61 protein-coding genes (1 of these 61 only partly in view) are annotated in these 54,617 nt (G+C 69.8%); 27 read left to right on the top strand and 34 right to left on the bottom strand.

Features of this window, described 5'->3' with window-relative positions; all coding sequences use genetic code 11:
- Window positions 1-111 precede the first annotated feature (111 nt).
- The 8 genes from GEV27_RS09500 to GEV27_RS09465 form a co-directional block, all read right to left on the bottom strand.
- Window positions 112-576 (bottom strand): bifunctional nuclease family protein, encoded by a 465-nt coding sequence (locus GEV27_RS09500; protein WP_153934132.1) that lies wholly within the window; start codon window positions 574-576, stop codon window positions 112-114.
- A 4-nt stretch (window positions 577-580) separates the two neighbouring features.
- Complete coding sequence (locus GEV27_RS09495; protein WP_208430938.1) at window positions 581-1,300, bottom strand: MerR family transcriptional regulator; 720 nt, start codon at window positions 1,298-1,300, stop codon at window positions 581-583.
- Complete coding sequence (locus GEV27_RS09490; RefSeq protein WP_208430822.1) at window positions 1,297-1,767, bottom strand: FHA domain-containing protein; 471 nt, start codon at window positions 1,765-1,767, stop codon at window positions 1,297-1,299. Before GEV27_RS09490 ends, GEV27_RS09495 begins: the two co-directional genes overlap by 4 nt.
- A gap of 100 nt (window positions 1,768-1,867) precedes the next feature.
- The gene (gene gcvH, locus GEV27_RS09485; RefSeq protein WP_153652764.1) at window positions 1,868-2,245 is read right to left on the bottom strand and encodes a glycine cleavage system protein GcvH; all 378 of its coding nucleotides are present in this window, start codon (window positions 2,243-2,245) and stop codon (window positions 1,868-1,870) included.
- A 19-nt stretch (window positions 2,246-2,264) separates the two neighbouring features.
- On the bottom strand, window positions 2,265-2,975 hold the full coding sequence (locus GEV27_RS09480) for a DUF881 domain-containing protein (protein ID WP_153652765.1): 711 nt from the start codon (window positions 2,973-2,975) through the stop codon (window positions 2,265-2,267).
- Window positions 2,968-3,300 (bottom strand): small basic family protein, encoded by a 333-nt coding sequence (locus tag GEV27_RS09475; RefSeq protein ID WP_153652766.1) that lies wholly within the window; start codon window positions 3,298-3,300, stop codon window positions 2,968-2,970. Before GEV27_RS09475 ends, GEV27_RS09480 begins: the two co-directional genes overlap by 8 nt.
- Window positions 3,297-4,094 (bottom strand): DUF881 domain-containing protein, encoded by a 798-nt coding sequence (locus tag GEV27_RS09470; RefSeq protein WP_153652767.1) that lies wholly within the window; start codon window positions 4,092-4,094, stop codon window positions 3,297-3,299. The genes GEV27_RS09475 and GEV27_RS09470 overlap by 4 nt, the downstream gene beginning before the upstream one ends.
- A 2-nt stretch (window positions 4,095-4,096) precedes the next feature.
- Complete coding sequence (locus GEV27_RS09465; protein ID WP_243838673.1) at window positions 4,097-4,672, bottom strand: CDP-alcohol phosphatidyltransferase family protein; 576 nt, start codon at window positions 4,670-4,672, stop codon at window positions 4,097-4,099.
- 207 nt (window positions 4,673-4,879) lie between these two features.
- On the opposite strand from GEV27_RS09465, the gene GEV27_RS09460 reads away from it, so the two are divergent.
- Window positions 4,880-5,497, top strand: a complete 618-nt coding sequence (locus GEV27_RS09460) for a superoxide dismutase (RefSeq protein ID WP_194839799.1) — start codon at window positions 4,880-4,882, stop codon at window positions 5,495-5,497.
- Window positions 5,498-5,560: 63 nt separating this feature from the next.
- Here the strand turns inward: GEV27_RS09460 and GEV27_RS09455 are convergent, their stop codons facing one another.
- The 4 genes from GEV27_RS09455 to GEV27_RS09440 are packed head-to-tail and all read right to left on the bottom strand — an operon-like array spanning window position 5,561 to window position 9,288.
- Window positions 5,561-7,519, bottom strand: a complete 1,959-nt coding sequence (locus GEV27_RS09455; RefSeq protein ID WP_153934129.1) for a cytochrome c oxidase assembly protein — start codon at window positions 7,517-7,519, stop codon at window positions 5,561-5,563.
- A complete protein-coding gene (locus GEV27_RS09450) occupies window positions 7,500-8,033 on the bottom strand; it encodes a copper resistance CopC family protein (protein WP_153911251.1) in 534 nt (177 codons plus the stop codon). The genes GEV27_RS09455 and GEV27_RS09450 overlap by 20 nt, the downstream gene beginning before the upstream one ends.
- Window positions 8,026-8,724 carry a YcnI family protein gene (locus GEV27_RS09445; RefSeq protein ID WP_153934128.1) on the bottom strand — a complete coding sequence of 233 codons (699 nt, stop codon included), beginning with the start codon at window positions 8,722-8,724 and terminating at the stop codon, window positions 8,026-8,028. Before GEV27_RS09445 ends, GEV27_RS09450 begins: the two co-directional genes overlap by 8 nt.
- A gap of 36 nt (window positions 8,725-8,760) precedes the next feature.
- Entirely contained in the window at window positions 8,761-9,288 is a 528-nt protein-coding gene (locus GEV27_RS09440; protein ID WP_153934127.1) for a hypothetical protein, read from the bottom strand.
- Between the two features lie 124 nt (window positions 9,289-9,412).
- Between GEV27_RS09440 and rocD the strand changes: the two genes are divergently transcribed.
- The 5 genes from rocD (at window position 9,413) to GEV27_RS09415 (ending at window position 14,618) form a co-directional block, all read left to right on the top strand.
- Window positions 9,413-10,624: an ornithine--oxo-acid transaminase gene (gene rocD / locus GEV27_RS09435; protein WP_153934126.1), complete on the top strand. Its 1,212-nt coding sequence runs from the start codon at window positions 9,413-9,415 to the stop codon at window positions 10,622-10,624.
- A gap of 20 nt (window positions 10,625-10,644) precedes the next feature.
- The gene (locus tag GEV27_RS18250; RefSeq protein ID WP_309222146.1) at window positions 10,645-12,282 is read left to right on the top strand and encodes an ABC-F family ATP-binding cassette domain-containing protein; all 1,638 of its coding nucleotides are present in this window, start codon (window positions 10,645-10,647) and stop codon (window positions 12,280-12,282) included.
- 98 nt (window positions 12,283-12,380) lie between these two features.
- Entirely contained in the window at window positions 12,381-12,800 is a 420-nt protein-coding gene (locus GEV27_RS09425; RefSeq protein ID WP_153934125.1) for an SHOCT domain-containing protein, read from the top strand.
- Complete coding sequence (locus GEV27_RS09420) at window positions 12,797-14,050, top strand: amidohydrolase (protein WP_153934124.1); 1,254 nt, start codon at window positions 12,797-12,799, stop codon at window positions 14,048-14,050. The genes GEV27_RS09425 and GEV27_RS09420 overlap by 4 nt, the downstream gene beginning before the upstream one ends.
- A 46-nt stretch (window positions 14,051-14,096) precedes the next feature.
- Window positions 14,097-14,618: a DUF1269 domain-containing protein gene (locus tag GEV27_RS09415; RefSeq protein WP_153934123.1), complete on the top strand. Its 522-nt coding sequence runs from the start codon at window positions 14,097-14,099 to the stop codon at window positions 14,616-14,618.
- 125 nt (window positions 14,619-14,743) lie between these two features.
- On the opposite strand, the gene GEV27_RS09410 is transcribed toward GEV27_RS09415, so the two are convergent.
- Window positions 14,744-15,565 (bottom strand): fused MFS/spermidine synthase, encoded by an 822-nt coding sequence (locus GEV27_RS09410; RefSeq protein WP_309222145.1) that lies wholly within the window; start codon window positions 15,563-15,565, stop codon window positions 14,744-14,746.
- Between the two features lie 80 nt (window positions 15,566-15,645).
- On the opposite strand from GEV27_RS09410, the gene GEV27_RS09405 reads away from it, so the two are divergent.
- Entirely contained in the window at window positions 15,646-16,047 is a 402-nt protein-coding gene (locus GEV27_RS09405; RefSeq protein ID WP_153934122.1) for a hypothetical protein, read from the top strand.
- A gap of 8 nt (window positions 16,048-16,055) precedes the next feature.
- Here the strand turns inward: GEV27_RS09405 and GEV27_RS09400 are convergent, their stop codons facing one another.
- Complete coding sequence (locus GEV27_RS09400) at window positions 16,056-17,087, bottom strand: LLM class flavin-dependent oxidoreductase (protein WP_153934121.1); 1,032 nt, start codon at window positions 17,085-17,087, stop codon at window positions 16,056-16,058.
- A gap of 1 nt (window position 17,088) precedes the next feature.
- Window positions 17,089-17,325, bottom strand: coding sequence for an RNA-binding S4 domain-containing protein (locus GEV27_RS09395; protein ID WP_153934120.1), 237 nt, complete (start codon window positions 17,323-17,325; stop codon window positions 17,089-17,091).
- Window positions 17,326-17,348: 23 nt separating this feature from the next.
- Between GEV27_RS09395 and GEV27_RS09390 the strand changes: the two genes are divergently transcribed.
- Entirely contained in the window at window positions 17,349-17,714 is a 366-nt protein-coding gene (locus tag GEV27_RS09390; protein WP_153934119.1) for an RNA-binding S4 domain-containing protein, read from the top strand.
- On the opposite strand, the gene GEV27_RS09385 is transcribed toward GEV27_RS09390, so the two are convergent.
- Window positions 17,711-18,124: an NUDIX domain-containing protein gene (locus GEV27_RS09385; RefSeq protein WP_309222144.1), complete on the bottom strand. Its 414-nt coding sequence runs from the start codon at window positions 18,122-18,124 to the stop codon at window positions 17,711-17,713. The genes GEV27_RS09390 and GEV27_RS09385 overlap by 4 nt on opposite strands.
- Window positions 18,121-18,717: a TIGR00730 family Rossman fold protein gene (locus tag GEV27_RS09380; RefSeq protein ID WP_153934118.1), complete on the bottom strand. Its 597-nt coding sequence runs from the start codon at window positions 18,715-18,717 to the stop codon at window positions 18,121-18,123. Before GEV27_RS09380 ends, GEV27_RS09385 begins: the two co-directional genes overlap by 4 nt.
- A 175-nt stretch (window positions 18,718-18,892) precedes the next feature.
- Here GEV27_RS09380 and GEV27_RS09375 point away from each other — a divergent pair, with 175 nt between their 5' ends.
- The 4 genes from GEV27_RS09375 (at window position 18,893) to GEV27_RS09360 (ending at window position 22,430) form a co-directional block, all read left to right on the top strand.
- Window positions 18,893-19,141, top strand: a complete 249-nt coding sequence (locus tag GEV27_RS09375; RefSeq protein ID WP_153934117.1) for a hypothetical protein — start codon at window positions 18,893-18,895, stop codon at window positions 19,139-19,141.
- 2 nt (window positions 19,142-19,143) lie between these two features.
- Window positions 19,144-20,274, top strand: coding sequence for a JmjC domain-containing protein (locus tag GEV27_RS09370; RefSeq protein WP_309222143.1), 1,131 nt, complete (start codon window positions 19,144-19,146; stop codon window positions 20,272-20,274).
- The gene (locus tag GEV27_RS09365; protein ID WP_309222142.1) at window positions 20,271-21,185 is read left to right on the top strand and encodes a sucrase ferredoxin; all 915 of its coding nucleotides are present in this window, start codon (window positions 20,271-20,273) and stop codon (window positions 21,183-21,185) included. The genes GEV27_RS09370 and GEV27_RS09365 overlap by 4 nt, the downstream gene beginning before the upstream one ends.
- A gap of 141 nt (window positions 21,186-21,326) precedes the next feature.
- Window positions 21,327-22,430 carry an SGNH/GDSL hydrolase family protein gene (locus GEV27_RS09360; RefSeq protein ID WP_194944176.1) on the top strand — a complete coding sequence of 368 codons (1,104 nt, stop codon included), beginning with the start codon at window positions 21,327-21,329 and terminating at the stop codon, window positions 22,428-22,430.
- A 27-nt stretch (window positions 22,431-22,457) separates the two neighbouring features.
- On the opposite strand, the gene GEV27_RS09355 is transcribed toward GEV27_RS09360, so the two are convergent.
- From GEV27_RS09355 to GEV27_RS09340, 4 genes are all read right to left on the bottom strand, one after another.
- The gene (locus GEV27_RS09355; protein WP_228765144.1) at window positions 22,458-22,661 is read right to left on the bottom strand and encodes a hypothetical protein; all 204 of its coding nucleotides are present in this window, start codon (window positions 22,659-22,661) and stop codon (window positions 22,458-22,460) included.
- Window positions 22,634-22,792, bottom strand: a complete 159-nt coding sequence (locus GEV27_RS17785; RefSeq protein ID WP_228765143.1) for a hypothetical protein — start codon at window positions 22,790-22,792, stop codon at window positions 22,634-22,636. Before GEV27_RS17785 ends, GEV27_RS09355 begins: the two co-directional genes overlap by 28 nt.
- 144 nt (window positions 22,793-22,936) lie before the next feature.
- On the bottom strand, window positions 22,937-23,365 hold the full coding sequence (locus tag GEV27_RS09345; protein ID WP_153934114.1) for a nucleoside deaminase: 429 nt from the start codon (window positions 23,363-23,365) through the stop codon (window positions 22,937-22,939).
- Entirely contained in the window at window positions 23,346-25,586 is a 2,241-nt protein-coding gene (locus GEV27_RS09340) for an MMPL family transporter (protein WP_153934113.1), read from the bottom strand. The genes GEV27_RS09345 and GEV27_RS09340 overlap by 20 nt, the downstream gene beginning before the upstream one ends.
- Before the next feature lie 18 nt (window positions 25,587-25,604).
- On the opposite strand from GEV27_RS09340, the gene GEV27_RS09335 reads away from it, so the two are divergent.
- On the top strand, window positions 25,605-26,903 hold the full coding sequence (locus GEV27_RS09335) for a sensor histidine kinase (protein WP_153934112.1): 1,299 nt from the start codon (window positions 25,605-25,607) through the stop codon (window positions 26,901-26,903).
- Window positions 26,900-27,556 (top strand): response regulator transcription factor, encoded by a 657-nt coding sequence (locus GEV27_RS09330; protein ID WP_153934111.1) that lies wholly within the window; start codon window positions 26,900-26,902, stop codon window positions 27,554-27,556. The genes GEV27_RS09335 and GEV27_RS09330 overlap by 4 nt, the downstream gene beginning before the upstream one ends.
- 7 nt (window positions 27,557-27,563) lie before the next feature.
- On the opposite strand, the gene GEV27_RS09325 is transcribed toward GEV27_RS09330, so the two are convergent.
- Window positions 27,564-28,511 (bottom strand): class II glutamine amidotransferase, encoded by a 948-nt coding sequence (locus tag GEV27_RS09325; protein WP_153934110.1) that lies wholly within the window; start codon window positions 28,509-28,511, stop codon window positions 27,564-27,566.
- A gap of 169 nt (window positions 28,512-28,680) precedes the next feature.
- Window positions 28,681-29,316 (bottom strand): fasciclin domain-containing protein, encoded by a 636-nt coding sequence (locus GEV27_RS09320; RefSeq protein ID WP_153934109.1) that lies wholly within the window; start codon window positions 29,314-29,316, stop codon window positions 28,681-28,683.
- Between the two features lie 274 nt (window positions 29,317-29,590).
- Between GEV27_RS09320 and GEV27_RS09315 the strand changes: the two genes are divergently transcribed.
- From GEV27_RS09315 to GEV27_RS09280, 8 genes are read left to right on the top strand one after another with little or no spacing between them, the layout of a single operon-like run.
- On the top strand, window positions 29,591-30,643 hold the full coding sequence (locus GEV27_RS09315; RefSeq protein ID WP_309222141.1) for an enoyl-CoA hydratase/isomerase family protein: 1,053 nt from the start codon (window positions 29,591-29,593) through the stop codon (window positions 30,641-30,643).
- Window positions 30,636-32,081 (top strand): CoA transferase, encoded by a 1,446-nt coding sequence (locus tag GEV27_RS09310; protein WP_228765142.1) that lies wholly within the window; start codon window positions 30,636-30,638, stop codon window positions 32,079-32,081. The genes GEV27_RS09315 and GEV27_RS09310 overlap by 8 nt, the downstream gene beginning before the upstream one ends.
- Entirely contained in the window at window positions 32,078-33,478 is a 1,401-nt protein-coding gene (locus GEV27_RS09305; RefSeq protein WP_153934108.1) for an amidohydrolase family protein, read from the top strand. Before GEV27_RS09310 ends, GEV27_RS09305 begins: the two co-directional genes overlap by 4 nt.
- 57 nt (window positions 33,479-33,535) lie before the next feature.
- Complete coding sequence (locus GEV27_RS09300) at window positions 33,536-34,681, top strand: acyl-CoA dehydrogenase family protein (RefSeq protein WP_153911235.1); 1,146 nt, start codon at window positions 33,536-33,538, stop codon at window positions 34,679-34,681.
- 41 nt (window positions 34,682-34,722) lie between these two features.
- Entirely contained in the window at window positions 34,723-35,487 is a 765-nt protein-coding gene (locus tag GEV27_RS09295) for an SDR family NAD(P)-dependent oxidoreductase (RefSeq protein ID WP_153934107.1), read from the top strand.
- Between the two features lie 12 nt (window positions 35,488-35,499).
- A complete protein-coding gene (locus tag GEV27_RS09290) occupies window positions 35,500-36,654 on the top strand; it encodes an acyl-CoA dehydrogenase family protein (RefSeq protein ID WP_153934106.1) in 1,155 nt (384 codons plus the stop codon).
- Window positions 36,651-37,682, top strand: a complete 1,032-nt coding sequence (locus GEV27_RS09285) for an acyl-CoA dehydrogenase family protein (protein ID WP_153934105.1) — start codon at window positions 36,651-36,653, stop codon at window positions 37,680-37,682. Before GEV27_RS09290 ends, GEV27_RS09285 begins: the two co-directional genes overlap by 4 nt.
- The gene (locus GEV27_RS09280) at window positions 37,679-38,566 is read left to right on the top strand and encodes an acyl-CoA thioesterase II (protein ID WP_153911231.1); all 888 of its coding nucleotides are present in this window, start codon (window positions 37,679-37,681) and stop codon (window positions 38,564-38,566) included. Before GEV27_RS09285 ends, GEV27_RS09280 begins: the two co-directional genes overlap by 4 nt.
- 33 nt (window positions 38,567-38,599) lie before the next feature.
- On the opposite strand, the gene GEV27_RS09275 is transcribed toward GEV27_RS09280, so the two are convergent.
- From GEV27_RS09275 to GEV27_RS09265, 3 genes are read right to left on the bottom strand one after another with little or no spacing between them, the layout of a single operon-like run.
- Window positions 38,600-39,670, bottom strand: a complete 1,071-nt coding sequence (locus GEV27_RS09275; RefSeq protein ID WP_153652798.1) for a Gfo/Idh/MocA family protein — start codon at window positions 39,668-39,670, stop codon at window positions 38,600-38,602.
- Between the two features lie 23 nt (window positions 39,671-39,693).
- A complete protein-coding gene (locus GEV27_RS09270; RefSeq protein ID WP_309222140.1) occupies window positions 39,694-40,701 on the bottom strand; it encodes a TIGR03617 family F420-dependent LLM class oxidoreductase in 1,008 nt (335 codons plus the stop codon).
- 49 nt (window positions 40,702-40,750) lie between these two features.
- Window positions 40,751-41,611 carry an SDR family NAD(P)-dependent oxidoreductase gene (locus GEV27_RS09265; protein WP_153934104.1) on the bottom strand — a complete coding sequence of 287 codons (861 nt, stop codon included), beginning with the start codon at window positions 41,609-41,611 and terminating at the stop codon, window positions 40,751-40,753.
- A gap of 72 nt (window positions 41,612-41,683) precedes the next feature.
- On the opposite strand from GEV27_RS09265, the gene GEV27_RS09260 reads away from it, so the two are divergent.
- On the top strand, window positions 41,684-42,124 hold the full coding sequence (locus GEV27_RS09260) for a nuclear transport factor 2 family protein (RefSeq protein WP_153934103.1): 441 nt from the start codon (window positions 41,684-41,686) through the stop codon (window positions 42,122-42,124).
- Window positions 42,125-42,146: 22 nt separating this feature from the next.
- Window positions 42,147-42,950 (top strand): enoyl-CoA hydratase/isomerase family protein, encoded by an 804-nt coding sequence (locus GEV27_RS09255; protein WP_153911228.1) that lies wholly within the window; start codon window positions 42,147-42,149, stop codon window positions 42,948-42,950.
- Window positions 42,951-42,962: 12 nt separating this feature from the next.
- Here the strand turns inward: GEV27_RS09255 and GEV27_RS09250 are convergent, their stop codons facing one another.
- Both GEV27_RS09250 and GEV27_RS09245 read right to left on the bottom strand, forming a co-directional pair.
- Window positions 42,963-43,856 (bottom strand): crotonase/enoyl-CoA hydratase family protein, encoded by an 894-nt coding sequence (locus GEV27_RS09250; RefSeq protein WP_153652803.1) that lies wholly within the window; start codon window positions 43,854-43,856, stop codon window positions 42,963-42,965.
- Window positions 43,853-44,626, bottom strand: coding sequence for an SDR family NAD(P)-dependent oxidoreductase (locus GEV27_RS09245; RefSeq protein WP_153934102.1), 774 nt, complete (start codon window positions 44,624-44,626; stop codon window positions 43,853-43,855). The genes GEV27_RS09250 and GEV27_RS09245 overlap by 4 nt, the downstream gene beginning before the upstream one ends.
- Before the next feature lie 78 nt (window positions 44,627-44,704).
- Between GEV27_RS09245 and GEV27_RS09240 the strand changes: the two genes are divergently transcribed.
- Window positions 44,705-45,472 carry an SDR family NAD(P)-dependent oxidoreductase gene (locus tag GEV27_RS09240; RefSeq protein ID WP_153934101.1) on the top strand — a complete coding sequence of 256 codons (768 nt, stop codon included), beginning with the start codon at window positions 44,705-44,707 and terminating at the stop codon, window positions 45,470-45,472.
- Window positions 45,473-45,490: 18 nt separating this feature from the next.
- Here GEV27_RS09240 and GEV27_RS09235 read toward each other — a convergent pair whose 3' ends face one another.
- Window positions 45,491-46,267, bottom strand: a complete 777-nt coding sequence (locus tag GEV27_RS09235; RefSeq protein WP_194944175.1) for an alpha/beta fold hydrolase — start codon at window positions 46,265-46,267, stop codon at window positions 45,491-45,493.
- 155 nt (window positions 46,268-46,422) lie between these two features.
- On the opposite strand from GEV27_RS09235, the gene GEV27_RS09230 reads away from it, so the two are divergent.
- Together GEV27_RS09230 and GEV27_RS09225 are read left to right on the top strand one after the other, a co-directional pair.
- Window positions 46,423-47,949 carry a class I adenylate-forming enzyme family protein gene (locus tag GEV27_RS09230; protein ID WP_153934099.1) on the top strand — a complete coding sequence of 509 codons (1,527 nt, stop codon included), beginning with the start codon at window positions 46,423-46,425 and terminating at the stop codon, window positions 47,947-47,949.
- Between the two features lie 9 nt (window positions 47,950-47,958).
- Window positions 47,959-49,227, top strand: coding sequence for a MaoC family dehydratase N-terminal domain-containing protein (locus GEV27_RS09225; RefSeq protein ID WP_153934098.1), 1,269 nt, complete (start codon window positions 47,959-47,961; stop codon window positions 49,225-49,227).
- Window positions 49,228-49,282: 55 nt separating this feature from the next.
- Here the strand turns inward: GEV27_RS09225 and GEV27_RS09220 are convergent, their stop codons facing one another.
- From GEV27_RS09220 to fabG, 5 genes are all read right to left on the bottom strand, one after another.
- Window positions 49,283-50,107, bottom strand: a complete 825-nt coding sequence (locus GEV27_RS09220) for a mycofactocin-coupled SDR family oxidoreductase (protein ID WP_153934097.1) — start codon at window positions 50,105-50,107, stop codon at window positions 49,283-49,285.
- 18 nt (window positions 50,108-50,125) lie between these two features.
- Window positions 50,126-51,709 (bottom strand): ABC transporter substrate-binding protein, encoded by a 1,584-nt coding sequence (locus GEV27_RS09215; RefSeq protein WP_153911222.1) that lies wholly within the window; start codon window positions 51,707-51,709, stop codon window positions 50,126-50,128.
- Window positions 51,710-51,838: 129 nt separating this feature from the next.
- Window positions 51,839-52,837, bottom strand: coding sequence for a quinone oxidoreductase (locus GEV27_RS09210; RefSeq protein ID WP_153934096.1), 999 nt, complete (start codon window positions 52,835-52,837; stop codon window positions 51,839-51,841).
- Window positions 52,838-52,870: 33 nt separating this feature from the next.
- Window positions 52,871-54,103: an acetyl-CoA C-acetyltransferase gene (locus tag GEV27_RS09205; RefSeq protein WP_228765141.1), complete on the bottom strand. Its 1,233-nt coding sequence runs from the start codon at window positions 54,101-54,103 to the stop codon at window positions 52,871-52,873.
- Window positions 54,103-54,617, bottom strand: partial view of a 3-oxoacyl-ACP reductase FabG gene (fabG, locus tag GEV27_RS09200; protein ID WP_208430942.1) — the 3' portion only. 223 nt of this gene lie beyond the right edge of the window; 515 of the gene's 738 nt are visible here — the last part of the coding sequence; its start codon lies beyond the right edge, outside the window; its stop codon occupies window positions 54,103-54,105. The genes GEV27_RS09205 and fabG overlap by 1 nt, the downstream gene beginning before the upstream one ends.

The raw sequence follows: 54,617 nt of genomic DNA, 5'->3' as shown, positions 1-54,617 counted from the left end.
CCGTGTACCTTCGGCAGCACTCTCAAGGTAGGGGTGAGAGTTTGCCGGGTCAACGACCGAGCGTGCGAGTCGGCGTGTTGATTTCTGAAGTCTCACTCGAAGGTTGAGGCTTCACTCCTGGAAGTCCTCGGGCGTCACGTCGTCCAGGAACTCGCGGAACTTCTCGATCTCCTCGTCCTCCTCGGTCGTCGAGGCGATCCCCGCCTCGTCGAGGACGTCCTCGGCACACACGATCCGTGCTCCGGCGCGCAGGGCGAGGGCGATGGAGTCCGAGGGCCGGGCCTCGACCTTGACGCCCGAGGCGAAGGCCAGCTCGGCGAAGAAGATCCCGTCGCTGACGTCGGTGATGCGCACCTCCTCCAGCTCGTCGCCGAGGGCCAGCACCAGGTGCTGCATGAGCTCGTGGGTGAGCGGCCGCGTGGTCTCGGTGCCCTGCTGGGCGTACGCGATCGCGGACGCCTCGACCGCACCGATCCAGATGGGGAGGTAACGACTGCCCTCGAGCTCTCGCAGGAGCACCAGCGGCTGGTTGGTCGGCATCTCGACCCGGACGCCCACGACCTCGACCTCGCGCATCAGCTCAACCGCGCAGTCGACTTCTGACCAGGACGGCCTGCAGACGGATGGACAGCGCGGCCAGGCCCGCGATCGTGCGCTCGGCCGCGTCCTTGTCGAGCTGACGCGAGCGCGGCGAGACGACCTGGTCGAACAGCGCGACCTCGCGGTCGGCTGCGGCGCTGAACATCTTGAGGTGCCGCGGCTCGAGGCCCAGCTCGGCGAACTCCCCCACCAGCGCGGCGATCTGCAGGGCGGTCCCGTCGTAGTACGTCTGGGACTTGCGCCGCTTGATGAGCCCGTACTCCTCGATCGCGTCGAGGGTCGCCTCGTCGATGCCGGCGGACTCGATCAGCTCCGCGCGCGACAGGCGCACGGTGCTCGTGCCCTCGAGGAACGACTTCTCGTCGGGCAGGCCGTCCTCGGCGAGGCTCAGGTGCGGGATGCGCGTCTTGGCGGCCTGCTGGGTGTCGGGGACGACGCCCCGGTCCATGTCGTCGAGGACCTGGCGGATGTGCCCGAGGGGCCAGAACTTGTCCCGCTGCTGGCGCAGGATGAAGCGCAGACGCTCGACGTCGTGGAACGAGAACTTGCGATAGCCCGACGGGGTGCGCTCGGGCTCGAGCAGTCCCTCGGACTCCAGGTAGCGGATCTTGGTGATCGTGAGGTCGGGGAACTCGGGCAGGAGCTCGTCGAGCACCTTGCCGATCCCGAGCCTCGACAGCTCCGGCAGCGGCTGGGTCACGCCTTCGTCCTCGGCGCGCCGGAGAAGTAGATGAGGCGGTACTTGCCGATCTGGACCTCGTCGCCGCCGGACAACGTGACCTCGCCGTCGATCCGGTCGCGGTTGACGTAGCTGCCGTTGAGGCTGCCGAGATCCGCGATCGAGTAGCCCGATCCGGAGCGCGTGAAGGTCGCGTGGCGACGCGAGACGCTGATGTCGTCGAGGAAGATGTCGCTGTCGGGGTGGCGGCCCACCGTCACGACATCGCGGTCGAGCAGGAAGCGCGCGCCGGAGTCGGGACCCCGCTGGACCAGCAGCATCGCACTGCCCATCGGGAGGTTCTCCACCGCCGAGACGTCCGAGGCGGACATCTCCTCGGTGTCGGCGTCCAGGATGGGGATGTGAGTCGTGTGATCGCTCACGGGCTGGGGCGCGTCGGCTCCGCGCTCAGTCGATTCAGCGTCGGGCTCGTGGTCCGGCGTAGACATCGGCATTACTCCTGGGGGTTCGACCTTGAGTGCTGGTGGAGACTTGATGTCCAACCTAGCACCCGACGGTGGACACGAGTCCGCGCTTCGTCGGGGCTGGTCAGTCGGCGGTGAGGGCGGCGTACGCCTCGGCCTCGAGCAGCGAGGCGGTGGGGTCGTCGTCGAGGGCGCGGACCTTGATGAGCCAGCCCTCTCCGTACGGATCGGAGTTGATGACCTCGGCGCTGCCGTCGAGGGCGTCGTTGCGGGCGACGACCTCACCGGTCAGGGGCGAGTAGATGTCGCTGACGGACTTGGTGGACTCCAGCTCACCGATCACCGATCCGGAGTCGACCCGGTCGCCGACGGCCGGCAGCTCGACGTAGACGATGTCGCCGAGCTGGTCCTGCGCGAAGTCGGTGATGCCGATCGTGGCGATGTCCGCGTCGAGGCGCACCCACTCGTGCTCCTCGCTGTAAAACAGGTCCTCAGGAATCACCGTGCAGCTCCTTGCCGGGTCAGGATGTGGGTTGAGCGTACTCCGGGCTCTTGACGTCGGCCAACGCCGTGATGGTGACCTTGTCCTTCTGGTTGACGATCACCGTCGCGCCGCGATTCTCCAGCCCGTCGACGAGCCCGCCGGGGAAGCGTACCGCCTCGGCGAGGCTGGCCGAGTCGCCGATCACCTCGATCCGGTACGGCCGCTTGACCTCGCGCCCGCCGACCCGGATCTGGTTCTCGTCGTCCAGGAAGTACGTCTGCGCGACCACGCGGGCGACGCCGTTGATGGCGATGACCTCGGCGCCCGCGTCGCGGAGCTCCTCGATCGCGTCGAGCATCGCTGCCGCGTCGATCCGCTCCTCGGGGTCCTGGACCACGACCTCGATGCCGGGGCCGGAGGCGCCGACGCTGCCGGCCAGGATCGCGAGCTCCTCGGCCCGCTTCGCGGCCTGCTCCTGGGCCCGCTTGCTGCGCCGGGTGCTGCTGAGCAGCCCGTTGCGTGTCGTGGTGAGCTCGTCGATCTGGCTGTTGAGCCGCTCGTTGGCCGAGTCGAGCGACTTCAGCAGCTCGACGAGCTCGTCGCCGCGGACACCGGAGTAGTCGTCGGAGTCGTCGTTGCGGACCTGGACCGTGATCGCGAACGCCAGGCCGCCGATGAGGGCGGCCACCACGAGCTGGGAGACGCTGACCCGGAACAGGGAGCGGCGCTTGCGCGGAGTCTCAGGCATGGAAGATCCGTCGACGAATGGCTGCGGCGTTGGCGAAGATGCGGATGCCGAGCACGACCACGACACCCGTGGACAGCTGCGAGCCCACGCCCAGCTGGTCGCCGAGGTAGACCATGAACGCCGCGATCACGACGTTGGAGATGAACGACACCACGAAGACCCGGTCCTCGAAACGGCGCTCGCCGAGGGCGCGCAGGGCACCCACCACTGCGTCGAGGGCGGCCACGATCGCGATGGGAAGGTACGGCTGCAGATCCGCCGGCACGGTCGGCTGGAACGCCAGACCGACGATGACGCCGATCGCGAGCCCGATGACCGGGATCATTCTTCCCCCTTGATGGCGGTGGCATGACGGATCGTGAGCCGCGGCTTCGGGACCACCCCGACGCGCAGCTCAGATGATCGTGACACGTCGAAGCCCACGCCCGCATCCTGCTGTCTCTTGACCCAGTATCGACCGGCGGGGTTCTCCTCGAAGCGCTCGGCCATGGTGTCCTCGTCGCCGATCGCCTCGACGACGTACGGCGGTGCGATGCCGCGGTAGTTGACCTTGATCACGCTCTCGGCGAAACGGATCGCCGACAGCGTGCCGATGCGGTTGCCGTTGATCGACACCGCCTCCGCCCCGGCGTACCAGAGCCCGTTGACGAGCACCCGCAGGTCCTGGTCGCGGATCTGGCCGTCGATGTCGTCGTTCGGGTTGGGCGTGACCCGCACCGTGACGCCCGGCCCGGTCGCCCCCACGTCCGCGGCCACGAGGCGCAGCTCCTGGTAGGCCGGGTCGAAGCTGTCCACCTGCCCCTGCAGCGCGTTGACCTCGGCCCGCAGGCGCACGGCGGTCGCCTCGCGGTCGGCGAGGGTCTCCTTGCGGGCGTCGACGTCGTCGATCAGCGTCGCGCGCTCGCGCTCGGTCGCGGGACGGTCCGAACGGGTCTGGATCGCGGCGACCGCGACCAGCAGGGCGAAGACCGCCATCACCACCCCGGTCAGGACCGTGTTGAACTGTCGCTTCTGCGCGCCGGGCCCGGAACGGACGACGTAGTAGTCGTCGTCGAGCGCGGTGTCGGCGATCTGCTCGAGCAGGCCCTCTGCCCGGTTCGCGGTGTCCGGCTCGCCCACGGTCAGCTCCGGACGACGCGGTCGGTCGTCGTCAGCAGCCGCCTGACCTGGAATGCGTAGAGGATGCCGCCCCACCAGTAGAGCGCGACGCCCCAGATGGTGAACGCCCAGCCGAAGACGTTCGCGAGGTCGGCCACCGTGCCCGTCGAGTCACCGAGCAGCAGGAGCGGGAAGGCGTAGAGCAGGCTCGCGGTGGCGGCCTTGCCGAGGAAGTGCACGGGCAGCGAGCTGTAGCCACGGGTGCGCAGGAAGGGCACCAGGCTGAACAGGAAGACGTCGCGCAGCGGCAGGATCACGGCCAGCCACCACGGGATGATGTCGCGGAAGCCGAGGCCGATCACGACCGCGAGGATGTAGAAGCGGTCGGCGACCGGGTCGAGGATCGCGCCGATCTTGGACGTCTGGTTGAACGTGCGAGCGAGCTTGCCGTCGAGGTAGTCGGTGATGCCCGAGACCATGAGGACCAGCAGGGCCAGCCCGTCCTTCTCGGGGCCGAGAACGAGCCACAGGAACACCGGCACGAGCAGCAGTCGTACGAAGCTCAGGGCGTTGGGGATCGTGAGGACGCGATCGTTCACGCCAACCGCCTCCTCACGTCGTCTCGAGCCCCCGAATGTCCACAGACAGACTAGGTCATGGCACCAGACGGCCTTGTCGCGGACACGGCCCTCGCGACCACGACGTGGGCACCCCCGTTGCATCGGGGAACAGGACTGACAGACTGGACGTTGAACCCCGAACAACTCACAGCAGGGCACAAGGGTGCCCTCATCCCGAGGAGGAACGTGGCTGTCTACTCTCTTCCGGACCTGCCGTACGACTACGGCGCTCTGGATCCGCACATTTCGGGCAAGATCATGGAGCTTCACCACTCGAAGCACCACGCCACCTACGTCGCCGGCATCAACCAGGCGCTCGAGCAGCTCGAGGAGGCCCGCGAGAAGCAGTCCTTCGGCAACATCAACGTGCTGGAGAAGAACCTCGCCTTCCACCTCGGTGGTCACATCAACCACTCGATCTTCTGGAAGAACCTCTCCCCCGACGGCGGCGACAAGCCCACGGGTGAGCTCGCGGCAGCGATCGACCAGGACTTCGGCTCGTTCGATGCGTTCCGCGCGCAGTTCGAGGCCACGGCCCTCGGTCTGCAGGGCTCCGGCTGGGCGATCCTCACGTGGGACACGCTCGGACAGAAGCTCGTCGTCGTGCAGCTGTTCGACCAGCAGAACAACATCCCGGCCACGCTGATCCCGATCACGCAGCTGGACATGTGGGAGCACGCGTTCTACCTGGACTACCTCAACGTCAAGGGCGACTACGTCAAGGCGTGGTGGAACATCGTCAACTGGGCCGACGCCCAGGAGCGCTTCACCGCAGCAACCTCCGGCGGCCAGATCATCTTCTGAGTCTGACGTCGACCACGACGGCGGGATCCCTTCGGGGGTCCCGCCGTCGTCGTTCGTGGGGGCTCAGGGCTCGCGGCGCCGGCCGTGCTCGGCCAAGTCGCGCAGCCGTGCGTTGTACGCCTCGAGCGCCGCGTCCTCGTTGCGGTCCTCGGCCCGGTCGTAGCGCTTGGCCTCGCGCGTGTCGGACCGGAACCACTGGAACAGGATCGCGATCATGACCAGCACGAGCGGGATCTCGCCCATCGCCCACGCCATCCCGCCGCCGAGGTACTGATCGGCCAGCAGGTCGGTCCGGTACGGACGGTCGAGCGCCTTCCAGTAGTCCAGGGCGAACACCGTGTTGGACGACATCACCGCGATCGCGAAGAACGCGTGGAACGGCACCGTCACCAACAGCATCCCGAACCGCGCGATGGGCTGCAGGTTGCGCGGCGACGGGTCGATCCCGATGAGGACGTAGTAGAACAGCGTGCCCACGGCCAGGAAGTGCAGCTCCATGATCGGGTGACCCCAGTGGTTGCCCATGAGCGTCTCGAAGATCCCGGTGAAGTACAGGCCGTAGAGGCTGCCCACGAACAGCACCGGCCCGACGAGCGGGTGGGTGATGAACGTGGAGTAGCGCGAGTTCAGGAAGCCCAGCAGCATCGAGCGCGGCGAGACCTCCCCCGGCTGGCGCGGACCCGGCAGCGTACGCAGCGCGAGCGTCACGGGAGCGCCGAGGACCAGGAAGATCGGCGCGACCATCGACAGCAGCATGTGCGAGGCCATGTGGGCGCTGAACAGGACGTGGGAGTACTCCCCCAGGCCGCCGAACGTGGCCCATGCGACGGCGGTCATGCCCGCGAGCCACGAGAGGGTCCGGCCGACCGGCCACGCGTCGCCGCGCCTGCGCATCGCCCAGACGCCACGCAGGTAGAGCGCGGTGCCGAGGCCCACGATCGCGAGGCCGACGCCGTTGCCGGCGAAGCCCCACAGGAGCCGCATGATCGTGGGCGCGTCCGGCATCGGACCGCCCAACAGCTCCTCGACGGGGGTCTTGAGCACGTCCTCGCCCACGGGGGTGGGCGTGCGCGAGAGCGCGACCGCGAGGCCGATGGCCGCGCCCATCAGGAACAGCTCGACGACCGCGATGCGCAGGAAGCCCCCGCCCGCGGCGGCGATGCGGCGGCGCTGGCGCTGGCCGAACACACCGAGCAGCACGAGCGCGACGACCTTCGCGACGACCAGCTGGCCGTACGTCTCGCCGAACACGTCGCCGAACGACCGCAGGCGCACGGTCGCGTTGACGACGCCGGAGACGCCCACGATGACGAACGCCCACAGGGCCAGCGACGAGTAGCGCGTGATCGCGGGCTCGAGGCGCTTGCTGCCGCGCATCGCGACCCAGCCGAGAGCCGCGAGCCCGCCGACCCACAGGGTCACGCCCAGCACGTGCAGGAACAGGCTGGTGGTGGCCAGGTCGTGCGAGCCCGAGCCGGCCGCGTGCCCGGTCAGTGCGATCGGTGCGAGCGTCGCCAGCGCCAGTCCGAGGATCGCGGCGAGGCCGCGGATCGAGAGGGTCCAGCGGGCCGCGATCGCGACGAGGGCCGCGCCGAGCGCCTGCAGGAGGATCGCCCGGCCGTCGGACGTGCCCGCATAACCGCTCACCTCCGCGTACGACAGGCTGCCCATCGGCTTGGCGAAGACGTCGGCAACCTTGGGGATGAAGTAGACGAGGCTGCCGATCGACCAGACCGCTGCCCAGCGCGAGGCGAGCCGGGTCGCCTGGACGGACAGCCCCTGCACCTCGGGCTCGCCCGACGGCAGCAGGAACACCGCGGCGACCAGGAAGCCGACGACCAGCAGCGCGGAGAGGTCGAGCACGAGCTTGATGAACGGGATGGACCAGCCGACCAGGCCGCCGGGGTCGGGGAGACCCTCGGGCACGGGTTGGGGTGCTCCCCCGCCGACGACGAGGAAGAACAGCAGGGCGAGGCCGGCGATGACGAAGCCGGCAGCGGTGTCACGCACGGTCTGCGTCATCACGCCTCCTCACAGGTGCCAGCAACAGGACGACCGCGACCACCGCGGCGAGGATTCCCCAGAGCAGGTGCCCTCGGTGGCGGTGCAGGAAGGTCTGCTCCTGCGGCTTGTCGGCCTGGGCCACCGCGCGTCCTGCGGCCACGTCGTACGTGATCGTGCCCGTGACCGGGTGCCCGTCGGTGGACATGATCCGGTACGCCGCCGAGTAGCGTCCGCTCTGGTCGACGTCCTCGACCGTCGCCTCCACGGTCCGGTCGACCGCCGAGATGTCCGACACCTCGACCTTCGATCCGTCGGGGGCGGTCACGGCGACGAACGCGGGATTGCCGACCGCCTCGTTGAACCGCAGGGTGATCGTGGTCGGGGCCGCCGCGAGGGTCGAGCCGGACTCCGGGTCGGAGCCGATCAGCGCCGCATGGGCGCCGGCCGGCCCCGACCCGAGGCCGCCCGTCACCAGCAGGACGGGCACGGCGAGACCCACGAGGACCCCGCGGAGGAGGACGTCTTTACGCACGACGTCGATTGTGTCTCAGCGACACAACCAGCGCGCCCACGGCCACCACGAGCGCGGCCCCGGCGAGCCACGTCGCGAGGTCGTCGTCGGAGTCGTCGGCGTCCGTGTCGGCCGAGGCCTCGTCCGTGTCGTCCGCGGCGTGGGCCCCACCGTGGCCGTCGTCGGACGCCTCGGCGAGCGTCATGGTGGGCGCGGGGTGCTCCGGCTCGGTGTCGCCCTTCTGGACGTCGTCCCAGCTGACGACCTCGCCGTCGTCGTACGTCTGCTCGGCCGCGAAGGTGATCGAGTCCTCGTCGGGGAACGGCCCGCCCGAGATCGCGAACTCGTCGAACTGGCTCGTCGGGATCCCGCCGTCGGTCGCGGTCCAGGTGATCGTGCGGACCACCTCGGTCAGCTCGAAGTCGCCGACCTTGGTGGGCTCGGCGAGCTTCTCCTTGCCGATCTCGACCTTCCACCCGGGCTTGGCGCCGGCCGTGACGAACGCGAACGGGGTCTTCTCCGGCAAGGTGACGACCAGCTTGGTCGTCGCTGCCTTGTCGGACTCGTTGGGCACGCGGAACACGGCCTTGCCGAATCCGCCCTGCGCAGCGTCCGTCGACGAGACGCCGACGTGGGCGGAGGCGGGGGCGGCCACTGCCACGAGGGCAGCGGTGATGAGCGCGGCGCTGAGCCGCGCGGTGGTGCGATGCATGGAAGTTCTCTTCTGTGAGGGGATGTGCGGAACGGATCAGGACGATCCGGTCGGCGGTCCTCTCACGACGCGCGAGTGCGCGAGACGTACGTCGTGCAGCTGCCGTGGTGCGAACGACGGCAATGCGACCGGAGCGTGCGGCGGGCCCGTCACGACAACGGTGGTGTGGGCCCGCAGGCCGAGACGTTCGGCCAGCCGCCAGGCCAGCGCCTCGCCACGAGCCAGCAGCAGGGCGCTGACCGCGACCGCAGCGGCGTGGCCGCCGATCATCTGGGGGGACATGACCATGTCGCCGCTCGATCCGGACAGGTGGACACCGACCTGGCACAGGGTCAGCAGGCCGACCATCTGTCCGGGGGTCACCCGCCGGGCCGTCAGGAGCCACGCGATCGTCGCCGCACCCACGAACACCACGACGACGGATGCGGCCGGCATCGGACCCCCAGAACCCACGTGGCCGGTCGCCGCCGCGCCGACGCACGTGAGCGCCGCGGCAAGAGAACGAGCGAGGCGCACCGGACCGCCGAGCGGACGCAGCGCGTCGGCGAGAGCGGGGTCGGTCACGACCTCAGGCTAGCCTGCGGTCCGGCTCATCCGGCCCGCGACCTCGGGCTCGGGCCGCGTCCCGCCGGGCCGGCGCGCCGCTGGTGGCTGCGACCTGGCCGCCTCGGCTTGTAGCGTGTGTGACATGGCAGATCATGGACACACCTCCTCGTACATCACGCTCGACGAGGAATGGGGAGCGCACAACTATCACCCGCTCCCTGTTGTCATCTCCGAGGCGGAGGGCGCGTGGGTGACCGACGTCGAGGGCAACCGCTACCTCGACTTCCTCTCGGGCTACTCCGCGCTCAACTTCGGGCACCGCCACCCCGTGCTGGTGCAGGCCGCCCGTGAGCAGATGGACCGGCTGACGCTCACGTCGCGCGCATTCCACAACGACCAGTTCGGCGCGTTCTGCCGTGAGCTGGCCGAGCTGACCGGCACCGAGACCGTGCTGACGATGAACACCGGCGCCGAGGCGGTCGAGTCGGCCATCAAGGTCGCGCGCAAGTGGGCGTACGAGGTCAAGGGCGTCGAGTTCAACGCCGCCGAGATCATCGTCGCCACGGGCAACTTCCACGGCCGCACGACCACGATCGTGTCGTTCTCGGACGATCCGGCCGCGCACGACAACTACGGGCCGTTCACGCCCGGCTTCGTCACGGTCCCCTACGGCGACCTCGAGGCGATCCGCGCCGCGATCACCCCCAACACCGCCGCGATCCTCATGGAGCCGATCCAGGGCGAGGCCGGCGTCATCGTGCCCCCGTCAGGCTTCTTCGCGGGCGTCCGCCAGCTCTGCGACGAGAATGACGTGCTGATGATCGACGACGAGATCCAGGCCGGGCTGGCCCGCACGGGCGAGCTGTTCGCTCTCGACCATGACGGCGTCCGCGCCGATCTCTACACGCTGGGCAAGGCGCTCGGCGGCGGCATCATCCCCGTCTCGGCCGTGGTCGGGCGCGCGGACGTGCTCGGAGTGCTCAAGCCCGGTCAGCACGGATCGACGTTCGGCGGCTACCCCATGGCCTGCGCGGTCGGACGCGCCGTGGTGGGACTGCTCGCGACCGGCGAGTTCCAGGAGCGGTCCGCCGATCTCGGGCGCTACCTGCACGGACGCCTCGACGAGCTCGTCGGCAAGGGCGTCGCCAGCGTGCGCGGTCGCGGGCTCTGGGCCGGCGTCGACATCGACCCGTTGGCCAAGACCGGCCGCGAGGTGTCGATGGCGCTGCGCGACCGCGGCGTGCTGTGCAAGGAGACGCACGAGCGCACGCTGCGCATCGCTCCCCCGCTGGTCATCACCAAGGACGAGATCGACCACGCGGTCGACGCGCTGGCGGGCGCACTGGAGGCGTAGCCGACTCGTAGGATCGTGCCGTGAGCGCAACCGTGGTGGCCAAGGACCTCGCCGGCGGGTACGCCCACCGGACCCTCTTCTCGGCGCTCGATCTCACGGTGGCACCGGGTGACGTCGTGGGCGTGGTGGGCGCCAACGGGGCCGGCAAGAGCACCTTGCTGCGTCTGCTCGCGGGGGTGGACGCCCCGCTCGAGGGCTCGGTGTCGCTCGCCCCCGCCGATGCGTTCGTCGGCTGGCTCCCGCAGGAGCACGAGCGGATCCCCGGCGAGACGGTGGGCGGCTACATCGCCAGGCGCACGGGCGCAGCCGAGTCGACCGCCGCGATGGAGTCGTCCGCAGCCGCCCTCGGCGACGGGGACCCGGACGCCGACGACCGCTACGCCGCGGCGTTCGACCGATGGCTGGCCAGCGGCGCCGCAGATCTCGAGGACCGGCTGCCCGCCGCTCTGCGCGAGGTGGGGCTGACCGTGGGGCCGCACGCCCTGATGACCGAGCTCTCCGGCGGTCAGGCCGCCCGGGCAGCTCTCGCGGCCCTCATGCTCAGCCGCTTCGACGTGGTGCTGCTGGACGAGCCGACCAACGACCTGGACCTGGGCGGGCTCGCACAGCTCGAGGCGTTCGTGCGCGGTCTGCGCTCGGGCGTCGTGCTGGTCTCCCACGACCGCGAGTTCCTGGCCCGCTGCGTCACCCGCGTCGTCGAGCTCGACCTGACCCAGGACCAGGTGCGCGTCCACGACGGCGGCTACGACGCGTACCTCGAGGAGCGCGACATCGCGCGGCGCCATGCCCGCGAGGCGTACGACGCGTTCGCGGACAAGAAGGCCGATCTGGTCTCCCGGGCGCGCACGCAGCGCGAGTGGAGCTCACAGGGCGTCCGCAACGCGATCAAGAAGGCCCCCGACAACGACAAGATCCGTCGGCGCGCCCAGACCGAGTCGTCGGAGAAGCAGGCGCAGAAGGTGCGCCAGATGGAGTCGCGCATCTCCCGGCTCGAGGAGGTCGAGGAGCCGCGCAAGGAGTGGGCGCTGCAGATGCAGATCGCTGCGGCTCCCCGGTCCAGCGCGGTCGTCGCGACCCTCAACGACGTCGTGGTCCGCCACGGCGACTTCACCCTGGGGCCGGTCTCGCTGCAGGTCGCTGCCGGTGACCGCATCGGGATCACGGGGCCCAACGGCGCCGGCAAGACCACGTTGCTGCGCGTCCTGCTCGGCCGGGAGGCCCCCGCCGCCGGAACGGCGTCGCTGGGAGCGTCCGTCGCGATCGGCGAGATCGACCAGGCCCGCACGGTGCTCGCGGACCACGTGGTGCTCAGCGACGCGTTCGAGCTGGCGGTGCCCGACATGTCACCCGCCGACGTCCGCACCCTGCTGGCCAAGTTCGGGCTCAAGGCCGACCACGTGACGGTCCCGGTCGGCCGGCTGTCGCCGGGCGAGCGCACGCGGGCGGCGCTGGCCCTGCTCCAGGCACGCGGGGTCAACCTGCTGGTGCTGGACGAGCCCACCAACCACCTCGACGTCCCCGCGATCGAGCAGCTCGAGCAGGCACTCGCGGCGTACCGCGGGGCCCTCCTGCTGGTCTCGCACGATCGTCGCCTGCTCGAGAACGTCGAGCTCGATGCCCGTTGGGACGTCGACGACGGCCGGGTCACCGTCCGCTGATCCCCGCCCGGTCGCGGAAGGACGTTGTGCCCTGACGATCGTCGGCGACAGCCGCGACGCTGGTGCCCCAACGTCCACCGAGGGAAATCGGGGTTGTCATGTCAGCATTCGGCTACGACGGGTGGGACCTGGTCTGGTCGGTGTTCACCGTCCTCGCGTTCGTCGTCTACGTCTTCGCGTTGTTCGCGGTGATCAGTGACCTGTTCAGTGATCACGAGCTGAGCGGATGGTGGAAGGCGCTGTGGGTCGTGCTGCTCGTGCTGCTGCCGTTCCTGACGATCCTGGTCTACCTGATCGCACGCGGCCGGGGCATGCAGGAGCGCGCACAGAAGCGCGCTGCGGACGCCCAGCGTGCGACCGACGACTACATCCGGGCCACGGCGCGGCAGAGCTCTCCCGCCGACGAGATCGCCAAGGCCAAGGCCCTGCTCGACGAGGGCACCATCACGCAGGGCGAGTACGAGTCGATCAAGGCCCAGGCCCTCGGCACGCAGACCCCGACAGGAGCCGCACGATGACCGCCACCGCCGCCCAGACCATTCTTCCCGTCGATCCCGCGTGGAGCGATCTCTACAAGGACCTCCACGCCCATCCCGAGCTCGGGTTCCAGGAGACCCGCACGACCGGCATCATCGCCGCGCGCCTGCAGGAGCTCGGCGTCGAGGTCACCACGGGTGTCGGACGTACCGGTGTCGTGGGTGTCCTGCGCAACGGCGCGGGCCCGACCGCCCTGCTGCGCGCAGACATGGACGCGCTGCCGGTCCACGAGGACACCGGCCTCGACTACGCCAGCACCGTCACGGCGACCGACGGGGAGGGCAAGGTCGTCCCGGTCATGCACGCGTGCGGCCACGATCTGCACGTCACGTGCCTGCTGGGCGCCGCGCAGGTGCTGGCGGCTGACACCTCGTCGTGGGCCGGGACGCTGATGCTGGTCTTCCAGCCCGCCGAGGAGCTCGGTGCCGGCGCGCAGGCCATGGTCGACGACGGACTCTACGACCGGTTCCCGACGCCCGACGTCGTGCTGGGCCAGCACGTGGCGCCCCTCCCTGCCGGGATGGTCGCCGCGCACGCGGGCGCCGCCTACGCGGCCTCGGACTCCCTGCGGGTGCGTGTGGTGGGCCGGGGCGCCCACGGCTCGATGCCGCAGAACTCGGTCGATCCCGTCGTGATGGCCGCAGAGATCGTCCTGCGCCTGCAGACCATCGTGTCCCGCGAGCTGGCGAGCACCGACGTCGCTGTCGTGACCGTCGGCTCGCTCAAGGCCGGTGACGCCGCCAACGTCATCCCGGGCGAGGCCGTGCTGCTGCTCAACATCCGCAGCTACGCGCCGGCCGTCCGCCAGCACATCCTCGACAGCGTGACCCGCATCGTCGACGGGGTGGCCGCCGCAGCAGGGGCTCCCGAGCAGCCGCCGTTCGAGGAGATCGAGCAGTTCCCGGTCGTGACCAACGACGCCGCCGCGCTGCACCGGACCCTCGACGGCTTCGCGCCCTGGCTGGGCCGAGAGAACATCATCGATCCCGGCGCGGCGGGCGGCAGCGAGGACGTCGGCATCTTCGCGACCAGTGCGAACGCACCGTTGTCGTACTGGCTGCTGGGTGGCACGGATCCCTCGATCTTCACGACCGGGGGGATGGACGACCCGGCCCTGCGGACGATCCCGTCCAACCACTCCCCCAAGTACGCGCCGGCGATCGACCCGACCGTGGGCATCGGCGTGACGGCCCTGGTCTCCGCGGCCAGGACCTGGCTGCCGGCGGGCTGACCGCCCCCACCACCGCCCACCACGTACGACCGAAAGGCAATGCATCATGACCGAACGCAACTACTCGCTCCTCGTGGCCGCCTACGACGACCAGTCCGCCGCGACGGAGGACTTCAAGGCGCTCAAGTCTCTCGACGATCTCGACATCGTGGCGGCCGTGGTGCTGTCACGGGACGACGAGGGCAAGGTCGAGGCCAAGGAGCACGGGGGCAAGCTCGTGCGCTACGGGACGGCGATCGGCGCGGTGGGCGGGGTCGTGGTCGGGCTGTTCGCACCCCCGCTGCTGATCGCGGGCGTGGTCGGCGCCGCCGTCGGCGCGGGAACCGGGGAGATCCTCAAGCGCCACGAGGAGAACGAGATCGGCGTCGATGCGCAGGAGTGGCTGCCTGAAGGCTCCTCGGCCGTCGTGGCCGTGGTGGACGACCTCTATCTCGACCGCATCGACAGGGCCTTCGACCGCGCGAGCAAGCACATCTCCAAGGCCATCGACAAGGGCGACTACGACGCGGTCATCAAGGCGGTCAACAAGGGCGAGGACAAGATCGTCGAGGCCATCGCCTCCACCTGACCCACTGGCGCACCCCAACCCGCGACTGGCGCAACCCGATCCGCGACTGGCGCGGAGTGGAGAAAATGGGACGGCGTGTCGTCGACTTCTGCGCCACTCGCGGGTTGGTGTGCGCCACTCGGGGGTCAGCTGAAGAAGGTGGCGCCGCCGGGCGGTGCCGGGGACCGCTCGGAGTCGGAGTCGGTGAACGGCGCCTTGGCGGCGAACGTCGTCACGACGTCGCGATAGGGCAGCACGCGGTACGGGAACGGCGAGCTCGCGGCTCGTCGCGCGAGCGCCTCCCACGGCAGCGGGGCCTGCGAAGCGACAACCAGCACGTTGCCGAACCGTCGGCCCTTGAGCGTGGCCGGCTCCGCGCTGATCATCACGTGGGCGAAGACGTCGCAGACACCGCGGACGACCCGCCGCGCGTACGGGAACGGCGCCTTGTCGGCGATGTTGAGCAGCACGAGACCGTCATCGGTCACGACTCGTCCGAGGTCGGCGAAGAACTCCGCAGTCGTCAGCTCCGCCGGGATGCGGGCGCCGTCGAAGGCGTCCAGCACGATGACGTCGGCGAGCGAGTCGCGCATCGCCGCGATGCCGCTGCGACCGTCGACGGGGCGGATCTTGATGCCGCTGTGACGGGGAAGCGGCAGCCGCTCGCGCACCAGCGCGGTCACCTGCTCGTCCGGCTCGAGCACGGTCTGCGACGACCGCGGCCGCGTCGCGGCGACGTAGCGGGGAATCGTCAGGGCCGCGCCACCGATGTGCACGCACCGCAGCGGGGCCCCCGCCTCACCGTGGGCGTCGATGACGTCGGCGATCCGCTGCATGTAGTCGAACTCGAGCCGGCGGGGGTCGTCCAGGTCGACGTACGACTGGTCGGTCCCGTCGATGCGCAGCGTGAACGCCGAGGGACGGTCACGGTCCGGCACGATCTCGATGGTCCGTCCGGTGTCCTCCACGTGACCACTCTATTGAGGCGCGTCCCGTCAGTGGCACCCGCTCCGGATACGGTCGAGCCCGAAAGACGGGGAGGAGTCGCATGGGTCGACGCGTGCTGCAGGTGGTGGCACTCGCGGTGGCGGTCGTGCTCGCCGTCGGCGCCGGACGCCTGGTGCGCCACCACCTCGAGGGGCCCGATCCGGTCGACGCCGTCCGGGCCGCCACGATGGCGTACGCGACCGGTGACTGCGCCGCGCTGCGCAGGGTGACGGTCGACCCCCGTGAGATCCGCTGCGAGGACGTCGTGAGCGTCCGCGATGCCTACCGCGACGAAGGTCTCCGTCCGGCCACGTTCACGTACGCCGTGGTGTCACGGGTCGACGAGGACGCGACGGTCCGCATCTCCTACCGCCGCGGCAAGGACGCCCTGCAGGAGCTGGTGCGCGTGCGCCGCGTCGACGACGCGTGGAAGGTGTTCCCCGCGACGATGGCCGTGGGCTGATCCCGGCCTCAGCCCAGAGCGTCGTGCACGAGCGGCGCGACCTCGCGGCCGTACAGCTCGATGCTGCGCATGAGCTTGTCGTGCGGGAGCGTGCCGTTGCTGAACTTGAGGTCGAAGCGGTCCAGCCCGAGCAGTCGGACGTTGCGGATGATCTTGTCCGCGACGGTCTGCGGCGAGCCGACGTGCACCGCGCCCTCGGGCCCGGCGGCAGCCTCGAACTCCTCCCGGGTCGGCGGCGGCCAACCCCGCTCGCGGCCGATGCGCTCGCGCTGCACCGCGAAGTGCGGCCACAGCTCCTCGCGCGCCTGCTCGTCGGTGTCGGCGACGTGTCCGGGCGAGTGGACGCCGATCGGCAGCCGCGGCCGGCCGAGCTGCTCGAGCGCCTGGCGGTACAGCTGGGCGTACGGCGCGAACTGCGCGGGCGGACCGCCGATGATCGCGAGCATGAGCGGCATGCCGTAGCGGGCCGCGCGGATCACCGACTCGGGGCTGCCGCCGACGCCGATCCAGGTCATGACGGTGCCGGCCGCGGTCTTGGGGAAGACGTGCTGGTCGACGAGCGGCGGGCGCAGCGTGCCCTGCCAGGTCACCGGGCCCTCGGTGCGGAGGGCCGCGAAGAGGTCGAGCTTCTCGCTGAACAGCTCCTCGTACTGGCCGAGGTCGAGCCCGAAGAGCGGGAACGACTCGGTGAACGATCCCCGGCCCAGGATGACCTCGGCCCGGCCGCCGGACACTGCGTCGAGGGTCGCGAAGCGCTCGTAGACGCGGATCGGGTCGTCGGAGCTGAGCACCGTGACCGCGGTGCCGAGATGGATCTGCGTCGTCCGCGACGCGATCGCGGCCAGCACCACCTCGGGCGCGCTCACCGCGAAGTCATCGCGGTGGTGCTCCCCCACCCCGAAGAACGCCAGGCCCAGCTCGTCCGCGAGCACGGCCTGGTCGACGATGTTGCGGATCACCTGGTCGTACGGCAACGGTGCCCCGTCCGGGCCGGCCGTGACGTCGCCGAAGGTGTCGAGTCCGAGCTCGAGGCGGGCCATGTCAGCCGACCTCGGCGACGAGGGTCTGCGAGGCGGTGCGCACCTCGACCACCATGCCCTTCGCGAGCTGGCGGCCGCGGCGGGTCTCGACCTCGCCGTCCACCAGCACGTCGCCGTCGCCGATCATCGCGCCGGCCTGGGCCCCGGACTCCGCGAAGCCCGCGAACTTCAGGAACTGCCCCAGTCGGATCATGTCGCCCCGGATCTCGATGACCTCGATGCCGTCGTCACTGCTCATGCGGTGAGTCTAGAGTCGAGGTCATGGAGACCACCGCCCGCGCCGACGTGTGGGTCTCGTCAGTCCGGCTCTACAAGAACCGGTCGATCGCGTCCAAGGAGTGCAAGGCCGGGCACGTCCGCATCAACGGGGTCAAGGCCAAGCCGTCGCAGCCGGTCAGCATCGGCGATCGTGTCGAGGCGCTGACCGAGGGCGGGCTGCGGATCGTCGTGGTCACCAAGATCATCGTCAAGCGGGTCGGCGCACCGGTGGCCGTGCAGTGCTACGAGGACAGGACTCCCCCGCCGCCGCCCAAGGAGGAGATCGCCGTCATGCCCCGTCGCGACCGGGGTGCGGGACGTCCCACCAAGCGCGACCGCCGGGCGATGGACCGGCTGCGCGGACGCTAGCGGCCGGACCGGGCGCGCACGATCGGCAACAGCGCCCGGGTGCTCAGCGGCGCGAGGTCGATGTCGCCGGGATCGCCGGGGTCCACCCACCGGCTCTCGGCGATCTCGGCCGCAGGCGCGGGCAACCCGTGCTGCACCATGAGCGCGTAGACCTCGGCAAGCACCCGGTGGCCGGGCTCGTTCGCGGCGTCCTCCTCGAACCTGCCGACCCAGCTGAAGGCGTCCGCGGGCGGGCGCAGCCCCAGCTCCTCGTCGAGCTCACGCCGCAGCGCCTCCAGCGGGCTCTCCCCGGCCTCGATCTTGCCGCCGGGCTGCATGAACATGGTGGTGCCGTGCTTGCGCACCATCAGCGCGCGACCCGCATCGTCCACGACCAGCGCGGCCGCGACGTGGATGACCCGATCCGTCACGGCTGCGGCGCCCCGGTGGTGTCGCCGCCCCACTTGTCGGTCCACGACGGTGGCGCGGCGAGCATGCCGAGCAGTGTGTCGAGATCGCCGGAGAAGGACACGATGCCGGACTGCTCAGGTCGGACGAAGCCCTCGCTCACCATCGAGTGCAGCATCGTCCGCATCGGCGCCCAGAAGCCGTCGACGTCGAGGAATCCGCTCGGCTTGGCGTGGATGGTCAGCTGCGCCCACGTCCACTGCTCGGCGACCTCCTCGAGGGTGCCCGCGCCGCCGGGCAGCGCGATGAACGCGTCCGACAGGTCGGCCATGAGCTGCTTGCGGGCGTGCATCGACTCCACGACGTGCAGCTCGGTCAGGCCGGTGTGGGCGAGCTCCCGGTCGTGCAGCTGGCGCGGGATCACGCCGAGGACACGTCCGCCGGCCTCGAGGGCAGCATCGGCGACGACGCCCATGAGACCCACGTGCCCACCGCCGTACACGACGTCGATGCCCCGCTCGGCGAGCGTCCTGCCGGTGAGCCGGGCGGCGTCGGCGTACGCGGGCGAGGCGCCGAAGCTGGAGCCGCAGAAGACCGCGACGGACCCAAGTGTCATGTGTTCTCCGTAGAAAGGTGTCAGACCGTCATTGTTCCTGCTCCCGCGAATCGCCGCGACGACGGCCCATGTGCCGCGCCGACACCGCCGTCGCCTTGTCGAGGTCGGCCGGTGCCACCAGACTGTATGAGGGCCGTCACATCGGGCGGCCGGCCACTTCGCACCAGGAGGACGCATGACCACGACCCCGGATGAGCCGCTCGACGACAGTGACATGACCACCAGCAGCCCTGCGGACGGCACGATCCCGACCGGCGGAGACGCGGACGGCACGGACGGCGACGCGACGGACGGCACGGACGGCGACGCGACGGACGGTGACGGGACCGACGGGACCGACGGTGACGGCACCGACAGCGACGGCACCGACAGCGACGGCACCGACGGTGACGGGACCGACGGCACGGACGGCGACGCGTCCTGACCGTGCCTGATTCCGCACTCGATCTGCTCAGCGGCGACGCCCAGACCTTCGTCTCGAAGGTCTGGGCGTCGCAGACGCACCTGCACCGCGCCGATCCCGACGATCTCACTGCACTGCTGTCGCTCGACGACGTCGACACCCTGCTCACGTCGTCCGCGATCCGCACCCCGTCCATCAGGATGGCCCAGGACGGGACGGTCCTGGCCGAGTCCTCGTACACCCGCGGAGCGACCCTGGCCGGCAAGCCGCTGACCGGCCTCGTGGACCCGCGCAAGGCGCTGGCGCTGTTCGAGGGCGGGGCGACGATCGTCCTCCAGGGGCTGCACCGCTACTGGGAGCCGATCACTCTGCTCGTCGCCGAGCTGGAGCTGGAGCTCGGCCACCCGTGCCAGGCCAATGCCTATCTCACGCCGCCCGGCGCCCAGGGGTTCGCCGTCCACTCCGACTCCCACGACGTCTTCGTCTTCCAGACGGCCGGGTCCAAGCAGTGGGAGATCCATGGCCCCGACGGCGCCGAGGAACTGCTCCTCGAGCCCGGGATGTCGGTCTACCTGCCCACCGGGACCCCGCACGCGGCCCGCGCCCAGGACACGGTCTCGCTCCACGTCACGATCGGCATCAACCAGCTGACCTGGCGTGGTCTGGTCGAGCGCAGCCTCCGCGACGTCCTCGCCGAGGTTCCCGACCAGCACCTGCCGGCGGGCTACCTCGACCAGCCGGCCGACCTCGCCGACGAGCTCGGTCATCGGCTCGAGACCCTGGCCGGCCGCATCCGCGCGCTCGACCCGGCCGCGAGCGTCGAGGACGAGGTGCGCCGCTTCCTGACCAGCCGGAGCCCGCGGCTCGCCGGCGGCCTGCACGACGTGCTGGCGGTCGCGACCATCGACGACACGACCCGCCTGCGCCGGCGCCCCGGCCACCCGTGCGTGCTGCTCGCGCGCGATGACCGCCTGGAGGTCCTGCTCGGTGACCGCGCGATCGACATGCCGGCGCGGCTGCGTCCCGCACTGAACGAGGTGCGCGCCCGCCGCGAGCTCGCCCCCCGCGACCTGGCCGGGCATCTTGACGAGCAGAGCCGGCTCGTGCTCTGCCGCCGCCTCGTGCGCGAAGGGTTCCTCGAGGTCATTCGGTGACCGCACGCGATCCCGCGTTCCGCTGTGCCGTCGGCAGCGAGCTGCGCGGCGAGTCCACCGCCGGCACGGCATCGAACGTGCGTGCGTTCCTGCTGGTCGAGCACCCAGGTCCCTGGGGCGTCAACGCCCTGAGGGACGCCCGCCTCCCCGACGGACTGGGCGACGACCTGGCCCGGGCAGCCGGTGCGGCTCGGGTCCGACCGCTGCTGATCCGTCGCCCCGCGCGGCGGGTCCGTCAGGACGGGATGCGCGTCTTCGCCGCCTTCGCGCACCCGTCGCGGCCCTGGTTGGAGACCACGGTCCTCGACGACCCGCACGCGCTGCTCGAGCTCGACCTCACGGCGCTGGGCGAGGGCCGGTCCCCGGGACTGACCCCGTCCGATGCGTCGGTCCTGTGCGTGTGCACCCACGGCCGCCACGACGCGTGCTGCGCGGAGCGGGGCCGACCGGTCGCGGCAGCCCTCGCGGTCGCCCATCCGGACGACACCTGGGAGGTCTCGCACATCGGTGGCGACCGCTTCGCGGGCAACATGCTGGTGCTCCCCCACGGCCTCTACTACGGACGGCTCGATCCCGTCACCTCCGTGACCGTGGCCGATCGGCACGCCGCCGGCGAGCTCGACCTGGACCACCTGCGCGGACGCTCGGCGTACGCGATGCCGGTCCAGTTCGCCGAGATCGCCCTGCGCCGCGAGCTCGGCCAGACGCGGCACGATGCCGTCCGTCTGGTGTCGCGGCGCAAGGCCGACGAGGTCACCGAGGCAGTCTTCGCGGTGGGCGACGCGCGGTGGACGGTGCGGGTGCGTACGACCCCGAGCGCCGATCCGGTCCAGCTCACCTGCCGGGCCACCCGCGACAACCCGGCGCCGGCCCACGAGCTGCTGTCGTTCGACCGATCGCCCGCCACGTGACCGGGATCACGTCGAACCATTGACTTCGTGAGGTCAGTGCACTTTCATACCCGGAGGTAACAGCGTGTTACCCCGTGAAGGGTTGAAGGGACGACCATGAGGCGACAAGCGACTGCAGCACTCGCGATGACGGTCTTGGCGATGACACTGACCGCGACAGGCGCAGGCGCCGCGGTCAAGGTCTACGACAACGGCGCTGGGGGCGAGAGGTACGTCGCGATGGGCGACTCGGTCGCCGCCGGTCCGATCCTCCTGCCGCAGCGTCCCGGCGGAGCCCCCTGCTACCGCAGCGAGAAGAACTTCGCGACGCTGACCGCCGCCAGCCTCGGTGCCCGCGCGTTCACCGATGCCACGTGCTCGAGCGCCACGATCGACAACATCACGAAGCCGCAGGGGTCCGAGCCCCCGCAGATCGACGCGGTGGGACGCAACACGACCCTCGTGACCGTGGGCCCCATCGGGGCGAACGACGCGGGGATCGTCAGCACCGTCAGCGGCTGTGTCAACCCGATCTCCCCCGGCTGCAAGGAGCGGGACGGCCGGACCGTCCACGACAAGATCGAGGCGACCCGCCCCGAGCTCGCCGCCGCTCTCAAGGCGATCAAGAAGAAGGCCCCCCGCGCTGCGATCGTCGTGGTCGGCTACGGGCTCTACATCCCGCCGGGCGGCTGCCCGGCGGTGCAGCCCCTGACCGCCTCGGACGCCGATTACATCCAGGGACTCGTCGACCACATGAGCACGGTGCTGCGCGACTCGGCGCGCTCGGCGAACGTGACGTTCGCCGATGTGCGGGCCACGCCGGGCAGCATCGACCACACGGCGTGCGCGCCTGCCGGCCAGCGCTGGATGGAGGGTCTCATCCCGCTCAGCGCAGACGGCGCGATCCCGTTCCACCCGACCGCGATCGGGATGCAGGCGGTGGCGCCGACCGTCACAGCGGCGGCACGCCGGGCCACGGTGCTGCGCAACCGCACGATCGTCAAGGCCGTGCGTGGCGAGGCGGTGTGCCGCGGCTCGAAGGTGCGCCTGCGTGTGCTGACCAAGGGCGGCCCCGTCGTGCGGGCCGATTTCAAGGTGGGCCGCAAGTTCATCGCCCGCGACAGCTCGGCCCCGTTCGCGGTGTACACCTCCAGGAAGGCGCTCAAGAAGCGCTCGGGCAAGCTGACGGCGCGAGTCAAGATGACCCTGCCGGACACCACGGGCACCTACACCGTGAAGATCAGCCGGCCGCGGTGCTCGCGCTGAGCCAGGTGCCCCGCGTGCGCGTCTGAGTCACGGACGTCTGTTGGTCGGGTCGAAGCCGACCGGGAACTCCAGCCGGTGGGCAGCCATGGTCGAGGTGTCGGTCAGCACCTCGACCGTGGTGCCGTCCGCCACCAGGCGCCCGCCGGACAGGATCACCGATCGCTCGCACAGCTCCAGCGCGTACGGCAGGTCGTGGGTCACCATCAGCACCGTGACGTCGAGCGAGCGCACGTGTCGGCCAGCTCGCGGCGCGAGGCCGGGTCGAGGTTGGACGACGGCAGGGCCAGGCCCACGGCTGTCACCGCGACCGCGCCGGTCGCGACCGACGTCGGTGCGTCGAGGAAACCGTCGGGCACGTGCATGAGCGTCTCCTGTCGTGGACGGGGGACCTCTGCCGTCCCCGGGTGCAGTCCCTGCCGACCGTACGCACGCGGGGACTCCGGCGACAGGGCCCAACGGCCCCGGGAGCTGGACGACATCCACGACGCGGGGCGACACAGCGAGAGTCAGTAGTACCCCTGGACGACGAGGACGGCTTCCTGCACCAGGCCGGGGCCGACCCGGGGCACCGTGGGCACCTCGCCCGATCGCTTGATCGAGTCGAGTGCCGCGGCCGGCAGAGCGAACACGACGCGTGCGAGACCGGCACGGTCGATCGCGCCGGTGCACATCGAGCACGGTTCGCAGCTGGTGTACATCGTGGTCGCGCCTGCCTCGGACGCAGTCAGCTCGCGCGCGGCCCACCGGGCGAGCTTGAGCTCGGGGTGCGCCGTGATGTCACGCTCAGACGTGACGGTGTTGTGGTCCTGGGCGATCACCGCGCCGTGCCGGTCGACGAGCAGGCTGCCGAAGGGGGCGTCGCCGGCTGCCCGGCTGTCGGCCGCCAGGGTGATCGCCGCGCGGAGAAATCCCTCATCATCCGGCGTCAGCTTCATGAAGAGCTCCTGTCTCATGGGCGCGGGAAAGCGGTGACAGCATAGCTGCGGCGCTCGCTTCGCCCTCCCCCCGCGCGGGAAGGGAGTCGTCCAGGTCCAAGTGGGGCAACAGCCGGTCGAGCCACGCCGGGAGCCACCAGTTGGCGTCGCCGAGCAGCTTCATCGTCGCGGGCACCAGCACGAGGCGCACCAACGTCGCGTCGAGGAACACCGCGGTCGCGAGCCCGAGACCGAGCATCTTGAGGACGGGGTCGTCGCCGAAGCCGAAGCCGACGAAGACCGACACCATGATCGCGGCACCACACGAGATGGTCCGAGCCGTGACCCCGATCCCCCGCACCACGGCGTAGCCGTTGTCGCCTGTGCGCAGATACTCCTCGCGCACCCGAGAGAGCAGGAAGACCTCGTAGTCCATGGACAGCCCGAAGAGGATCGCGAACACGAACAGCGGGATGAACGAGATGATCGGCACCGTCGACTCCAAGCCGATCAGGCTCGCTGCCCAGCCCCATTGGAAGACCATCACCAGCACGCCGTACGACGCGGCGACGCTCAGCAGGTTCAGCACCGCTGCCTTGAGCGGCACCACCACGGAGCGGAACAGCACCATCAGCAGCAGGAAGGACATCGCCACGACCGCGACCAGGATGATCGGCAGCCGTTGCTCGACGCGCTGGCTGAGGTCGGACATGGTGGCGGTGTAGCCGCCGACATGAGCGGTTGCCGGGCTGCCCGCCAGCGCGGACGGCAACACCTCGGTGCGCATCCGGTCGAGCGTGCGGACCGTCTCCGTGTCCTGCGGTGTCGTCGTCGGCTGGGCGATGATCACGGCGACGTCGGACGTCGCCTCCACGGGGGCGACCACGGCCGAGGCGATGCCCGGGTCGGCAGCCAGCGCCGCGGCCAGCGGATCGACCACGGACCGGTCCCGGGAGACGTCGACGGCCACGACCATCGGCCCGGTGGCACCGGGGCCGAAGCCGTCGGCGACCAGGTCGTAGGCTCGCCGCTCGGTGCGCGCCTCGGGGTAGGTCCCCTGGTCCGGCAGGCCCAGCCGCAGGGCGAGGACGGGCGCGGCGAGGGCGAGGAGCAGGGTCGTGCCGGCGACGGCGTACGCCGCGGCGTGCCGCGTGACGTGTGCACCCCAGCAGGACCAGCGCAGCGCCGCGGCGTCGGTCCGCTGCCCCTGCCCGCGCCGTTCGCCGCGCCGGGCCAGGAGACCGCGTGCCTGGAGTCGCTCTCCGGCCAGCCCGAGCAGCGCCGGCAGCAGGGTGATCGCCGCGAGCACCATCACGAGCACCACCGCGGCGACGCCCGCACCACCCGCGGTGACGAACGGGAGCCCCGCGAATCCCAGCCCGAGGATCGCCACCACCACGGTGGTCCCGGCGAAGACGACGGCCTGCCCGGCGGTCGCCAGGGAGCGCCCCACCGCCTCCGCGACCGGGACGCCCGCAGCGAGGTGCTCCCGGTGGCGCGAGAGGAGGAACAGCGCGTAGTCGATGCCGACGCCCAGCCCGACCATGGCCGCCATGACCGGCGCCCAGACGGGGACGTCGATGAGCAGCCCGAGCAGCGGGATCAGGCTGGCGCCCACCAGCAGGCCGAACAGCGCCACCGCCAGCGGCAGCCCGGCGGCCAGCAAGGACCCGAAGGCCGCCACCAGGATCACCGCCGCGACCACCAAACCGATCGCCTCGCCCACGTTGGCGGGCGGCTGCTCGAAGCTGAAGTAGAGGTCACCGCCAGCCTCGAGCCGCAGCGACGACGAGGACCGCGCCTCGGCCAGGACGTCCTTGAGCGCGGTCAGGTCGGAGGCGGCGAGCTCCCCGATCTCGGGGTACTGCACCCGCAGCAGGGCCACCCGGCCGTCCGGCGACACCTCTCGTGTCGTGCCCAGCACCTTCGGCAGCTCGCCCACGGCCGACTCCAGCCGGTCCAGGCCGGCCTCGGCCTGCCGAGAGTCCATGAAGGTCACGTCGCCCTGCTCCGGGGTCGCCACGACGTACGCCGTGAGCCCTCCGGCGCCGCTGTCGGCACTCGCCAGCAGGTCAGCGGCGGCCTGGGAGTCGGTCCCCGGCGCCGCCATCGAGTCGTCCAGGTGCTTCCCGAAGCCGGCCGAGGCGGTGACCACCAGCACCGAGAGGAGCACCCAGGCTCCGATGGCGATCCACGGCCTGGTGGCCGACCAGCGTCCCCAGCGGTACAGCAACCGTGACATGGCTCTTCTCCTTGGTCGATGGGTCGGGCCTCGTGGCCCGTTGGCTCCACGCTCGTGGACCGCCGGGCCGGCCACATCGGCGTCGAGGCCGGACCCGCGTCGTCCGTGGGGACGAGCGGGATCTCGTTCTTTCGGTCGGTCCGCAGCGCCCCGGCGGCCCCTAGGCTGGGGCGGGTGATCACCAACGCCCTGCGCTCGCTGTGGGCCGAGCCCCGCGCCGCGGACGCTCCCGATCGGGTGTCGCGCGACTGGGCGCTGGTCGCGGCGGTGATGGTGGCAGCCCTCCTCGAGGGAGTCCTGCGGGACGACGTCGCCTGGCGGCCGATCGTGACGATCGTGACGATCGGGCTCGCGCCGGTGTTGCTGTGGCGGCGTACCCACCCGTTGGCCTGTGTCGTGGCGGCCTTCGGCACCGCGTTGGTGCTGGGGCTGGCGAGCCTCGTGGGTGGGGCATCCAGCCTCGGTCTCAACACGATGATCTTCGTCCTGGTGTTCGTCTACGCGCTGGTCCGTTGGGGCTCGGGGCGCGAGATCGTGATCGGGCTGACGGTGGTGCTGGTCGCTGCGGTCGTCGGCACGGTCGCCGACGCGACCGGGCCCGGCGACGTCTTCGGCGGGTTCGCCGTCCTGGCGGCGTCTGCCGCGGGGGGCGCGGCGTTCCGCTACCGCGCCGAGAGCTGGAGCCGGGCGCTGGATCAGATCCGCAGCCAGGAGCGGGTCGGCCTCGCGCGAGAGCTGCACGACATGGTCGCCCACCACGTCTCGGCCATCGCCGTGCAGGCGCAGGCCGGCCAGGCGTTGGTGGGGCAGCGACCCGAAGCGGCGCTCGAGGCGCTGGCCGTCATCGAGGGGGAGGCATCGCGGACGCTCACGGAGATGCGGGCCATGGTCCGGGTGCTGCGCGACGGAACGTCGGCGGAGTACGCCCCCCAGCCCGGCGTGGCCGACCTGGCGGCCCTCGCCCGCCATGACCGGGCACCGGTCGTCGACGTGAGGCTCCCGGGCGATCTGGGCGAGCTTCCGCTCCAGGTCGACGCAGCGGTCTACCGGCTGGCGCAGGAGGCCCTGACCAACGCCCTGCGGCACGCCCGCAACGCCTCGCGCGTGGAGATCCGGGTCGTCGAGGGCGAAGGACGGCTGCGACTGCGGGTGACCGACGACGGACAGATCGACCCGGTACGGCCGGTGGCCCATGGCTTCGGGCTGCTGGGGATGACCGAGCGCGTGCACCTGCTCGGCGGCACGCTGCGTGCCGGGCCGGCGCCCGAAGGCGGGTGGGCGGTCGACGCCGAGCTCCCGATGGAGGTGGGCCCATGACGGTACGCGTGATGGTGGCCGACGACCAGGACCTGGTGCGCACCGGCCTCTCCATGATTCTCGACGCGCAGCCGGGCATCGAGGTCGTCGGCCAGGCGGCGGACGGCCACGTCGCGGTCGATCTGGCGCGTCGGCTCCGCCCCGAAGTGTGCCTGCTCGACATCAGGATGCCCGGGCTCGACGGCATCGAGGTGACCGAGCTCCTGGCCGGACGGGGCGTCCGGGACCCGATGGCCGTGGTGGTGATCACGACCTTCGACCTCGACGAGTACGTCCACGGCGCGCTGCGGGCCGGAGCCCGGGGCTTCCTGCTCAAGGACGCCGGGCCGCAGCTGCTCGTCCAGGCCGTGCACGCCGCCGCCGTGGGCGATGCCCTGATCGCGCCGAACATCACCCGGCGGCTGCTGTCCACCCTGGCCGCCAGGAACCCGTCGAACCGTCGTACCCAGCCGATCGAGCCGCTCACCGACCGCGAGGAGGAGGTGCTGGTGCTGGTCGCCCGCGGCCGCACGAACGCCGAGATCGCCGCCGATCTCTTCATCGGCCTGACGACCGCCAAGACCCACGTCGCCAGCCTGCTGGCCAAGATCGGCGCCCGCAACAGGGTCGAGATCGCGATGTGGGCCTACGACACCGGCCGGGTGGGCGACTGACGCCCGCCTACACGCTCAGGGTGCGGACGGTTCTCGTGATGCTCGTGCCCTTCTTCTCGAGAAAGACGATGTCACCGAAGTCCAGGTCCAACCAGGCGTCGTTGTCCGTCAGCGGCTCGGAGGCGAGGATGACCGACGTCGCCTCTTCCTCCGTGCAGTCCTCGAAGTCATAGGTCGTCTCGTCGTCCTCGAAGTTGCGACCCACCAGCAGATACATCGGCTCCAGGAGCATGGAGAGAGCGAAGTCGTCCGTGCCTGGACCGGATTTGCGCAGCTCTCTCCAGTCCCCCGCCGGATCGGTCTCGCCCTGGTGTCCTGTGCCGACGTTGACTCCGATGATGCGGTTCGGGGCGACCAGGGCCATCTTCAGCTTGGTCAGGCTGGGGAGCTCGAGGCTGTCCATGGCCTTGACGATGAGCTTCAGCATCTCCTCGAATCCGCGCTGCACGCCGTCATCGCTGTCGTCCTCGAGCAGGGAGAGGAGAAGCACGTACAGGAACTCCGTGTCGGTGGTGCCGCGCATCTGCTTCAGGAACTCGTCCTTGCAGTGCGGCAGCAGCTCGCGCTGCAACAGCTTCCAATGGGGCAGGTCGCCGTTCTGGGCGATCATCCCCGGGGTGCCCTGGTACGAGAACGGGTGGCAGTTCTCGTCGGCCAGGACGGCTGCCGAGTTGTAGTCGGCAGCTCGAACATGGGCAAGCAGCGTGCTGGCCTGCAGGCTCGGCACGATGCCCGCCACGTTGTCGTCGTAGAACGCAGCCATCGGCCGGTGGTACAGCAAGGGCTCGTCCGTCTTCAGCAGATGCTCGCTCCAGATGCCGAATCCCCAGCCTGCGAGCTGGAGCTGCGGGTGGCGCTCCGGGTCGAGAGTCTGGTTGATGAGGCTGTTCTCGGGCTTGAGGAGCAGGTTCTCCACCGGCATCTCTGGCCCGATGTAGGCGAGCACTCGGCACATGTATGTGTTCCCTCACTGACGGATCGGCGACATGGGGCGCGGATGTCGGTGCAGCGTGCACCGCATCGACAAGACGCGCGCCTCCGCAGCCTAGAGGTCCACACTCGCTGGGGGTCCCACGGGCCGACGACGCGGCCCCGGCTGAGCCGGGGCCGCGTACGTCCTGCGGTCAGAGATCGGACGGTCGAAGGACCCGGTTGATGCCGTGGGCGATCTGCCGGTTGCCCTTGTTGATGTTGCTGGAGGACTTGATGACCAGCGGGTCGCGGTCGTTCGGATCGTCGTCGCGCAGCCGCACCGCTCCCTTGCGCACGCTGACTCGGATGTCGGCACCGCTCAACGCGGTGTCCAACGCCGCGCCGTTGGCCTTCTGCGCCTGCCGGTAGGTGATCGTGGCGCCGGGCACCACGTGGTAGAGCAGGACGGCCTCGAGGGTGTCAACGTCGGCCACCTTGGTCAGAGCCTTGAACACGGACCGTTCCTTGCTCAGCTGCCGACCGGTCAGATCGCGGACGAGACGTCGGAAGGCGATGTCCTTGGGCAGGAATGCGGTGAGCTTGACCTTGCCGTCGGCGAGGACCGCGACATCACTGTCCGGCTTGGCGGCCAGCACAGTCCTCACGGCCTTGTCGAGGATGTCGTAGTCGGACCAGTTGCGGTCGTAGCCGCCTCCGTCTGCGGCCAGCACGGCCGCCAGACTCTTCGTGCCCGGCTTCTTCGCCTCGGCGCCGGCGGGGCCGACTTGACCGATCAGTGTCAGCGTCAGCCCTGCGGCTACGGCCGTGGTGAGTGTGCGGATCCTCATCGTGTTTCCTTTCGGGTGGGTGTTTCATCGGTGGCATGCGGGTGGACGTCCTCCCACGCGCCCTCGTCCTGCCTGGCGAGGCGGATGCCGAGGGAACGCGCGATGTGCATGCCTGCTATTCGTCGGCGGCACGCCGAGCGGTTGCAGGTTCCGGCACAGTTTTTTCGTCACACCGATGCCTCCCGTGCGCATCAGCGCTGCGGGGCCCCCTGCGATTCGACCCCGCCGACCTGTGGTGCCCGGCGTCGGGGCGATCAGTCTGTAGTCTGAGGCCGTGACGGCGCCGTTGATGACGCTCAGTGATCTGGCCGACGGAGCAGGCCGCCTCCAGCTCGACACCGACGGCGATCCGGTCGACCTGTTCCGGCTCGTCGACCTCGATGCCACGCCGCAGCACGATGCCGCTGAGGCGGCGGCGCTGGAGGCCATGTCCGGTCCGACCGCGATCCTCGTCGGGGTGACCTCCCGATCTCCGTCGTCCGTGCCGACTCGACTGCTCGAGGCCATGACCTGCACGGTGACCTCATCCGGCGACGCCGGCTGCGCCCCCCAGAGGCAGGTCGTCGAGGTCGACGACCTCGACGACGCCCTCGCAGACCTCGAGTCCGCCATCAGCGCTTCGCCGATCGCCGCGCTGACGCTCAACGGCCTGCTCCAGCTCACGAGCCGCCTGCCCGTGTCCGACGGCCTCGTTGCCGAGTCGCTGGCCTACTCGACCCTCCTCGCCGGGCGAGAGTTCGCGGCGTGGCGCAGCGGGACGGCACGCCGCCCCGTCCCGGACGTCGCCGACCCGGTCCTCGTGTCCCGCACCGACGACGTCCTCCACGTGACGCTCAACCAGCCCGAGCGGCGCAATGCCTTCGGCCGGGCGACTCGCGACGGCCTCATCGAGGCATTGACTCTGGCCGAGCTGGACCACACCATCCGCCGGATCGAGCTGTCGGGCCGCGGCCCGTCGTTCTGCAGCGGAGGCGATCTCGACGAGTTCGGCACCGCCGACGACGTCTCGTCGGCCCACCTTCTCCGCGTCGGGCAGAGCGCCGGCCGCGCGATCCACCGCAGCGCGTCCCGAGTCAGGGTCGTGGTCCACGGAGCATGTATCGGCGCCGGTGTCGAGGTGCCGGCCTTCGCAGGTCGTGTCGAGGCCAGGAAGGACGCCTACTTCCAGCTGCCCGAGCTGCGCATGGGTCTCGTGCCGGGAGCCGGCGGCACCGTCAGCATCACTCGACGGATCGGCCGCTGGCGGACCGCGTTCCTCGCTCTGAGCGGGCGGCCCGTGGCGATCGACGTCGCGCTGCGGTGGGGCCTGGTCGACGGCCATGCCTGATCGTCCCGGCCGCATGCTGAGCGGGACCGATGTCATCGTGGCCGGCGACGGATCGACGGCTCAGTACGCGCGTGATCTCCTGACCTGCCTCGGCGCCGGCGACGACGCGTCGGACGACGCCCTGCGCCTCGACCTGACGACGGCGCCCAGTCCGCTCGCAGACTGGGCCTCCTCCGGCGCGATGGCACTGACCGGGCGTCCCGACGGTCCGCCGCTGGCGCCGGCCGGCAACCCCGCCGGCGCGGTCCGGGCCGCCTTGGCCGTCTTCTCGCTGCTGGCCCCGCAACAGCCCGGACGGACGCCCCGCCTGCCCGGTGTCGAGCTGCTCGGTGAACGCGCGGCGGTGATGGGCCTTCGGCGCAATGCGCCGTGGTCGTGCGGTGGCGCCTTCCGGACGCTCGCCGCGTCCGACGGCAGCCTGGGCCTCTCGCTGCCCCGCGCCGACGACCTGTCCATGGTCCCCGCGCTTCTCGAGCAGGGAGATGATCCGGCCGAACCGTGGGCGGCCCTGGAGAGCTGGACGGCAGACCGCACAGCAGCCGAGGCTGCGGCGCGCGCCCAGCTGCTGGGTCTGGCAGGCGCTGCGGTCCCCCGGTGGCAGGCGCCCGCCGACGAACAGCTCCAGCATCGCCGTGACGTCCTCGCCGTCCCGGGCGGCACCTCGATCCTCTCTCGGCCCGGCGGTCCACGTCGCCGCCTGCGGCCTTCCCCGCTCGTGGTCGACCTGACGTCCCTGTGGGCCGGGCCGCTCTGTGCGCACCTGCTGGGTCTCGCCGGGGCCGAGGTGGTCAAGGTCGAGAGCACCCGGCGCCCGGACGGCGCCCGCACCGGTCCGCCGGCCTTCTTCGACCTGCTGCACCAAGGCCATGCAGCGGTGGCCCTCGACTTCACGACCGCCGACGGCCGCGATCAGCTTCGCCGGCTGATCGAGTCAGCGGACGTCGTCCTGGAAGCGTCCAGGCCGCGCGCCCTGGAGCAGCTCGGGATCGACGCCGGTGCCAGCGTCGACCGGGGCACCATCTGGACCTCGATAACGGCGTACGGGCGCACCGGCCCGTGGGCCAATCGCATCGGCTTCGGCGACGACGTGGCAGCCGCGGCCGGACTCGTCCTGGCCGACGGCGAGGAGCTCGTGCCGTGCGGCGACGCGATCGCCGATCCGCTGACCGGAATCATCGCGGCGGTCGCCACCCAGGCCGCCCTGCGCGGTGATCGTGCCCACCTGATCGACGTGTCGATGCGTGACGTGGCCGCCTCGGTGGCCGGGGACCCGCACGCCGTGACCGCCGCGATCCGCGCCGGCGAGACCGGCTGGGTCGTGCAGACCGGGGACGGCTCGATCCCCGTGGCCGAGCCGTCTGTCCGACGCCCCGAGTGCCCCGCCGCGGCGTTCGGTCATGACACCGCCGAGGTGCTCGCACGTCTGGGCGTGGCATGAGCCTTTTCGTCCGTGAGGCCGAGGTGGCCGGCCGGATCGTGGACGTACGGATCGCGGGAGGCGTCGTCACGGCCCTCGCCGGGAAGCTCCGTCCGACGGTGGGAGATCTCGTCGTGGAGGCCGACGGAGGTGCCCTGATCCCTGGCCTTCACGACCATCACCTCCATCTGCTGGCGATGGCCGCTGCCATGCAGTCGGTCTCCTGCGGGCCGCCCTCAGTGACCGACGGCACGCAGCTGCGTGAATCGCTCGAGCGCGCCGCCGGAGGGCTCGCACCGGGCGAGTGGCTCCGCGGCGTCGGCTACCACGAGAGCGTCGCCGGCCCGCTGGACCGGCACACGCTCGATGGGCTGGTGGCTGGGGTTCCCATCCGGGTCCAGCACCGCAGCGGTGCGCTGTGGGTGCTCAACTCGGCGGCGCTCCGACTGGTCGGACCGCACCTCGACCGGGGCGCTGACGTCGAGCGCGATGAGCAGGGGCGGCCGACCGGACGGCTGTGGCGCTACGACGCGCGTCTGCGCGACATCCTCGGCGCCCAGCCGCCCGATCTGCGCAAGGTGGGCGAGCGACTGACCTCCCTCGGCATCACGGGTGTGACCGACGCGACCCCGGATCTGGACGCCGCCGGTCGGCGGATCGTCGTCGACGCCGTCGACAGCGGAAGGCTGCCGGTGCGGGTGCACCTGCTCGGCACTCCCGCCCCCGACGCGCACACCCCGGGCGTGACCTACGGGCCGCGCAAGCTGCTGCTGCGCGACCACGACCTGCCCGCGCTCGACGATCTCGCGGCGACCATCTCCGGCGTTCACTCCACGGTCACTCCGGTCGCCGTTCACTGCGTGACCCGCGAGTCGCTGCTGCTCACGCTCGTGGCCATCGAACAGGTCGGGGCGCTGCCGGGCGACCGGATCGAGCACGCCGCCGTCGTGCCGCCGGAGGTGACCGAGTGGATCGCGCGTCTGGGTCTCCGGGTCGTGACCCAGCCGGGTTTCATCGCCGAGCGTGGCGACCAGTACCTCTCCGACGTGGACCCCGCGGACCACCCGCTGCTCTACCCGTACGGATCGCTGCTCGGCGCGGGGATCGATGTCGCGCCCTCGAGCGACGCCCCGTACGGACCGCTCGATCCTTGGGAGATCATGCGGTCCGCCGCGTCCCGGAGCACGGCAGCCGGCAGGATCATCACCCCGGCCGAGCGGGTCTCCCCCGCCACGGTCCTCGACGGGTACCTCTCCGACCCCGAGACGCCGGGCGGCGCGCCCAGGCAGGTCGTCGTCGACGCGCCTGCGGACCTGTGCCTGCTCGATGACCGTCTCGAACAGGTCCTCGCCGATCCCCGAGCAGGTCGGGTCCGGTTGGTCATCCGTGCCGGTGTCGTGATCGATCCACGTCATTGAGTTAATTAGGTATACTCTTGGCTGGTCAGTCACAGCACAGCAGGCGGAGGGACGTCAATGAAGCGGACGATCTACGGCACGGACCACGAGGCGTTCCGCGACACCGTGCGGTCCTTCTTGATCAGGGAGGCCGTCCCGCGCCAGGACGAGTGGTTCGGCCAGGGCTTCGTCTCCAAGGACTTCTTCGCCCACATGGGTGGGCTCGGACTGATCGGGATGCAGGTGCCCGAGGAGTTCGGCGGCGGCGGGGTGGACTCCTACAAGTTCAACGCCGTCCTCGCAGAGGAGACGGCCGCCCAGCTCGTCTCAGTGGGAGGCCTCCGGGTCCACATGGACATCATCCTCCCGTACTTCATGGAGTACGCGGACGACGAGCAGAAGAAGCGCTGGCTGCCCGGCATCGCGAACGGCACGTTGATGACGGCCATCGCGATGACCGAGCCCGGGACCGGGTCGGACCTCGCCGGCATCGCCACGACCGCGCGCCTGGAGGGTGACCACTACGTCATCAACGGCGCGAAGACGTTCATCACCGGCGGCATCGGTGCCGACCTGGTCATCGTCGTCGCGCGCACGAGCAAGAGCGAGAACCGCAGGTCCGGACTCTCCCTGCTCGTCGTCGAGGACGGGACGCCCGGATTCAGTCGGGGCCGCAACCTGCAGAAGATCGGCCTCAAGGCACAGGACACCGCTGAGCTGTTCTTCGAAGAGGTGCGCGTCCCCGTCGAGAACCTCCTCGGCAGCGAGGGCGAGGCGTTCACGTACCTCTCCAGCAACCTGCCCCAGGAGCGCCTGTCGATCTCGGTCAACGCCGTCTCGCAGTCACGCGCAGCGCTCAAGGCCACGCTCGAGTACGTCCAGGACCGCAAGGCCTTCGGCCAGACGGTCGGCAGCTTCCAGAACACCAAGTTCGTCCTGGCGGGCCTGTCGGCGCAGATGGAGGCCGCCGAGAGCCTCCTCGATCGGGCCATCGAGGAGCACGACCGGGGGGAGCTGTCCGTCGCGGACGCCGCCAGGGTCAAGCTCTTCGCCACCGAGATGCAGGGACGCGTCATGGACGAGTGCCTGCAGCTGCACGGCGGCTACGGATACATGCTCGAGTACCCCATCGCGCGGATGTACGCCGATGCCCGCGTCACCCGGATCTACGGCGGGTCGAGCGAGATCATGAAGGTCATCATCGCGAAGTCGCTCGGACTCTGAGCCCCGGGCCCCACACACCACCCACGGAAAAGAGCATCCCCATGGACATGGCAGGAAAGACCGTACTCATCTCTGGTGGCGCCTCCGGTCTGGGCCTCGCGACCGCGCAGCAGCTCATCGATGCCGACGCCCGCGTGCTGATCATGGATCTGGCGTCCTCCGACGGAGCCGCGATCGCGAAGGACCTCGGCAAGAATGCCAGCTTCATCGCTGGCGATGTCACGGTGACCGAGGACATCGCCGCGGCCGTCTCGGCCGCCGAGGACCTCGGCGAGTTCCGCGGCCTCGTGCACACCGCGGGCGCGGGTGGAGCGGTCCGCTTCGTCGAGAAGGACGGGTCGCCCGGCTCGCTGGAGACCTTCGAGCGCGTCGTGCGCCTCAACCTGGTCGGGACCTTCGACGTCCTCCGCCAGAGCGCGGCCAGCATCGCCAAGCGCGACGAGATCGACGGCGAGCGTGGCGCATGCGTCCTCACTGCCTCGATCGCGGCCTTCGAGGGGCAGATCGGTCAGGCGGGGTATGCCTCGTCGAAAGCCGGCATCGTGGGGATGACCATCGTCGCGGCGCGCGATCTGGCCCGCTCGAGGGTTCGCGTGTGCACGATCGCTCCCGGTACCTTCGACACCCCGCTGCTGTCACGTCTGCGCGCGGACGTCCGCCAGGGCTTGGCCGACGCGATCCCCAATCCGTCGCGCCTCGGCCAGGCCCACGAGTACGCGGATCTGGCGGTCACGATCCTGCGCAACACGTACCTGAACGGCGAGACCATCCGTCTCGACGGCGCCCTCCGCATGGCACCTCGGTAATCGGGTCACCGCATGACGTTGCCTGACATCGGCGCCGTCCGGCTGCCCCAGGCACTCGACGTGATCCGCGCCGAGGTTCGTGAGTTCCTCCAGGCGGAACGGACCGCGGGCCGCTTCGTCCCGCACTGCGACGCCTGGCTGTCTGCGGCCGATCCCGCGTTCAGCCGCCGCCTGGGCGAGCAGGGCTGGCTCGGCATGACGTTCCCGCGCGAGTACGGCGGCACCGGGGCCGGCGCCCTCGCCCGGTTCGTGGTCACCGAGGAGCTGCTCGCGGCAGGCGCCCCGGTGGCCGGACACTGGATCGCCGACCGGCAGTCCGGGCCGAGCATCCTCCGGTTCGGCACCGAGGAGCAGAAGCAGTCGTACCTTCCGGGCATCGCCCGCGGCGAGACCTGGTTCGCGATCGGCATGTCCGAGCCCGACTCGGGCTCCGATCTGGCCTCGGTACGCACCCGTGCCACGCGGGTCGAAGGCGGCTGGCGCGTCAGCGGCACCAAGGTGTGGACGAGCGGCGCGCATCACGCTCACGCGATGATCGCGCTGGTCAGGACTGACGCGCTCGACCCCACGCGACGGCACGCCGGGCTGAGCCAGTTCATCATCGATCTCGACGTGCCCGGGATCCAGATCACGCCCATCCGGCTCCTGAGCGGGGCACACCACTTCAACGAGGTCGTGCTCGACGACGTGTTCGTCCCCGACGGACGCGTGCTCGGGGAGATCGGCGACGGCTGGAGGCAGGTCACGAGCGAGCTCGCCTGGGAACGGTCAGGACCCGAGCGGTTCCTGAGCACCTATCCACTCCTGGCCGCCGCCGTGGATCGTCTCGCGAACGCTGCGGACAGCTCCGCTTCCGCCTCGGTGGGCACGCTCGTGGCACGGATCTGGACACTGCGGCAGATGTCCATCTCGGTGGCCAGCAGGCTGGATGCCGGCCAGTCCCCCGACATCGAGGCCGCCCTGGTCAAGGACCTGGGCACGCTCTTCGAGGGCACCCTCACCGACGCCGTGCGCATGCTGGTGCGGACGGAGCCCGACACTGAGTCCACTGACGTTCTGACCCGGCTCCTCGCCGAGTCGATCCTGCAGATGCCGGGCTTCACGCTGCGCGGGGGTACGAACGAGATCCTTCGCGGGGTCGTGGCCAGGGGCTTGGGAGTTCGATGAGCGACGAGATCAAGGCACTGGCCGCCTCGGTCGGTGCGGTGTGCGGGCAACCGGCAGCCACTCACTGGGACGCCTTGGAGGGTCTCGGCGTGACCCTCCTCCCAGTGCCCGAGGATCGCGGGGGTGCCGGGTCCGACGTGGCGACGACCGGTGCGGTCCTGCGCACCCTGGGCCGGTACTCCGCCTCGGTGCCGCTGGTCGAGACCGCCCTCCTCGGCGGCTGGATGCTGTCGGCCAACGGACATGACGTCCCGGCAGGACCCCTGAGCGCAGCCGTCGCGGGCAGCGACGTCGAGCTGGTCCGTCAGCAGGATGGCTGGACCATGTCCGGACGCCTGCCGCGGGTGCCGTGGGCCGGCGATGCGTCCCTCATCATCGTGCTCGCGGCGGCCGCTGACGGCGATCATCTGGTGGCGCTCGATCCGGCATCCGCACGCCTCGAGCCCGGGCACAACATCGCGGGAGAGTCTCGCGACGACGTCGTCCTCGACGATGTCGCACTGAACGATGCCCAGGTGCTCCCGGTCACCGAGGCATCCGGCGTCACGCGTGAAGCCTTCCGCCAACGCGGGGCCCTCGGCCGTGCCCTGCTGATGTCCGGTGCCGCCGAGCGCGTGCTCGAGCTGACCGTCGAACAGATCTCCCAGCGAGTCCAGTTCGGGCGTTCGCTCGGCGCCTTCCAAGCCGTTCAGCAACAGGTGGCCCAGCAGGCCGGCGAGGTCGCCGCGACCCGCGTGGCCACCGAGGCTGCGGCCCTGGCCCTCGACGCGGACGGCCGAGCGGGTCTGGCGATCGCCGCCGCGAAGGTGCAGGCCGGAGTGGCTGCCGGTGCGGTGGCCCGCGTCGGCCACCAGCTGCATGGAGCGATCGGCTTCACCGACGAACACGAGCTGCACCGCTGCACGACCAGGCTGTGGGCCTGGCGCGATGAGTACGGCAATGAGGACGAGTGGGCGGGCCGCCTCGGTCGGCTGACACTTGCCGGTGCAGGTGACGACCTCTGGCCCATGCTCACGAGGACCTCATGACGACACAGGTGTCACGTCCTACGACCCCCGGTCGGCCGCGACTTGCGAACGTCCTGGTGCTGACGCCGGTCGGCCCCGACGCCTTCGAAGGCGATCCTGGGGCGGCCAACTCGTCCGGTGGCGTCTATGGAGGTCTGGTCTTCGCCCAGGCGGCCGCAGCGGCGAGTCTCTCGGTCGATGACGACCGGGTGATGTGCTCCGTCCAGGGTCAGTTCCTGCGCTCGGGCAGTTTTGGCGCCCCCATCACGTACGCAGTCGGACGCGCTCGCGACGGGCGATCGTTCTCCAACCGCAGCGTCGAGGCGACCCAGTTCGGCCAGGTCATCTTCACCCTGACCGCCTCGTTCCACGTCCCCGAGGACGGCTTCGACCATCAGATCCAGGTGTTCGATGCTCCCGGCCCCGAGGGACTCCCCTCGATGAGCGAGGCGTTGACCGACGTCGGCGACAGCACGCGGGACTGGATGCAGGCAATGCTGGGACGCGTGCCGTTCGAGATACGGCCTGCCGACGAGCTGCCTCAGGTCGCCTGGACACGTGGCGAGACTCCTCCCCCGCGGCAGCGCTTCTGGCTGCGACCCTACGAGCGGCTGTCGGCCGATCCCTATCTCAACATGATCTCGATGCTCTACGCATCGGACCTGTTCCTGCTCAGCTCGACACTGCCGCCGCACCACGTGGTGCTGCCCGAGCTGCAGTTCGGGAGTCTCGACCACAGCGTCTGGCTGCACCGATCCGTCGAGTTCGACGACTGGCTGCTGTTCGAGCAGGAGGGCTTCTGGGCCGGGGGCGGGCTGGGACTGTGCCGTGGGGTGTTCTTCAACCGTCGCGGCCAGGTCGTGGCGAACACTGCGCAGCAAGGACTCATCCGCCCCCCGTCCTGACCCAGGTCGCCCGCGTGCGTGCCTGCCTCGTCGTCAGAGAGTGACCCAGCCCGCTCCGGCCGACGACGCCCTGGCCGCTTCGATGACTCGTTGAGCCCTCAGTCCGTCGGCGAAGGACGGCACGCTGGTGTCCGTGCCCGAGAACGCCGGGAGCCAGTCCTCGAGCATGAGTGCCATGGCCCGGACCAGGCCTCGGGCCGCCTGGCCGTCGGCGTCCGGAAGACGGTGCTTCTGCTGGGTCGACAGCTCACGCTCGACCAACCCGTCGTCGGCCAGGCCCCCCGCGAGGATCCGATCTTTCCGCGGAGCGCCTGACAGGGTCACCGTGCCGGCCGTGCCGAAGGCATCGAACGTCCAGCCCCGTGCGTGGATGCCGACCACCGACGCGGTGATGACGGCCAACGCGCCCGAGTCGAGCCGCATGAGGATGCCGCTGGTGTCGTCCGCGGTGACCTCGAGGGTGTCGCCGTCCGGCAGCTCGCGAGTGGGAATCGACGAACGGACGTCGGCGCACACTGCGACGGGCTCGCCGAAGAGGGAGCAGACGAAGTCGATGTCGTGCACGACCAGACCGTTGAGGTAGCCACCGCCCGATGCGAGGTCGTACATCCACAACGACTGCAGGGGGCGCGAGGGATGCCAGTACGGCCCGCTCTGATGCAGCCGGACGCTGAACGGTGTGCCCACCATTCCGGCGTCCACCTGTTCGCGGACCGTGTACCGGCCGTCCTGCCAGCGGGTCTCGAACGACACGGCGGTCGCCTTGCCGCTGGCTGCCGCAGCGTCGACCATCTCGGCGGCCTGGTCGGCAGTCACTGCCAACGGCTTCTCGCACAGGACGTGCTTGCCCGCGGCCAAGGCAGCCAGCGTCTGCTCGTGATGCAGCTCGACCGGAGTGGCCACCGAGATGAGGTCCAGGTCCTCGCGCTCGACGAACGATCTCCAGTCCGTCGACGTGTCCGAGATGCCGAGCCTGGTGCCGGCGTCGCGGACCGATGACTCGGTGCGGGCACACAGCGCTACCAGCTCATACCCTGGGGCCGCCGCGAATGCGGGCGCCTGAACGTGTGCCCCCCAGCCCACTCCGATGAGTCCGACCCTCAACGGACGGGTACGACTGTCGGGCGTCACAGGACGGCCAGCGCTTCGCGCACGGCCGTCGCGGTCTCCCGGCCCAGCGACTCGGCCGGGACGGAGATCCGGTCGGCCACCCCCTCGACCCGCCGTGCGTAAGCCGCAGGCAGGTCGTCCGGCGAAGCGACGACGGCGAAGGCAGCGAGGATGTCGTCATCGATCAGCGTGCCCATCGTCTCCCACTCCCCCAGCTTCGAGAGTCGCTGCAGCTCAGGCTGCAGCTCACCCCAGCCGTGCACGTCCAGGACGGGCCGGTACGCGGGCGTCGAGCCGTAGAAGGCGATCCGCTCGCGCGCAGCGCGCGCCGATGCCCCCCACGACTCCTCGTCGACGCCCGTGACCACGAACGGCTGATATCGCGTCGTGAAGTCCGAGCGGCTCCTGCCGCTGAGCCGCAGGCCTCGTTCGATCGCCGGTTCCAGGACCTCGGCCAGATATCGGGGCGTCGTGAAGCTGTGCACCAGCAGGCCGTCGGCGACCTCACCGGCGACCGTGGCCATCCTCGCGCCGACGGCTGCGACGAACACGGGCGGCAGACCGGCCGGCAGCGGGCCGGGGTCGAAGGTCGGCGTCATCAGGGTGTGCGTGTAGAACTCCCCCTCGAACGACAGCGGCGTGGTCTCCTGCCACGACGTCCAGATCGCCTGCAACGCCAGCACGTACTCGCGCATCCGGGCGGCCGGCTGCGACCACGGCATCGAGAATCGCCGCTCGATGTGGGGCTTGATCTGCGATCCGAGCCCGAGCTGCATGCGACCGCCCGAGAGGCGCTGCAGATCCCAGGCGACCTGCGCAGTGGTCATGGGATTCCGCGAGAACGCGACCGCAATGGCCGTGCCGATGTCCACCCGGTCCGTGTTGGCCGCCGCGAGAGCCAGTGGCAGGAACGGCTCGCGATCGACCTCGGACGTCCAGACGCCGTCCCAGCCGTCGGCCTCGAATGACCTGGCCAGGTCGGGGACGCCCGCCAGCTCTCCGTGCAATGAGATGTCGACCTTCACCGATCCACGCTCCTTCGTTGACTACCGTCTTGACTCGTCCTGTGCGGCCTCAGCCGAAGCTGAGACCCTCGTTGAGCGTCCACTTCCGGTCGCGTCCACGGACCCAGCCGCTCGAGGCCCACGTGCCGCCGTCGACCGGCAGCACCGTGCCGGTGACGTACGAGGCCATGTCGGAGGCCAGGAACAGCGCCGCATCGCCACACTCCTCGGCCCGGCCCTCGCGGTCGAGCGGTATCAGGCGGTTCATCGCGTCCACGGTCTCAGGAGAGCGCTCGATCCACGTCGACTCGTCCACCGGACCGGTGCGATTGCCCATGTTGCCGGGCGTGATCGTGTGATCGGGTGCGATCGCGTTGACACGTATGCCGTGCTCCGAGAGCTCGAGTGCCATGCTCCGGGTGAAGGCGATCATGCCCGCCTTGCACGCTCCGTAGACCGCGAAGTTGGGCGCGGCACGGCTCCCTTCGATGCTCGTCACGTTGATGATCGATCCGCCGCGGCCGCCGCGGATCATCACGGGTGCCGCGGCGGAGATGCCGGCCATCATGCTGACGAGATTGATGTCGATGTGGCGGCGCCAGCTGCGCTCGCTCTGTTCCAGGAAGGGGCGACCGGACACCCCGCCGGCGTTGTTCACGAGGATGTCGATCCGACCGAACCTCTCCTCGGTGGCGGCGACCATCGACTCGATCTGCCGCACGTCCATGACGTCGGTCGGCAATGCGAGCGCCTGGGCGCCGATCTCCGCCACGCGCTCCGCGACCTCATCACAACGCTCGGGAGAGACATCGGCGATCGTGACGTCGGCGCCCGCCTCGGCGAGGGCCAGCACGATCGCGCGCCCGATGCCGCCGCCCCCGCCCGTGACTATCGCCGCCTTGCCCTCGAGCGACATCTTGGCTACGGACATCCGCCGACCTCCTCACACTGGGTATGGTCGTCCTAATATAGATGAGATAACTCATTGATGAAAGAAGACGGCATGGAACTGTGGGAGCTCCTGGCACGCGAACAGGTGCGGGACGTCTACGCGGCCTACACACACTCCGGCGACCGCTTTCGTCTCGAAGATCTGGCTGACTGCTTCACGCAGGACGGCATCCTGGAGGTCAAGGACCGCAACCAGGCACAAGGGCGCGGCGCGATCGTCGAGATGCTGTCCGGTGGCTCGCGGGTGGCGCAGCCCCCCGCAGACGGCAGCCGGACCTTCATCCGACACTTCATCGCCAACATCCGCTTCGACTCCGTCACCACCCAGCGCATCGAGACCTCGGCCTACTTCCAGGTGCTCACGGCCGCCGGTCTCGACCACTGGGGCCGCTACCGCGATGTGTTCGTGCCTGCCGAAGGGCGCTGGCTGATTCAGCACCGCTTGGCCGCGCTCGACGCATCGGTCGCCGACAGCTGGTTGGCGAATCGCTGAGAACCCACCGATCGGACCCACCATGACCACCGTCACGAGCAGTCAGCCGGCCCCAGGCGTCACGCAGGTGACGCTCAACCGTCCCGAAGCCCTCAACACCCTCAACGACCGGCTCGTCACCGACCTCGTCCGCGTCCTGGACGAGGTGGCCGAGGACCCCGACTGCCGGGTAGTGATCCTGACGGGCCAGGGCCGCGCGTTCTGCGCCGGCCTCGATCTCCACGGCTTCGGTGACGAGGCCAAGGTCGAGGCTCAAGGGGAGATCGTGCGGCAGCTGACGAGGCAGAAGGAGATCGCGGGACTGGCTCAACGCCTGCACTCCCTGCCACAGCCGGTGATCGCCGCGGTCAACGGTCCCGCTGCGGGAGGCGGACTGGCGCTGGTGTGCGCGAGCGATGTCCGCATCGCGGCCGAACCTGCGGTCTTCGCGGTCTCGTTCATCAGGGCCGGCTTCTCGGCGTGCGACATCGGCGTCTCGTGGCTGCTTCCGCGGATCGTCGGCGCAGGCAGGGCCCATGAGCTGATGCTGACGGGCCGGCGGTTCGACGCTGCCGAAGCGTTGCGGATCGGGCTGCTGACCGACGTCGTCGACGCCGACAGGCTTCTGCAGACCGCGCTCGACAAGGCGACCCAGATCATGCTGAACCCTCCCCTCTCGGTCGAATTGACCAAGGAGGGCATGTGGGCTGCGCTGGAGATCTCGGCGTTCGACACCGCGGTCGAGTTCGAGAATCGCCAGCAGGCCTTCACGTCGTTCACCGCCGATCGCCTCGAGGCGACGGCGGCCTTCCTGGAAAAGCGCGCGCCGGTCTACCGACGCCGCTGACACGGCGTCAGGTCACGAGAACTCCGGGGCCTCCTGCCCCTCCCAGATGTGTGGCATGTCGGAGGAGACCTTCCGCGGGAAGACGGGCTTGCGCTTCTCCAAGAACGACATGACACCCTCCCGGACGTCATCGGATGCGCCCTGGATCTCCAGCGCGCGGCTGTCGGCGCGGTGGGCGTCCATCGGGTGCGCGGCACCTGCCATACGCCAGATGAGCTGACGGGTCAGCGCGATCGAGACCGGTGCCGAGTCCGAGACCATCGACAAGGCGAGCGTGCGGGCCGCCGGGAGCAGATCGTCGGGAGCGTGAAGGGCGCTGACGAGTCCGCGATCCATTGCCTCTTCGGTCGTGAAGATCCTGCCGGAATAGGACCATTCCAAGGCGGTCGGCAGCCCGACGAGCCGCGGAAGAAACCATGATGCCGCCGCGTCCGGCACGAGTCCGCGACGCGCGAAGACGAAGCCCACCTTGGTGTCTGGCGTCGCCAGCCGAGCATCCATCGGCAGGGTCATGGAGGCGCCGACACCGACAGCCGGCCCGTTGATCGCAGCGATCACGGGCTTGAGGCTCTCGAAGATCCGCAATGTCACGAGACCGCCACCATCGCGGTGGATGCCGTTCTCGTACCGGCCCCTCGCGGGGGTGTCGCCGTTGGCCGCGTAGTCGAAGGTCGTGTCGCCCGCCGACAGATCGGCCCCGGCACAGAACGCGCGCCCGCTCCCCGTCACGATGACGGCCCGCACTGCATCGTCGGCGTCCGTGAGGTCGAAGGCTGCGATCAGCTCCTCCAGCATCTCGGCAGTGAAGGCATTGAGCCGATCGGGACGTCGGAGGGTCAGGACCGCGATGCCGTCGGCATCGATCTCGAGCGAGATCGTGTCGAAGCCGGCTACCTCGCGGGTCATCGGGGTGCCATCCGGATCGCACCGTCGAGCCGGATCGTCTCACCGTTGAGCATCGGGTTCGACACGATGTGTGCGACCAAGGAGGCGTACTCCACCGGATCGCCGAGCCGGGACGGGTGCGGGACCTGTGACCCCAGCGATGCGAGCGCCTCATCGGGCAACGACTGCAGCAGGGGCGTCAGGAACAGGCCCGGCGCGATCGTGTTGACGCGAATCTTGTGCTGCGCGAGATCGCGGGCGATCGGCAGGGTCATGCCGACCACGCCGCCCTTCGATGCGGAGTAGGCGGCCTGGCCGATCTGGCCGTCGTACGCTGCGACAGAGGCGGTGTTGACGATGACGCCGCGCTCTTCGACCTCTTCGGCCTCTTCGGACGTGGCGACCATGCAGGCCGCCGCGAGGCGGGTGACATTGAAGGTCCCGATCAGGTTGACCTCGACGACACGGCGGAAGTCACTCAGGGGGAAGGGCGAACCGTCCCGGCCCACGACCTTGATCGCATTGCCTATTCCGGCGCAGTTGACCGTGACCCTCAGGTGCCCGAGACCGGCAGCAGCGTCGACCGCCGCCTGGACCTGGTCCTCGTCCGTGACGTCCGCAGGGACGAAGACTGCGTCAGGTCCGAGCTCCTGCGCCACGGACACTCCGTCCGAGGACGCCAGATCCACGATGACGACCTTGGCGCCGTCGGCCGAGAGACGACGGACCGTCGCCAGACCGAGCCCCGAGGCGCCACCCGTCACGAGAGCGACTTTGCCGGCAATGTCCATGCTCCACTCCTCTGCTCCACCGAATGAGTAATCTCAATTAGAGATTTAGATTACCGTTCTCGATCGTCAGGAGCACCGATGAACTCGAACTCTCCGCATGTCGTCGTCGTGTCGGGTGGCGGCACCGGGATCGGCAAGGCGATCACGACCGCCTTCGCCGACGCCGGATCCATCGTCGTGATCGTCGGCCGGCGTGCAGAGATTGTCCGGCAGGTGGCCGCAGGACGCGACAACGTGATGGCGATCCCCGCGGACGTGACCGACCCCGACCAGCTGAGGGCGCTTGCCGCCGAGCTGGAGAGCCGATTCGGGACGATCGACGTGGCCATCGCCAACGCCGGAAGCGGCAACGCCGGTCCGCACGAGGGCCTCGAGCAGGTGGCCGAGCACTGGAACTTCATCGTCCGAGCGAACATCCTGTCGGCCGTGCTCTTCGAGCACGCGCTGCGACCTCTCCTGCGACGAGACGGCGGCCGTTTCATCGCGATCACCTCTGCCAGCGCCAAGAGCAATGGCGGCGAGGTCGCCTACGCCGCGAGCAAGGCAGCCCTCAATCGATGGATCGTGCAGGTCGCTAGCGAGGTGGGCGCGGAAGGGATCACCGCCAACTGCGTCTCGCCAGGCTTCGTGCCCGACACCGAGCTCTACAAAGGTGCCATCGATGAGTCCGCCTACGCACGGGTCGCCCGCGGCATCGCGGTGCAACGCGTCGGCACGCCACAGGACGTCGCCAGCGCGGTGCAGTATCTGGCTTCCGGTGCTGCAGGGTTCATCAGCGGAAGCATCTTCGATGTCGACGGCGGCAGGCGCGCCGGGCCGACGAGTCTCATCAGCTCCAAGAAGTAGCGCTCACCGGGCAGACCGTCAGCCGAGCAGTCTCGTCGCGTGCTCGTCGATCAGCTCGGCACACCGCACGGGGTCCTCGAGGATGAGGTGGTGGTGGAGTCCGGGCATCTCCACGATCTCGACCCCTCCGGCGATCGGGATGCTCTGCAGGTAGGCGATCGTGTCGGCACCCACGATGGCGCTGCGCTCGGCGTAGATGAAGCGAACGGGCACCGGGAGGGCTGCGAGACGCTCCTCGACGTACTCGCGTCGCATCCCGGGCAGGCCGCGCTGATCGTATTTCCACGTCCAGCCGCCATCAACCTGCCGTACGGAGGCTTCGGCCACCGCCGCCAGAATCTCCTCCGCGGGCTCGGGCTGATCAGGAGCCAGCCGGAACTGGCCCAACGCCTCGGCCTTGGTCGCGCGCACTCGCGGCACGCGCTCGGGATGCCAGCCGAACCGAAAGGCAGCACCGGGAGGACGCAGCGCGGTGTCGAGCGTGATGACGCCGCTGATTCCCGCGGGTCGTTCCGCCGCGGCAGCCAGAGCGATACGGCCTCCCATGCTGTGACCCACCAGCACGGGCCGTTCGACGCCGGCCGCCTCGGCGACCGCACGCACCTCCTCGGCCCAGAGAGAGCCGTCATAACCGTCACGATGATCACTGTCTCCGTGGCCGCTGAAGTCGAGCCGGGTGATGCGCCAGCACGGCTCCAGGAGCGGTGCGACCCGGTGCCACCACGAGTGGTTGGCGTGGTGGCCGTGCAACAGCACCAGGTCACGCACCCCGGCGCCGCTCACTGCGAACCTCACGCGTGCTCCCCGCACCTCCACGAATTGATCCAGCGTGTGGTCTCGGGACTCACCGGCCTGGTGGGAAATCTGGGTCACACTCTCACAACCTTGCATATAATTAAGTAACTGATTAATCTAATCAACAGTACTCACATCCATTGATCGAGGGAAGCATGAACATCGAGCAGTCGAGCGACCAGGAGGCGTCGCTGAGATCCACGCGCCTTCTCTCGCGCCGCATCCAGCAGGTTCTCGCGATCGATCCCGAGGCGCCCGCGCTCGCATTCGGCTCACAGAAGCTCACGTGGTCGTACTTCCGCGACGCCGTCGAGGCCCTCGAGAAGCTGTTGGCCGCCGAACCGCGGGCCCATCGGATCGGCATCGTCCTGCGCAACCGTCCTGGGTCGGTGGCGTCCGTGATCGCCACGATCGCCACCGGTCGCGAGATCGTCACGCTCAGCCCACACCTGGGCGACGCCGGGCTCGGTGACGACATCCGCACGCTGTCGCCCGACGTCGTCATCGCCGATCCCGAGGACTGGGCGCGCGAGCACGTCGTCCGCGCCGCCGCCGACATCGGGGCGATCGCGATCGAGTGCTCGGGAGAGCATGGCCTGGTCGCCCACGACGCCACGTGGACGCCGGCCCCCTCGCTCCTGCCCGCGACCGACATCGCGGTGCTGATGATGACCAGCGGGACGACCGGTCGACCCAAACGCGTCGAGCTGACATACGAACGGATGACGGCTGCCTACCTGGCCGCGGGAACGCCCATCAAGGACACCGACCCGGCAAAGCTTCGCCCGGGCACCGCGATCCTGTGGGCATCGCTGGCTCACATCAGCGGCCTGTACTTCGCCGTGGCGCACGTCCTGCTCGGTCGGGAGACGGCCCTCATGGAGAAGTTCGAGGTCGATCCCTGGGTCGAGCTCATGCGCAGGAGCAAGCCGCCGTTCGTCGGGCTCCCACCCACCGCGATGCGCATGGTCCTGGATGCCGACGTTCCGAAGGACGTCTTCGAGGGTGTGAAGGCCGTCGGCTCCGGCACTGCCCCCCTTCCTGCCGCCATGGCCGATGCGTTCGAGGACAAGTACGGCATCCCCGTCCTGGTCACGTACGGCGCGACGGAGTTCGCAGGAGCGATCGCCGGCTGGAGCCTGACCGACCGCAAGCGCTGGGGCACCAGCAAGCGCGGAAGCGTGGGTCGCGCCCACCACGGGATCGATCTGCGCATCGTGGATCGAGATTCCCTCGAGCTGCTCCCGAGCGGTGAGATCGGCCTGCTCGAGGCACGCGGCGGGCAGCTCCCCGAGACCGAGACCGGCTGGACGCGCACGACCGATCTGGCCTCGATCGACGAGGACGGATTCCTGTACATCCACGGGCGTGCCGACGATGCGATCAACCGCGGCGGCTTCAAGATCCCGCCCAGCGTCATTGAGGATGCCCTCCTGGCGCATCCTGCGGTGCTGTCCGCTTCGTGCGTCGGGCTCCCCCACGAACGACTCGGCGAGGTCCCGGCCGTCGCGGTAACCCTGCGTCAGCCCGTCGAGGTCGCCGAGCTGTGGGAATGGCTCGACGGCCGACTCACGCGTTACCAGCGGCCGGTCGACCTCAAGATCGTCGACGAGCTGCCGCTGACACCCTCCATGAAGGTGAGCCGCCCGCTCGTCAAAGCGCTGTTCACCACCCCATCCTGAGGAGAAACCATGACCACGCAGCAGCAGGAGTTCGAGGCCGCAACGGCCGATGTGTTCAACGACGCCGACGTCGACAAGGATCGGGCGATCGCCGGACGCCATTGGGCCGTCCCCGATCATGAGCTCATCGGCACCGCGACCTATGAGTCGATCCGCAACTTCGCGAACGGCTACGGCGATGACAACCCGCTGTTCACCGATCCCGCGTACGCAGCCGGCACCCGATGGGGCGGTCAGGTCGCTCCGCCGATCATGGCTGCAGTCGTCAACACGCCCCTGCGCGGCGAACGCCCCGGCAAGGGCGAACGCGGCGGCAGCTACCGCGGCATCCACGCCTTCGTCTCAGGTGGCACCTGGGACTGGTACCGCCCGATCCGCCCCGGCGACACGCTCTACAGCTTCGGCGGCCTCGAGAGCGTCGAGGAGAAGAGCTCAGAGTTCGCGGGTCGCTCGGTGATTCGCAGAAATCGCAAGGTCAAGATGAATCAGAACGCCGAGGTCGTGGGCGTCTACCGCACCTTGACGGTCCTGACTGAGCGCAAAGCCGCCAAGAGCCGTGCGAAGTACGCAGACGTCGAGTCACCCCACTACACAGACGAAGACCTGGCCCGCATCGACGAGATCTACGCCGCCGAGACGCGTCGCGGTGCCGACCCCCGCTACATCGAGGATGTCGCGATCGGCGAGGCCCTCCCGCCCATGGTCAAGGGCCCTCTGACGACGACCGACATCATCGTCTTCCACGCGGGCGGCTACGGCTTCGTCCCGTACGGCCTGAAGACCGGCCGCATGGCCTATCAGAATCGTCAGCGCATCCCCGCGTTCTACGTCAAGAACGCGCACGGCGTCCCCGATGTCGCCCAGCGCGTCCACTGGGACTCCGAATGGGCCCAGCAGATCGGCAATCCCTACGCCTACGACTACGGCGTGCTTCGCGAGTGCTGGATGCACCACTACCTGACCGACTGGGCCGGCGACGACGGTTGGGTGGTCTCGCAGCACGACGAGATCCGCAAGTTCAACTACGAGGGCGACACCCAGTTCTTCAGCGCCGAGGTGTCCGGAAAGCGCGAGGAAGCCGGCCGGCAGCTCGTCGACATCGTGTTCCGCGCGGTGAACCAGCGCGATGAGGAGACCATGCGCGGTACCGCCTCGGTGTCGCTGCCCAGCCGCGAGCACGGACCTGCTCTCCTCCCGGAGGTCCCTGCCGATCTCCAGCGCAGCGCGATCGAGATGATGACGCGCCATGCAGAGCTGCTGCGCCCTGCCGGTCAGTGAAACGCGAAGGGCCCCTACCACCACGTGGTAGGGGCCCTTCGTCGTTCCCGCGTGGTCAGTACTGCGTGACGCCCGCGTCGACCGTCATGGCCAGAGCCGTGACGTGCTTGGACTCATCAGATGCCAGGAACAGCACGGCATCGGCCACGTCCTCGGCGGCGACCCGTTCGACCGGCAGCATGTTGGTGAACATCCCCGCAGGACGGGGATTGGCTTCGATCGCCGCCCCGATCGCTGCCTGGAGTCCGCCGCCGGCGCTCATGCCGGTCTCCACCCCCGTCGGATGGACGCTGTTGACGCGGATCGAGTCCTTGGCCAGCTCGACCGCGAAGGCCTTGGCCATGCCCGTCACCGCGAACTTGCTCGCGGTGTAGTGCACCATGTACGGCTGAACCTTCAGGCCGGCTGCGGAGCTGATCAGGATGACCGAGCCTCCCCCGCGAGCCACGAGGTGCGGAGCGCCGGCCATGACCGTGTTCCACACCCCGACGACGTTGATGTCGAGGGTGTCCCTGAGGATCTCAGGTGTCGCCCGGTCCCACGGCGCCACGACGCAGATGCCGGCGTTCGCGACGATGATGTCGAGGCCGCCGAGACGGTCAACGGCCACCGCGACCTCGGAGCACAGCAGGTCGTGGTCACGAACGTCCGCGACGATCGCGACCGCGCGACGCCCGGCGACCTCCACGAGACGAACGGTCTCGTGGAGGTCGTCGCGAGAGGCACCCGGGTAGGCGACACTCGGCAGCGGCGCGCAGACGTCGAGGACGATGACATCGGCCCCTTCTCGGGCGAGCCGCACCGCGTGCGCGCGGCCCATCCCCCGGGCCGCACCCGTGACGAGTGCGACCTTGCCGGTTACTCTGCCCGCCGCTGCCATCTCAGTGACTCCCCTGCCTCACTTGGCGATTCCCACGTAGCGCAGATCGAAGATCCCCTGGAAGCCCGCCTGGCCCATCTTGTCGGCACCGACGACCTTGTCCGTCGTCACCACCAAGGACGGAACCTGGTTCATGAAGACGTCCAGGGCCTGCTCGTTGATCGCCTTCGAGGCGGTCTCCAGCAGAGCAACCCGCTCAGCGTCATCGATCGTGGGGTCGAAGGCACCGTCGATCGACTTGCGGACCTCGGCGGGCACCTCACCCACGAACCGGGTCGGGACCAGGTAGTTGTTCTGCAGCGTGAGCGCACCCGTCTGGCTGCCGACCCGCACCTGGAGGGTCGAGTCGTACTTGGTGTCGGGACCCCACGCCGCGACGGCCTGGACCGGGTCGAGCGGTGAGATCTTCAGCTCGACGCCCACTTCGGCCAGCTGTGCCTGGAGAGCCTGCGCCATCTCCGTGACCGGCGAGTACGCGCCCGCGACCATCGTCATGCTGAAGCCGTCGGCCAGTCCCGCGTCGGCCAGCATGGCCTTGGCCTTGGCCGGATCGTACTCGTACTTGACCGGAGGATCTTCGAGGTGGCCCTCGAGGTTCTTGCTCAGCGGCTGGATCGCGTCCGGAGCCTGACCGTCGAGCAGCGACTCGCTGATACCTTCGCGATCGATCGCGTAGTTGAGCGCCTGGCGCACCTCGACCTTGTTCAGGTTCGGCGCATTCGTGTTGAGCTCCAGAGCGTAGAACTGGCCCGTCGGGCTGTACGTCTCGAGCTTGAAGCCGTCACCGAGCTTGGAGACTGCGTCGTACTGCTGGGGCTGGACCAGGCTGAAGTCGGCCTGGCCGCCCCTCATCCCGTTGATGCGCGCATTCGGGTCGGGGACACCCGACATCTCGATCTTGGCGACCTTCTGGGCCTCGGTGTCCCAGTAGCCGTCACGGCGCTCGTAGGTGACGCCCTTGCCGAGCTCGACCTTGGTGGCCACGTAGCCGCCGGAGCCCTGGGGCTTCACGTCGAGGTCCCGGTTGTCGAGGGCAGCGGGATTGATGATGCTGCCGTAGCTGTTCGACAGGACGTACGGAAGGTCCGCGGACGGTCGGTTGGTCGTGATCGTGAGCGTGGTCGGATCGACGACCTCGACCTTGTCGATCATCGAGAGATAGCCCTTGACGGTCGACTTCGGAGAGTTCAGCGCCCGGTCCAGGCTCGCCTTGACGGCGGCCGCGTCGACCTTCGAGTCATCGGTGAATGTCGCGTCGTCACGCAGCGTGAAGGTGGCGGACATTCCGTCTTCCGCGAACTCCCACGACTCGGCGATCATCGGCGCGATCTCCGGGCCCTTCTCGCCCTCGATCATCTGAGTCAGGCGGTCGTACACGGGGGCGACGTAGGCATACTGAGCCGTCGGGCTGGGCGCTGTGTGGGGATCCAGCGCCATGGCCGGGATGACCCAGGTCGCGCGCAGCGTCGCGGAGCGGTCGATCTCTCCTGCGCTGCCCGAGCCGCCCTCGGACTTGTCGGCATCAGAGCCGCCACCGCAGGCGGACAACGCGAGGGTGAGGGCGGCGAGCGCCCCCACCACCGGCACACGAAGGTTCTTCATTCAGGTCTCCTAGACATCGCTCTATGTCCCAGGTCACATCGACCCGGACCCGTTCACCCTCTTGTAATCAGTTCACTATGTCAACCCTGTATACTTATTGGCCGGATTGCCGGGGCGGTGGGGTGGGAGCTATCGGTCGAGCTGGGATGTTGCAGGACCTCGAACAGCGATCACGAGCTTGCCCGTCGTCCTGCGGCCGGCAAGGTCCTCATGCGCGCGGGCGGCGTCGGCGAGCGCGTAGCGACCGCCGACACGGACCGCGAGCGAGCCCTGCTCGAGCCAGTCGAAGACCTCGGCCGCACGCCAGAGGAGCTCCGCGCGCGTCGCGATGTGGTCCACCAGACCGGGGCGAGCCACGCTCAGCGAGCCGCGAGCCAGGCGCTGGAGGTCGAATGGCGGCACGGGACCGCTCGCGGAGCCGTACAGCGCGAGCGTGCCGCGCCTGCCGAGGCTTTTGAGGCTCGCCTCGAAGGTGTCCTTGCCGACTCCGTCATAGACCGCGGCGACACCGTGGCCCGCGGTGAGGTCCCGCACCTTCGCGACGAGATCGTCGGTCCCCGACGCGAGCACCTCGAAGGCGCCCGCCTCACGCGCGATCTCGGCCTTCTCCCGGGTCGAGGCGGTCCCGATCACCCGCCCTCCGGCGAGCCTGACCATCTGGGTGACGAGCAGCCCCGTGCCGCCCGCGGCGGCATGGACGAGGACGGTGTCCCCCGGTTGCACGGGATAGGTCGAGCGCGTCAGGTAGTGGGCGGTGAGGCCCTGGAGAAGAACAGCCGCCGCGGTCTCGTCATCGATCGCATCGGGAAGCGGGATCGCCCGATCGGCGTCGATCACGACCTGCTCGGCGTAGCCCGACTGCGCGATCATCGCCCAGCCGACACGATCGCCGACGTGCACCTCGGTCACGCCGTCGCCGATCGCCGACACGACGCCTGCGCCCTCGTTGCCGGCGACGAAGGGCGTTCTCATCCTGTAGTTGCCCGACCGCTGCTGGACGTCGAGGAAGTTGACACCCGCAGTGGACACGTCGACCCGGATCTCCCCCGGCCCGGGCTCAGGCGTGGCGATCTCGCTCAGCCGGAGCACATCGGGCGCGCCCTGCTCGTTGACGATCATGGCCTTCATGTGGTTCTCCTGAGTGAAAGTGGCAGGGGCATGTCAGGCCGTCCACCGTTCGAAGACGGCCGCGATGCCCTGGCCGCCACCGATGCACATCGTCTCGAGCCCGTATCGGACCTCGCGCCGATCCATCTCGCGCAGCAGATTGGCCATGATGCGCCCGCCCGTGGCGCCGATCGGGTGGCCGAGGGAGATCCCGGAGCCATTGACGTTGAGGCGGTCGTGATCGGCCGATCCGAAGCCCCATTCGCGCGTGCACGCCAGCACCTGCGCTGCGAACGCCTCGTTGAGCTCGATCAGGTCCATGTCGGCGAGCGTGAGCTCGAGCTTGCCCAGGACCTTCGCGACAGCGGGCACAGGACCGATGCCCATCGTGCGGGGAGGCACTCCGGCGACACCCCACCCGGCAAGCCGCGCCAGCGGCCGAAGACCGAGCTGCTCGGCCCGATCGGGCGTCGTCACGATCGCCGCCGCGCCGCCATCGTTCTGCCCGCTGGCATTGCCGGCCGTGACCGTGGCCTGTGCGTCGACGGCGGCCCGGATCGGACGCAATCTCGCGAGCGACTCCATCGTCGTGTCCGGTCGAGGATGCTCGTCGCGGGTGATGATCTGTTCGGGCCTCCTTCGCGTCGCGGGGATCACGACGGGGATGATCTCGGCCTCGAACGTACCGGCGTCGACCGCTGCCGATGCACGCTGATGCGATCGCATCGCGAGCTCGTCCTGCTCGGTCCGCGAGATCGAGTACTGCTCGCGCAGATTCTCGGCCGTCTCGATCATCCCGCCCTCGACGGGAAAGTTCACACCGCCGGACGTCACCCGCGGACGGGCCAGCCGGTCCTGCAGGACGACCCCGTCGCCCCGCACACCCCATCGCATCCCGGTGGCATAGAACTCGGCCTGGCTCATGCTCTCGGCCCCGCCGGCGAGGACCAGATCGCTGACCCCCGTCTGGACCTGCATGGCCGCATAGGCGACGGCCTGGAGCCCCGAGCCGCAGCGACGATCGAGCTGCAGACCGGGGACGCTGACGTCGAGGCCGGCGTCGAGCGCTGCGATGCGCCCGAGGCCTGCGGCCTCTCCATTGGCGTACCCCTGGCCGAAGATGACATCGTCGATGTCGGCAGAGGTCAGTCCCGTGCGCTCGACGAGCCCCTTGATCACGGTCGCGGCCAGTACCGTGACCGGCACATCGCGGAACATGCCGCCGAACCCCCCGACGGCCGTGCGGACGGGCTCGCAGATGACGGCTTCACGCATCACGGAACTCATCACATGAACCTCCCGCCGGTGATCTCCTGGACGGTCCCGGTCATGTAGCTCGACAGATCGCTCGCGAGGAACAGCACGACACCAGCGACCTCGGCAGGCTCTCCCGCGCGTCGCATGGGGATCTCCTCCATCTTCTGGTCCCAGATCCGCTGCGGCATGGCCTCGGTCATCGCCGTTCGGATGAGCCCGGGCTGGACCGCGTTGACGCGCACGCCGAGGTGCGCGACCTCCTTGGCGGCGGCCTTCGTGAGACCCACGATGCCCGCCTTGGCGGCGGAGTAGTTCGTCTGCCCGATCATGCCGACCTTCCCCGAGAGGGACGAGACGTTGATGATCGATCCGCGACCCGCCTCACGCATCACGGCTGCGGCGGCGCGGGTGCCGTTCCAGGAGCCCTTGAGGTGGACGCCGATGACATCGTCGAACTCCTGCTCGGTCATCCTGCGCATCGTGGCATCCCGCGTGATCCCCGCATTGTTGACCATCACGTCGACCGAGCCGAAGGCCGTGCCCG

It is taken from the genome of Aeromicrobium sp. S22 (genome assembly GCF_009661045.1).
Lineage (GTDB): Bacteria > Actinomycetota > Actinomycetes > Propionibacteriales > Nocardioidaceae > Aeromicrobium > Aeromicrobium yanjiei.
The sequence above is the reverse complement of the archived record's forward strand: the minus strand, read 5'-3'. Positions and strand labels throughout refer to the sequence as shown.

Excerpts from the sequence above, each read along its gene's own strand:
- GEV27_RS09500 (WP_153934132.1), bottom strand. The coding sequence starts at position 576 with ATGCGCGAGGTCGAGGTCGTGGGCGTCCGGGTCGAGATGCCGACCAAC.
- GEV27_RS09490 (WP_208430822.1), bottom strand. The coding sequence starts at position 1,767 with ATGTCTACGCCGGACCACGAGCCCGACGCTGAATCGACTGAGCGCGGA.
- GEV27_RS09480 (WP_153652765.1), bottom strand. The coding sequence starts at position 2,975 with ATGCCTGAGACTCCGCGCAAGCGCCGCTCCCTGTTCCGGGTCAGCGTC.
- GEV27_RS09475 (WP_153652766.1), bottom strand. The coding sequence starts at position 3,300 with ATGATCCCGGTCATCGGGCTCGCGATCGGCGTCATCGTCGGTCTGGCG.
- GEV27_RS09455 (WP_153934129.1), bottom strand. The coding sequence starts at position 7,519 with ATGACGCAGACCGTGCGTGACACCGCTGCCGGCTTCGTCATCGCCGGC.
- GEV27_RS09445 (WP_153934128.1), bottom strand. The coding sequence starts at position 8,724 with ATGCATCGCACCACCGCGCGGCTCAGCGCCGCGCTCATCACCGCTGCC.
- rocD (WP_153934126.1), top strand. The coding sequence starts at position 9,413 with ATGGCAGATCATGGACACACCTCCTCGTACATCACGCTCGACGAGGAA.
- GEV27_RS09425 (WP_153934125.1), top strand. The coding sequence starts at position 12,381 with ATGTCAGCATTCGGCTACGACGGGTGGGACCTGGTCTGGTCGGTGTTC.
- GEV27_RS09420 (WP_153934124.1), top strand. The coding sequence starts at position 12,797 with ATGACCGCCACCGCCGCCCAGACCATTCTTCCCGTCGATCCCGCGTGG.
- GEV27_RS09415 (WP_153934123.1), top strand. The coding sequence starts at position 14,097 with ATGACCGAACGCAACTACTCGCTCCTCGTGGCCGCCTACGACGACCAG.
- GEV27_RS09405 (WP_153934122.1), top strand. The coding sequence starts at position 15,646 with ATGGGTCGACGCGTGCTGCAGGTGGTGGCACTCGCGGTGGCGGTCGTG.
- GEV27_RS09400 (WP_153934121.1), bottom strand. The coding sequence starts at position 17,087 with ATGGCCCGCCTCGAGCTCGGACTCGACACCTTCGGCGACGTCACGGCC.
- GEV27_RS09395 (WP_153934120.1), bottom strand. The coding sequence starts at position 17,325 with ATGAGCAGTGACGACGGCATCGAGGTCATCGAGATCCGGGGCGACATG.
- GEV27_RS09390 (WP_153934119.1), top strand. The coding sequence starts at position 17,349 with ATGGAGACCACCGCCCGCGCCGACGTGTGGGTCTCGTCAGTCCGGCTC.
- GEV27_RS09380 (WP_153934118.1), bottom strand. The coding sequence starts at position 18,717 with ATGACACTTGGGTCCGTCGCGGTCTTCTGCGGCTCCAGCTTCGGCGCC.
- GEV27_RS09375 (WP_153934117.1), top strand. The coding sequence starts at position 18,893 with ATGACCACGACCCCGGATGAGCCGCTCGACGACAGTGACATGACCACC.
- GEV27_RS09360 (WP_194944176.1), top strand. The coding sequence starts at position 21,327 with ATGACACTGACCGCGACAGGCGCAGGCGCCGCGGTCAAGGTCTACGAC.
- GEV27_RS17785 (WP_228765143.1), bottom strand. The coding sequence starts at position 22,792 with ATGCACGTGCCCGACGGTTTCCTCGACGCACCGACGTCGGTCGCGACC.
- GEV27_RS09345 (WP_153934114.1), bottom strand. The coding sequence starts at position 23,365 with ATGAAGCTGACGCCGGATGATGAGGGATTTCTCCGCGCGGCGATCACC.
- GEV27_RS09340 (WP_153934113.1), bottom strand. The coding sequence starts at position 25,586 with ATGTCACGGTTGCTGTACCGCTGGGGACGCTGGTCGGCCACCAGGCCG.
- GEV27_RS09335 (WP_153934112.1), top strand. The coding sequence starts at position 25,605 with ATGGGTCGGGCCTCGTGGCCCGTTGGCTCCACGCTCGTGGACCGCCGG.
- GEV27_RS09330 (WP_153934111.1), top strand. The coding sequence starts at position 26,900 with ATGACGGTACGCGTGATGGTGGCCGACGACCAGGACCTGGTGCGCACC.
- GEV27_RS09325 (WP_153934110.1), bottom strand. The coding sequence starts at position 28,511 with ATGTGCCGAGTGCTCGCCTACATCGGGCCAGAGATGCCGGTGGAGAAC.
- GEV27_RS09320 (WP_153934109.1), bottom strand. The coding sequence starts at position 29,316 with ATGAGGATCCGCACACTCACCACGGCCGTAGCCGCAGGGCTGACGCTG.
- GEV27_RS09310 (WP_228765142.1), top strand. The coding sequence starts at position 30,636 with ATGCCTGATCGTCCCGGCCGCATGCTGAGCGGGACCGATGTCATCGTG.
- GEV27_RS09305 (WP_153934108.1), top strand. The coding sequence starts at position 32,078 with ATGAGCCTTTTCGTCCGTGAGGCCGAGGTGGCCGGCCGGATCGTGGAC.
- GEV27_RS09300 (WP_153911235.1), top strand. The coding sequence starts at position 33,536 with ATGAAGCGGACGATCTACGGCACGGACCACGAGGCGTTCCGCGACACC.
- GEV27_RS09295 (WP_153934107.1), top strand. The coding sequence starts at position 34,723 with ATGGACATGGCAGGAAAGACCGTACTCATCTCTGGTGGCGCCTCCGGT.
- GEV27_RS09290 (WP_153934106.1), top strand. The coding sequence starts at position 35,500 with ATGACGTTGCCTGACATCGGCGCCGTCCGGCTGCCCCAGGCACTCGAC.
- GEV27_RS09285 (WP_153934105.1), top strand. The coding sequence starts at position 36,651 with ATGAGCGACGAGATCAAGGCACTGGCCGCCTCGGTCGGTGCGGTGTGC.
- GEV27_RS09280 (WP_153911231.1), top strand. The coding sequence starts at position 37,679 with ATGACGACACAGGTGTCACGTCCTACGACCCCCGGTCGGCCGCGACTT.
- GEV27_RS09265 (WP_153934104.1), bottom strand. The coding sequence starts at position 41,611 with ATGTCCGTAGCCAAGATGTCGCTCGAGGGCAAGGCGGCGATAGTCACG.
- GEV27_RS09260 (WP_153934103.1), top strand. The coding sequence starts at position 41,684 with ATGGAACTGTGGGAGCTCCTGGCACGCGAACAGGTGCGGGACGTCTAC.
- GEV27_RS09255 (WP_153911228.1), top strand. The coding sequence starts at position 42,147 with ATGACCACCGTCACGAGCAGTCAGCCGGCCCCAGGCGTCACGCAGGTG.
- GEV27_RS09250 (WP_153652803.1), bottom strand. The coding sequence starts at position 43,856 with ATGACCCGCGAGGTAGCCGGCTTCGACACGATCTCGCTCGAGATCGAT.
- GEV27_RS09245 (WP_153934102.1), bottom strand. The coding sequence starts at position 44,626 with ATGGACATTGCCGGCAAAGTCGCTCTCGTGACGGGTGGCGCCTCGGGG.
- GEV27_RS09240 (WP_153934101.1), top strand. The coding sequence starts at position 44,705 with ATGAACTCGAACTCTCCGCATGTCGTCGTCGTGTCGGGTGGCGGCACC.
- GEV27_RS09230 (WP_153934099.1), top strand. The coding sequence starts at position 46,423 with ATGAACATCGAGCAGTCGAGCGACCAGGAGGCGTCGCTGAGATCCACG.
- GEV27_RS09225 (WP_153934098.1), top strand. The coding sequence starts at position 47,959 with ATGACCACGCAGCAGCAGGAGTTCGAGGCCGCAACGGCCGATGTGTTC.
- GEV27_RS09220 (WP_153934097.1), bottom strand. The coding sequence starts at position 50,107 with ATGGCAGCGGCGGGCAGAGTAACCGGCAAGGTCGCACTCGTCACGGGT.
- GEV27_RS09215 (WP_153911222.1), bottom strand. The coding sequence starts at position 51,709 with ATGAAGAACCTTCGTGTGCCGGTGGTGGGGGCGCTCGCCGCCCTCACC.
- GEV27_RS09210 (WP_153934096.1), bottom strand. The coding sequence starts at position 52,837 with ATGAAGGCCATGATCGTCAACGAGCAGGGCGCGCCCGATGTGCTCCGG.
- GEV27_RS09205 (WP_228765141.1), bottom strand. The coding sequence starts at position 54,103 with ATGAGTTCCGTGATGCGTGAAGCCGTCATCTGCGAGCCCGTCCGCACG.